This is a genomic window from Jeotgalibacillus sp. JSM ZJ347, assembly GCF_044383825.1.
Classification (GTDB): domain Bacteria; phylum Bacillota; class Bacilli; order Bacillales; family Jeotgalibacillaceae; genus Jeotgalibacillus.
The window spans coordinates 920,954-978,624 of record NZ_JBISEN010000002.1; the positions used below are offsets into that span (position 1 = coordinate 920,954).

The 57,671-nt window shown below is 44.8% G+C and carries 55 protein-coding genes, 1 tRNA gene, 1 other RNA gene and 1 pseudogene (2 of these 58 running past the window's edge); 49 read left to right on the plus strand and 9 right to left on the minus strand.

Going from position 1 to position 57,671, the window contains the following annotated elements; all coding sequences use genetic code 11:
- From uvrA to ACH6CZ_RS10095, 3 genes are all read left to right on the plus strand, one after another.
- Nucleotides 1-1,561, plus strand: partial view of an excinuclease ABC subunit UvrA gene (gene uvrA / locus ACH6CZ_RS10085; RefSeq protein WP_374097304.1) — the 3' portion only. The gene continues 1,322 nt to the left of window position 1, outside the view; only the last 1,561 of its 2,883 coding nucleotides appear in the window; its start codon lies beyond the left edge, outside the window; its stop codon occupies nucleotides 1,559-1,561.
- Between the two features lie 199 nt (nucleotides 1,562-1,760).
- Nucleotides 1,761-3,023, plus strand: coding sequence for a DUF4097 family beta strand repeat-containing protein (locus ACH6CZ_RS10090; RefSeq protein ID WP_374097305.1), 1,263 nt, complete (start codon nucleotides 1,761-1,763; stop codon nucleotides 3,021-3,023).
- Between the two features lie 442 nt (nucleotides 3,024-3,465).
- On the plus strand, nucleotides 3,466-3,729 hold the full coding sequence (locus ACH6CZ_RS10095) for a hypothetical protein (RefSeq protein WP_374097306.1): 264 nt from the start codon (nucleotides 3,466-3,468) through the stop codon (nucleotides 3,727-3,729).
- 39 nt (nucleotides 3,730-3,768) lie between these two features.
- Here the strand turns inward: ACH6CZ_RS10095 and ACH6CZ_RS10100 are convergent, their stop codons facing one another.
- Nucleotides 3,769-4,428, minus strand: coding sequence for an N-acetylmuramoyl-L-alanine amidase (locus ACH6CZ_RS10100; RefSeq protein WP_374097307.1), 660 nt, complete (start codon nucleotides 4,426-4,428; stop codon nucleotides 3,769-3,771).
- 176 nt (nucleotides 4,429-4,604) lie between these two features.
- Here ACH6CZ_RS10100 and hprK point away from each other — a divergent pair, with 176 nt between their 5' ends.
- Genes hprK through ACH6CZ_RS10125 form a run of 5 tightly spaced genes read left to right on the plus strand, consistent with a single transcriptional unit; the run spans nucleotide 4,605 to nucleotide 8,483 of the window.
- Nucleotides 4,605-5,540, plus strand: coding sequence for an HPr(Ser) kinase/phosphatase (hprK, locus tag ACH6CZ_RS10105; protein ID WP_374097308.1), 936 nt, complete (start codon nucleotides 4,605-4,607; stop codon nucleotides 5,538-5,540).
- Between the two features lie 18 nt (nucleotides 5,541-5,558).
- Nucleotides 5,559-6,389: a prolipoprotein diacylglyceryl transferase gene (lgt, locus tag ACH6CZ_RS10110; protein WP_374097457.1), complete on the plus strand. Its 831-nt coding sequence runs from the start codon at nucleotides 5,559-5,561 to the stop codon at nucleotides 6,387-6,389.
- A gap of 9 nt (nucleotides 6,390-6,398) precedes the next feature.
- Nucleotides 6,399-7,343 carry a nucleoside recognition domain-containing protein gene (locus ACH6CZ_RS10115; protein ID WP_374097309.1) on the plus strand — a complete coding sequence of 315 codons (945 nt, stop codon included), beginning with the start codon at nucleotides 6,399-6,401 and terminating at the stop codon, nucleotides 7,341-7,343.
- Nucleotides 7,327-7,980, plus strand: coding sequence for a pyrophosphatase PpaX (ppaX, locus tag ACH6CZ_RS10120; protein ID WP_374097310.1), 654 nt, complete (start codon nucleotides 7,327-7,329; stop codon nucleotides 7,978-7,980). Before ACH6CZ_RS10115 ends, ppaX begins: the two co-directional genes overlap by 17 nt.
- Nucleotides 7,977-8,483 carry an acyltransferase gene (locus tag ACH6CZ_RS10125; protein WP_374097311.1) on the plus strand — a complete coding sequence of 169 codons (507 nt, stop codon included), beginning with the start codon at nucleotides 7,977-7,979 and terminating at the stop codon, nucleotides 8,481-8,483. The genes ppaX and ACH6CZ_RS10125 overlap by 4 nt, the downstream gene beginning before the upstream one ends.
- A 21-nt stretch (nucleotides 8,484-8,504) precedes the next feature.
- Here ACH6CZ_RS10125 and ACH6CZ_RS10130 read toward each other — a convergent pair whose 3' ends face one another.
- Entirely contained in the window at nucleotides 8,505-9,095 is a 591-nt protein-coding gene (locus ACH6CZ_RS10130) for a biotin transporter BioY (protein WP_374097312.1), read from the minus strand.
- Nucleotides 9,096-9,687: 592 nt separating this feature from the next.
- Between ACH6CZ_RS10130 and ACH6CZ_RS10135 the strand changes: the two genes are divergently transcribed.
- The 16 genes from ACH6CZ_RS10135 to ACH6CZ_RS10210 all read left to right on the plus strand — a co-directional run bounded on the left by ACH6CZ_RS10135 (nucleotide 9,688) and on the right by ACH6CZ_RS10210 (nucleotide 25,122).
- A complete protein-coding gene (locus tag ACH6CZ_RS10135; protein WP_374097313.1) occupies nucleotides 9,688-10,464 on the plus strand; it encodes a SurA N-terminal domain-containing protein in 777 nt (258 codons plus the stop codon).
- A 591-nt stretch (nucleotides 10,465-11,055) separates the two neighbouring features.
- Nucleotides 11,056-12,234 (plus strand): ATP phosphoribosyltransferase regulatory subunit, encoded by a 1,179-nt coding sequence (locus ACH6CZ_RS10140; protein WP_374097314.1) that lies wholly within the window; start codon nucleotides 11,056-11,058, stop codon nucleotides 12,232-12,234.
- A complete protein-coding gene (gene hisG / locus ACH6CZ_RS10145) occupies nucleotides 12,231-12,857 on the plus strand; it encodes an ATP phosphoribosyltransferase (protein WP_039811006.1) in 627 nt (208 codons plus the stop codon). The genes ACH6CZ_RS10140 and hisG overlap by 4 nt, the downstream gene beginning before the upstream one ends.
- Nucleotides 12,858-13,060: 203 nt before the next feature.
- Nucleotides 13,061-14,329, plus strand: coding sequence for a histidinol dehydrogenase (hisD, locus tag ACH6CZ_RS10150; RefSeq protein WP_374097315.1), 1,269 nt, complete (start codon nucleotides 13,061-13,063; stop codon nucleotides 14,327-14,329).
- A gap of 210 nt (nucleotides 14,330-14,539) precedes the next feature.
- Entirely contained in the window at nucleotides 14,540-15,130 is a 591-nt protein-coding gene (hisB, locus tag ACH6CZ_RS10155) for an imidazoleglycerol-phosphate dehydratase HisB (protein ID WP_374097316.1), read from the plus strand.
- A complete protein-coding gene (gene hisH / locus ACH6CZ_RS10160) occupies nucleotides 15,131-15,766 on the plus strand; it encodes an imidazole glycerol phosphate synthase subunit HisH (RefSeq protein ID WP_374097317.1) in 636 nt (211 codons plus the stop codon).
- The gene (gene hisA / locus ACH6CZ_RS10165; RefSeq protein ID WP_374097318.1) at nucleotides 15,763-16,491 is read left to right on the plus strand and encodes a 1-(5-phosphoribosyl)-5-[(5-phosphoribosylamino)methylideneamino]imidazole-4-carboxamide isomerase; all 729 of its coding nucleotides are present in this window, start codon (nucleotides 15,763-15,765) and stop codon (nucleotides 16,489-16,491) included. The genes hisH and hisA overlap by 4 nt, the downstream gene beginning before the upstream one ends.
- Nucleotides 16,491-17,249 (plus strand): imidazole glycerol phosphate synthase subunit HisF, encoded by a 759-nt coding sequence (hisF, locus tag ACH6CZ_RS10170; RefSeq protein WP_374097319.1) that lies wholly within the window; start codon nucleotides 16,491-16,493, stop codon nucleotides 17,247-17,249. Before hisA ends, hisF begins: the two co-directional genes overlap by 1 nt.
- Before the next feature lie 2 nt (nucleotides 17,250-17,251).
- Nucleotides 17,252-17,878 (plus strand): bifunctional phosphoribosyl-AMP cyclohydrolase/phosphoribosyl-ATP diphosphatase HisIE, encoded by a 627-nt coding sequence (hisIE, locus tag ACH6CZ_RS10175; RefSeq protein WP_374097458.1) that lies wholly within the window; start codon nucleotides 17,252-17,254, stop codon nucleotides 17,876-17,878.
- 309 nt (nucleotides 17,879-18,187) lie between these two features.
- Nucleotides 18,188-19,636, plus strand: a complete 1,449-nt coding sequence (locus ACH6CZ_RS10180; protein WP_374097320.1) for a tetratricopeptide repeat protein — start codon at nucleotides 18,188-18,190, stop codon at nucleotides 19,634-19,636.
- Between the two features lie 62 nt (nucleotides 19,637-19,698).
- A complete protein-coding gene (trxB, locus tag ACH6CZ_RS10185; protein WP_374097459.1) occupies nucleotides 19,699-20,670 on the plus strand; it encodes a thioredoxin-disulfide reductase in 972 nt (323 codons plus the stop codon).
- A gap of 871 nt (nucleotides 20,671-21,541) precedes the next feature.
- The gene (locus ACH6CZ_RS10190; protein ID WP_322422489.1) at nucleotides 21,542-22,000 is read left to right on the plus strand and encodes an NUDIX hydrolase; all 459 of its coding nucleotides are present in this window, start codon (nucleotides 21,542-21,544) and stop codon (nucleotides 21,998-22,000) included.
- Nucleotides 22,001-22,014: 14 nt separating this feature from the next.
- Nucleotides 22,015-22,899, plus strand: a complete 885-nt coding sequence (rapZ, locus tag ACH6CZ_RS10195; RefSeq protein ID WP_374097321.1) for an RNase adapter RapZ — start codon at nucleotides 22,015-22,017, stop codon at nucleotides 22,897-22,899.
- On the plus strand, nucleotides 22,896-23,870 hold the full coding sequence (locus ACH6CZ_RS10200) for a gluconeogenesis factor YvcK family protein (RefSeq protein ID WP_374097322.1): 975 nt from the start codon (nucleotides 22,896-22,898) through the stop codon (nucleotides 23,868-23,870). The genes rapZ and ACH6CZ_RS10200 overlap by 4 nt, the downstream gene beginning before the upstream one ends.
- A gap of 29 nt (nucleotides 23,871-23,899) precedes the next feature.
- Entirely contained in the window at nucleotides 23,900-24,847 is a 948-nt protein-coding gene (whiA, locus tag ACH6CZ_RS10205) for a DNA-binding protein WhiA (protein WP_374097323.1), read from the plus strand.
- Nucleotides 24,848-24,864: 17 nt separating this feature from the next.
- Nucleotides 24,865-25,122, plus strand: a complete 258-nt coding sequence (locus tag ACH6CZ_RS10210) for an HPr family phosphocarrier protein (protein WP_374097324.1) — start codon at nucleotides 24,865-24,867, stop codon at nucleotides 25,120-25,122.
- Nucleotides 25,123-25,390: 268 nt separating this feature from the next.
- Here the strand turns inward: ACH6CZ_RS10210 and ACH6CZ_RS10215 are convergent.
- Nucleotides 25,391-25,462: transfer RNA gene (locus ACH6CZ_RS10215), tRNA-Arg, on the minus strand.
- 221 nt (nucleotides 25,463-25,683) lie between these two features.
- Here ACH6CZ_RS10215 and clpP point away from each other — a divergent pair.
- The 10 genes and pseudogenes from clpP to ACH6CZ_RS10265 all read left to right on the plus strand — a co-directional run.
- Nucleotides 25,684-26,289: pseudogene (gene clpP / locus ACH6CZ_RS10220) on the plus strand (ATP-dependent Clp endopeptidase proteolytic subunit ClpP); the annotation flags it as partial.
- 130 nt (nucleotides 26,290-26,419) lie between these two features.
- Complete coding sequence (locus ACH6CZ_RS10225; RefSeq protein ID WP_374097325.1) at nucleotides 26,420-26,659, plus strand: glutaredoxin family protein; 240 nt, start codon at nucleotides 26,420-26,422, stop codon at nucleotides 26,657-26,659.
- 178 nt (nucleotides 26,660-26,837) lie between these two features.
- Nucleotides 26,838-27,863, plus strand: a complete 1,026-nt coding sequence (locus ACH6CZ_RS10230; protein WP_374097326.1) for a sugar-binding transcriptional regulator — start codon at nucleotides 26,838-26,840, stop codon at nucleotides 27,861-27,863.
- 57 nt (nucleotides 27,864-27,920) lie between these two features.
- Nucleotides 27,921-28,931: a type I glyceraldehyde-3-phosphate dehydrogenase gene (gene gap / locus ACH6CZ_RS10235; protein ID WP_374097327.1), complete on the plus strand. Its 1,011-nt coding sequence runs from the start codon at nucleotides 27,921-27,923 to the stop codon at nucleotides 28,929-28,931.
- A gap of 136 nt (nucleotides 28,932-29,067) precedes the next feature.
- Nucleotides 29,068-30,252, plus strand: a complete 1,185-nt coding sequence (locus tag ACH6CZ_RS10240; protein WP_374097328.1) for a phosphoglycerate kinase — start codon at nucleotides 29,068-29,070, stop codon at nucleotides 30,250-30,252.
- A gap of 21 nt (nucleotides 30,253-30,273) precedes the next feature.
- Nucleotides 30,274-31,035 (plus strand): triose-phosphate isomerase, encoded by a 762-nt coding sequence (tpiA, locus tag ACH6CZ_RS10245; protein ID WP_374097330.1) that lies wholly within the window; start codon nucleotides 30,274-30,276, stop codon nucleotides 31,033-31,035.
- A complete protein-coding gene (gene gpmI / locus ACH6CZ_RS10250; RefSeq protein WP_374097331.1) occupies nucleotides 31,028-32,560 on the plus strand; it encodes a 2,3-bisphosphoglycerate-independent phosphoglycerate mutase in 1,533 nt (510 codons plus the stop codon). Before tpiA ends, gpmI begins: the two co-directional genes overlap by 8 nt.
- 418 nt (nucleotides 32,561-32,978) lie before the next feature.
- Entirely contained in the window at nucleotides 32,979-34,271 is a 1,293-nt protein-coding gene (gene eno, locus ACH6CZ_RS10255) for a phosphopyruvate hydratase (protein ID WP_374097332.1), read from the plus strand.
- 133 nt (nucleotides 34,272-34,404) lie between these two features.
- Entirely contained in the window at nucleotides 34,405-34,842 is a 438-nt protein-coding gene (locus tag ACH6CZ_RS10260; protein WP_374097333.1) for a cell wall hydrolase, read from the plus strand.
- Nucleotides 34,843-35,037: 195 nt separating this feature from the next.
- Nucleotides 35,038-35,187, plus strand: coding sequence for a DUF1540 domain-containing protein (locus tag ACH6CZ_RS10265; protein WP_374097334.1), 150 nt, complete (start codon nucleotides 35,038-35,040; stop codon nucleotides 35,185-35,187).
- Between the two features lie 38 nt (nucleotides 35,188-35,225).
- Here the strand turns inward: ACH6CZ_RS10265 and ACH6CZ_RS10270 are convergent, their stop codons facing one another.
- Entirely contained in the window at nucleotides 35,226-36,017 is a 792-nt protein-coding gene (locus ACH6CZ_RS10270) for an ABC transporter permease (protein WP_374097335.1), read from the minus strand.
- Nucleotides 36,010-36,963, minus strand: coding sequence for an ATP-binding cassette domain-containing protein (locus ACH6CZ_RS10275; protein WP_374097336.1), 954 nt, complete (start codon nucleotides 36,961-36,963; stop codon nucleotides 36,010-36,012). Before ACH6CZ_RS10275 ends, ACH6CZ_RS10270 begins: the two co-directional genes overlap by 8 nt.
- A gap of 166 nt (nucleotides 36,964-37,129) precedes the next feature.
- Here ACH6CZ_RS10275 and secG point away from each other — a divergent pair, with 166 nt between their 5' ends.
- The 13 genes from secG to ACH6CZ_RS10340 all read left to right on the plus strand — a co-directional run bounded on the left by secG (nucleotide 37,130) and on the right by ACH6CZ_RS10340 (nucleotide 51,743).
- Nucleotides 37,130-37,363 (plus strand): preprotein translocase subunit SecG, encoded by a 234-nt coding sequence (gene secG / locus ACH6CZ_RS10280; RefSeq protein WP_374097337.1) that lies wholly within the window; start codon nucleotides 37,130-37,132, stop codon nucleotides 37,361-37,363.
- Nucleotides 37,364-38,003: 640 nt separating this feature from the next.
- Entirely contained in the window at nucleotides 38,004-38,756 is a 753-nt protein-coding gene (locus tag ACH6CZ_RS10285) for an alpha/beta hydrolase (protein WP_374097338.1), read from the plus strand.
- A gap of 23 nt (nucleotides 38,757-38,779) precedes the next feature.
- Nucleotides 38,780-41,098: a ribonuclease R gene (gene rnr / locus ACH6CZ_RS10290; protein ID WP_374097339.1), complete on the plus strand. Its 2,319-nt coding sequence runs from the start codon at nucleotides 38,780-38,782 to the stop codon at nucleotides 41,096-41,098.
- Between the two features lie 153 nt (nucleotides 41,099-41,251).
- Entirely contained in the window at nucleotides 41,252-41,716 is a 465-nt protein-coding gene (smpB, locus tag ACH6CZ_RS10295) for an SsrA-binding protein SmpB (RefSeq protein ID WP_039810874.1), read from the plus strand.
- Between the two features lie 126 nt (nucleotides 41,717-41,842).
- Nucleotides 41,843-42,200: a transfer-messenger RNA gene (gene ssrA / locus ACH6CZ_RS10300) on the plus strand.
- A 516-nt stretch (nucleotides 42,201-42,716) separates the two neighbouring features.
- Nucleotides 42,717-43,046: an ArsR/SmtB family transcription factor gene (locus tag ACH6CZ_RS10305; protein WP_374097340.1), complete on the plus strand. Its 330-nt coding sequence runs from the start codon at nucleotides 42,717-42,719 to the stop codon at nucleotides 43,044-43,046.
- 82 nt (nucleotides 43,047-43,128) lie between these two features.
- Nucleotides 43,129-43,491, plus strand: coding sequence for an arsenite efflux transporter metallochaperone ArsD (arsD, locus tag ACH6CZ_RS10310; RefSeq protein WP_374097341.1), 363 nt, complete (start codon nucleotides 43,129-43,131; stop codon nucleotides 43,489-43,491).
- An 8-nt stretch (nucleotides 43,492-43,499) separates the two neighbouring features.
- Entirely contained in the window at nucleotides 43,500-45,257 is a 1,758-nt protein-coding gene (gene arsA / locus ACH6CZ_RS10315) for an arsenical pump-driving ATPase (protein WP_374097342.1), read from the plus strand.
- A gap of 5 nt (nucleotides 45,258-45,262) precedes the next feature.
- Nucleotides 45,263-45,541, plus strand: coding sequence for an adhesin (locus ACH6CZ_RS10320; protein ID WP_374097343.1), 279 nt, complete (start codon nucleotides 45,263-45,265; stop codon nucleotides 45,539-45,541).
- An 88-nt stretch (nucleotides 45,542-45,629) separates the two neighbouring features.
- Nucleotides 45,630-47,288 carry an FAD-dependent oxidoreductase gene (locus ACH6CZ_RS10325; RefSeq protein WP_374097344.1) on the plus strand — a complete coding sequence of 553 codons (1,659 nt, stop codon included), beginning with the start codon at nucleotides 45,630-45,632 and terminating at the stop codon, nucleotides 47,286-47,288.
- A 148-nt stretch (nucleotides 47,289-47,436) separates the two neighbouring features.
- Nucleotides 47,437-48,762: a diguanylate cyclase domain-containing protein gene (locus tag ACH6CZ_RS10330; protein WP_374097345.1), complete on the plus strand. Its 1,326-nt coding sequence runs from the start codon at nucleotides 47,437-47,439 to the stop codon at nucleotides 48,760-48,762.
- Nucleotides 48,763-48,817: 55 nt separating this feature from the next.
- The gene (locus ACH6CZ_RS10335; RefSeq protein WP_374097346.1) at nucleotides 48,818-51,235 is read left to right on the plus strand and encodes a sensor domain-containing protein; all 2,418 of its coding nucleotides are present in this window, start codon (nucleotides 48,818-48,820) and stop codon (nucleotides 51,233-51,235) included.
- Nucleotides 51,236-51,380: 145 nt separating this feature from the next.
- Nucleotides 51,381-51,743 (plus strand): PilZ domain-containing protein, encoded by a 363-nt coding sequence (locus ACH6CZ_RS10340; RefSeq protein ID WP_374097347.1) that lies wholly within the window; start codon nucleotides 51,381-51,383, stop codon nucleotides 51,741-51,743.
- A 36-nt stretch (nucleotides 51,744-51,779) separates the two neighbouring features.
- On the opposite strand, the gene ACH6CZ_RS10345 is transcribed toward ACH6CZ_RS10340, so the two are convergent.
- Entirely contained in the window at nucleotides 51,780-52,667 is an 888-nt protein-coding gene (locus tag ACH6CZ_RS10345) for a DMT family transporter (RefSeq protein WP_374097348.1), read from the minus strand.
- A 12-nt stretch (nucleotides 52,668-52,679) separates the two neighbouring features.
- Nucleotides 52,680-53,081 carry a secondary thiamine-phosphate synthase enzyme YjbQ gene (locus tag ACH6CZ_RS10350; protein ID WP_374097349.1) on the minus strand — a complete coding sequence of 134 codons (402 nt, stop codon included), beginning with the start codon at nucleotides 53,079-53,081 and terminating at the stop codon, nucleotides 52,680-52,682.
- Nucleotides 53,082-53,312: 231 nt separating this feature from the next.
- On the opposite strand from ACH6CZ_RS10350, the gene ilvD reads away from it, so the two are divergent.
- Both ilvD and ACH6CZ_RS10360 read left to right on the plus strand, forming a co-directional pair.
- Entirely contained in the window at nucleotides 53,313-55,010 is a 1,698-nt protein-coding gene (ilvD, locus tag ACH6CZ_RS10355) for a dihydroxy-acid dehydratase (RefSeq protein WP_374097350.1), read from the plus strand.
- A 196-nt stretch (nucleotides 55,011-55,206) separates the two neighbouring features.
- The gene (locus tag ACH6CZ_RS10360) at nucleotides 55,207-55,908 is read left to right on the plus strand and encodes a DsbA family oxidoreductase (RefSeq protein WP_374097351.1); all 702 of its coding nucleotides are present in this window, start codon (nucleotides 55,207-55,209) and stop codon (nucleotides 55,906-55,908) included.
- Nucleotides 55,909-55,934: 26 nt separating this feature from the next.
- On the opposite strand, the gene ACH6CZ_RS10365 is transcribed toward ACH6CZ_RS10360, so the two are convergent.
- Both ACH6CZ_RS10365 and ACH6CZ_RS10370 read right to left on the minus strand, forming a co-directional pair.
- Nucleotides 55,935-56,975 carry an SDR family oxidoreductase gene (locus ACH6CZ_RS10365; protein ID WP_374097352.1) on the minus strand — a complete coding sequence of 347 codons (1,041 nt, stop codon included), beginning with the start codon at nucleotides 56,973-56,975 and terminating at the stop codon, nucleotides 55,935-55,937.
- A 114-nt stretch (nucleotides 56,976-57,089) separates the two neighbouring features.
- Nucleotides 57,090-57,671 carry the end of an efflux RND transporter permease subunit gene (locus ACH6CZ_RS10370; RefSeq protein ID WP_374097353.1) on the minus strand. It continues 2,496 nt past the right edge of the window, so only the last 582 of its 3,078 coding nucleotides appear in the window; its start codon lies off the right edge, out of view — the gene reads right to left on this strand; it ends in the stop codon at nucleotides 57,090-57,092.

A 57,671-nucleotide genomic window follows, 5' to 3' on the forward strand; every position in this document is an offset into this window, starting at 1 on the left:
ATTTTTTAATCATGTGGAGCTAACTGAAAAAGAAATGCAGATTGCGCGTCTGATTTTAAGAGAAATCAATGAGCGGCTCTCATTCCTCGTCAATGTCGGACTTGATTATCTGACATTAAGCCGTGCTGCAGGTACGCTGTCAGGCGGTGAAGCGCAGCGGATCAGACTTGCAACACAGATCGGCTCTCAGCTGACAGGAGTTCTCTATATTCTGGATGAGCCATCAATCGGTTTGCACCAGCGTGACAATGACCGCTTAATTGAAACACTTAAAAACATGCGTGATATCGGAAATACGCTGATCGTCGTTGAGCATGATGAAGATACAATGCTTGCTGCTGATTACCTGATTGATGTGGGTCCTGGAGCGGGTGTTCACGGTGGCGAAATTGTAGCAGCCGGCACACCGAAGCAAGTGATGAAAAGCACCAAATCACTGACAGGGCAGTATTTATCAGGGAAAAAGTTTATTCCACTACCTGCCGAACGCAGAAAGCCTGATAAAAAGAGACAGCTTGAAATTAAAGGTGCAAAGGAAAACAACCTGAAGGAAGTAGATGTGAAAATTCCACTGGGTGTCTTCACTTCTGTCACAGGCGTATCAGGATCAGGGAAAAGTACGCTCATTAACAGTATCCTTCACAAATCTCTTGCTCAAAAGCTGCATCGCTCAAAGGTAAAGCCTGGTGAGCATAAAGAAATTAAAGGCATCGATCAGCTTGAAAAAGTCATTGATATTGACCAGTCACCTATCGGCAGAACGCCGAGATCAAACCCTGCGACTTATACAGGTGTATTTGATAATATACGCGACGTTTTTGCAACGACAAACGAAGCGAAAGTGCGCGGTTATAAGAAAGGCCGCTTCAGCTTTAACGTAAAAGGCGGACGCTGTGAAGCCTGCCGCGGTGATGGAATTATTAAAATTGAAATGCACTTCCTGCCTGATGTATATGTGCCTTGTGAAGTCTGCCACGGAAAACGTTATAACCGTGAAACGCTTGAAGTGAAATATAAAGGGAAGAATATTGCAGATGTACTTGAAATGACAGTAGAAGATGGACTTTCATTCTTTGAAAATATTCCGAAGATCAGTCGTAAGCTGCAGACCATTGTAGATGTTGGACTTGGCTATATTACACTTGGACAGCCTGCAACTACGCTTTCCGGGGGGGAAGCGCAGCGTGTGAAACTCGCTTCAGAATTGCACAGGCGTTCAAATGGAAAGTCTATGTATATTCTCGATGAGCCGACAACAGGTCTTCACGTTGATGATATTTCACGTCTGCTGAATGTATTGCAGCGCTTAGTGGATAATGGTGATACTGTGCTGATCATTGAGCATAATCTCGATATTATCAAAGCGTCTGATTATATTATCGACCTTGGCCCTGAAGGCGGAGACCGCGGCGGAACCATCCTTGCATGCGGCACGCCTGAAGATATTTCAGAAGTAAAAGAGTCGTACACCGGAAGCTACCTGAAGCCGGTTCTTGAACGTGACCGCAGCAGAATGGATGAGAAAATGGCTGAACGTACAGGCGAGAAGGTGAACGCTTAAAATCGTCCCCTGGCTTGAGTTAAATCTCAGTCCTGAGACGGGTGGTCCGTTCCTGTTTTTCTGTCATGCTTAAATCAAATGAAACTTTTATTTAATTGATCCGTACAATTAGTAAAGAATTTTTGGATGGAGCCCATGGTTACCCGTTCACGTTCAACACTGTAGAGGCAATTTCAAACCAGAGGAGAGTGTCAAATACATGGAAAACGAACGCAAGAGAATTTTAAGTATGGTAGAAAAGGGAACAATCACGGCCACTGAAGCACTCACATTATTGGAAGCACTTGAAAAAGACGGTTCCAAATCGACAGGAAGCTCAGCTTCTTCTCACACAGAAACGACGTATGAACAGCAAAGCAGCTCAACTCACAACAAAAGTGAAGGGCAAAGCACTTACAGTGAGTCGGGCAGTCAAGGAAGCTCTCAAAAAAAAGAATTTCCGTTTAATCTTGATGAAATGATCAATGATCTTTTCGGTACCATTGAGAAAAAAGCAACGGAATACAAGACTGACCAGACGAAAAAGAACACGCGCCAGCAGCAAAAAGATAAGCTGACTGACTTTGTTCAGACTGCTTTTGAAAAGGTGAAAGGACTGGACCTTGAATTTAACATGGGACCTTCACTAGAATTCAAGCACGTCTTTGAGTCTGAAAAAGCAGAACTGATGGATCTTGAAGCAAGCATTTCAAATGGTAAACTTGTCATTCGCCCATGGGATGAAGACTTTGTCAGAGCTGAATGTAATGTAAAAGTCTTCAGATCAGATGATGAATTCAAAGCAAAACAGCAGCTGAAGGATTCCGTGATTTTTAACACGAACTTCAAAAAACTGCGATTTGTTTCAGATCTGAAAATGATGAGTCTCGATACAGTATTATACGTGCCAAAAGCAAGCTACGAGAGATGGGATATCCGTCTATTCAATGGTAAGTTCCAGGCTGAAGGCGGAAACGTCAATAAGGTAAAAGTCCGGACAGCAAATGGAAAAATCGAACTGTCAAATATGCTTGTTGAAAAAGCTGAGCTAGAAACGGCGAATGGCGGTATCAACGTTGAAAACACCCGTGCTGATCTGATCGAAGCAGAATCAGTAAATGGAAAAGTAAACGTTGAAGGTGCTCTTGATGAGATTGACGCACAGTCAGTAAATGGAAAAATCATCTGCAGCACATCAAGCTCTTCTGCAAGACGAATTGAAGCGAAATCACTTGCGGGACCGATTGAAATCAACGTGCCGGACACCGTGTCACTCGATGGTACGCTCAGAACCAACTTCGGCAAGCTGAAAGTGAACTTCTATGATATGGACCATGTAGATGAGCGTGAAGAAATGATGCAGCGCAGACTGAATTTCAGAAAAGACCGCGAAGGTGCAACAAAGCTCTACATCACAGCAGATGCTAAAACAGGTTCAGTGACTGTGAAATCTAATTCCAAAAATAGTGAAACAAACGCATAAATCATTCGTCTAATTAAGTGACCAGGATTCACACAAATAAAAAGCAGCCCAATGCGCGTCCCCCCAGACAAGCGCATTGGGCTGCTTTGTTTATAGGTAGCAGGGGGCAAGGCGTCCGAGAAAAGTACTTGTACCAATACAGCTTTAACTTGTAGCAATTTTTGCCAAAGTTGTAGTGATACACCCGGGGGCTTGTAGCAATCTTCACCGAAGTCGTAGTGATACACCCGGGAACTTGTAGCATTCACCCAGGCATCCAGCAGCAATTCCCCCGCTCCCATGTCCTAATCAACTCCCATGTCGCTGCATCACATTTTCTTCATGCCCTAAAAAACCAAATGGCTGATTCTCAAGTGCATTCAGGGCAGCTGGCAACCACAAAATGTTTCCGCCCCCTTACTTCATGGTATAGTACAATAAATACATAAGGCGGGTGAAGCAGATGGAGACGTTTATTAACCGGATCATGTGGTTTAGTTTCAGTACGGTTGGCGCAGCTTTCCTGGGGACAGGCGTATTGTTTGTGGTGCTGGCATTGTTTACGCAGAGTACTGATATCATGGGTGTATTTAAGTGGATTCTGTTGATTTTCAATTGGGGGATTGGTGGCATCAGCCTGTTGATTTCCGTTGCAATTCTGGCAATTGGTCTGAAGTTACGCTTTTCTTCAGGGAAACAGAATCCGGAAGTATCGAATGCAAATTAAAAAGACGTCCTGGGTGCATAACAGCACCTGGACGTCTTTTTAATTTGATTTTATCATTGCTTCAAAGCCTGCTTTTTTCAGAGCAGCAACCTGTTGATCTGCGTTTTCTCTTTTAGAGAATGCTCCTGCCTGAACGACATACAAAGATTCAGATACCCCCAAAAAAGCTAACACTCCTCCAGCAATGGCTTCGCCGCAAACCTTTCGATAGTCCTCACTTGCAAGCAGCTGTTTTTCCTGGCGGTTGGTCATGAAGCCGCATTCCACGAGTACTGAGGGCATTTTCGTTTCCCGAAGCACGTGAAAGTCAGCTGTTTTGATCCCTCTGTCAGGTCTCTGCGTACTTTTTAATAGATGCTGATGGATGTTTTGTGCGAGTTTTTTCTCTTCAGTTGAATGAAGGGGGTGAATATACGTTTCGATTCCCTGGACACCGTTCCAGATGGATCCGCCAAATGCGTTTGCGTGAATGGAGACGTAGAGGTCAGCGCGTCCGTCGTTTGCGAGGTCTGTTCTCGCTGAAAGTGGTACATCAAAGTCGTCCCGGTGCGGTGTGAGCACTGTGACGCCTTTCTTAAGTAAGATTTTTTTAGCGGCAAGCGCTGCTGCTTTGTTAAATGCGTATTCGTTCATCCCGTCCGGACTTCTTTTACCAGGTGTTGAATAGCTGTGTCCTGCATCGATACATACAATTGGCATGATCATTCTCCTTTTGCTAAATGAAGTGTAAATACCATTTCCGGCATTCATCAAACAGATCGTCACTTCACAGCGAATCAGACACCTTTTCAAAAATGTTTCGGTTTTCTAATGTAGTGCTGGATTTTTCAAAGTGCTACAATAGACTGTATGTGAGAGAAGCAGGGAGGGTCATGATGGCTAAAGTAACGACGAATGAAATTATTGAGAAATTCAATATGGAGCTTGTAAGTGGCGAGGAAGGAATTCACCGTCCGATTACAACGAGTGATATTTCAAGACCGGGTCTTGAGATGGCTGGTTATTTCAGCTATTATCCAGCGGAGCGGATTCAGCTGCTCGGCAGGACGGAGATGTCTTTTTATGAGCTGCTGTCGACAGATGAAAAAAAGGACCGGATGAGGCAGCTGTGTACAGATAATACACCTGGTATTATTCTGTCGCGTGACATTGAAGTGCCGAAGGAATTAATTGAGGCATCAGAGCTGAGTCAGGTACCGGTCATGAAGACGCCTGTTAAAACAACGCGTTTTTCAAGCCGTCTGACGAACTTTTTAGAGAGTAAGCTTGCACCAACGACTGCGCTTCACGGCGTGCTTGTGGATATTTACGGTGTGGGTGTGTTAATTACGGGTAAAAGCGGCGTCGGTAAAAGTGAAACCGCACTTGAGCTTGTAAAGCGCGGACACCGTCTTGTGGCAGATGACAGCGTGGAGATCCGTCAGGAGGATACAGATACGTTAATCGGTTCTTCACCTGAGCTGATTGAGCACCTGCTTGAAATCCGCGGACTTGGCATTATTAACGTGATGACATTGTTCGGAGCAGGGGCAGTCCGCAGTCACAAACGCGTGACGCTTGTGATTGACCTGGAGATCTGGGATAAGACGAAGCAATATGACCGTCTCGGACTCGATGAAGAAACGATGAGAATTATTGATACTGATGTCACGAAGATTACGCTGCCGGTTCGACCGGGTCGAAATCTGGCTGTCATTATAGAAGTGGCTGCGATGAATTTCCGTCTGAAAAGAATGGGGATGAATGCAGCAGAGCAATTTTCAAGCCGTCTGAACGACATTATTGTAGACGGGGACCATGACGATATTTAATCAGGAGGAACCATTATGATGTTATTTACAGCCCAGCCGATTGATCCGGTGGCGTTCAGCTTCGGACCGCTTAGTGTGGCCTGGTATGGACTCATTATCGGAACAGGTATTGTGCTAGGTTATCTGCTTGCGAACCGTGAAGCAGACAGGCTTGGTATGCCAAAAGATATGTTCGCTGACCTGTTAATCTGGGCAGTGCCGATCGCGATTATCAGTGCGAGAATTTATTATGTGATTTTTCAGTGGGATTATTTCTCACAGAACCCCGGTGAAATCATTGCAATCTGGAATGGCGGAATTGCCATTCACGGAGCATTGATCGGATCTGTTGCAACCGGATTTATTTTTGCGAAAAGAAAAGGTCTTTCATTCTGGAAGATTGTTGATATTGCAGCACCAAGTATTATTTTAGGACAAATGCTTGGACGCTGGGGGAACTTCATTAACCAGGAAGCTCACGGTGGTGAAGTGTCACGCAGCTTTCTTGAAGGGCTGCTGATTCCTGACTGGATCATCAACCAGATGTATATTGAAGTAAACGGCAGCTTTGCCTACTATCATCCGACATTTTTATATGAGTCAGTCTGGAACTTTGCTGGACTGATTTTGTTACTTTTACTTAGAAAAGTGAATCCGCTCAGAGGTGAAATTTTCCTGAGCTATGTAATCTGGTATTCAGTTGGAAGGACATTTGTAGAAGGACTTCGCACGGATAGCCTGATGCTGACTGAAACAATCCGTGTGGCACAGGCGATCTCGATTCTGTTAGTCATTGTTGCAGTTGGACTGATTCTTTACCGCAGATTCGGTCAGGGGATCAAAACGCGTTACGCCGATAAACGAAATTAGGTGAATGAAATGAATCAACAGACGTTAAAAGACGGTTTGAAGGCAGGTCTGAATACAACGTGGACGCTCGGGAAAATTATCTTTCCGATTACATTTATCATCACGATTTTGCAATTCACACCTGTCCTGCTGTTTATTACGGATCTGATTGCACCGTTTATGGGGCTGTTCGGTCTCAGCGGTGAAGCAGCAGTCCCGCTCGTTTTAGGGAATCTGTTAAATTTATACGCCGGAATCGCGGGGATTTTATCGCTTGAAATGACGGTTAAAGAAGTTTTCATTATTGCAGTCATGCTTTCTTTTTCACATAACCTGTTAATTGAAACGGGTGTGGCGCTGAAAGTAGGTGTGAAACTGTGGGTGATCCTTATTGTGAGGCTGGGACTTGCATTTATCTCAGCAATCATCATTAACCTTGTCTGGAACGGTGGCGGAGAAATTGCGCAGTATGGCATGGTGCCGGTCAGTGAGGCTGATGTGAGCGGCTGGGGATCGATCATCTTGCTGGGACTTGAGAAAGCAGCATTTGGCGTCCTGCAGCTTGCGATGATTGTGATTCCGCTGATGATTGTCATTCAAATCATGCGTGACCTGAAGTGGCTGGACGTCTTTTCACGCTGGATGGCGCCTGTCACTAGAGGACTTGGCATGAAAGAAAACACATCGATGACGCTTGTTGCAGGTCTAACAATCGGACTTGCATACGGGGCTGGTGTCATGATTAAAGCGGTGCAGGAAGACGGCGTCAGCAAAAAGGATGCGACGCTTGCATTTATTTTTCTTGTGGCCTGTCACGCAGTGGTGGAAGATACGCTGATCTTTATACCGCTTGGAATCCCGATTCTGCCGCTGTTATTAATCCGCGTGATGACCGCAATCCTGCTGACCATCACCGTTGCGGCAATCTGGAATCGCGCTGAGAGGAGAGAACCAAGTTATGAACAAACGCATTGATACGGTGCTATTCGATCTTGATGGCACATTAATCAATACAAACGAATTAATTATTTCTTCATTTATGCATGTGATGGATCATTATTATCCGGGGGAATACAGCCGGGAAGATGTCCTGCAGTTCATGGGACCACCGCTTATTGAGTCTTTTCAGGCGTTAAATCCTGAAAAAACAGATGAAATGGTCAACTTTTACAGAGCCTATAACCAGAAAGTGCATGATGAACTTGTCACACCATTCGAAGGTGTGGATGAGACGGTAAAAGAATTGCACAAACGCGGCATCAAAATGGCGATCGTGTCCACAAAGCGTCATGAGATGGTGCTTCGGGGGCTAAAGCTGATGAAACTGGATCAGTACTTTGATGTCGTTATTGGTCTTGATGACGTTGAACATGCAAAGCCGCATCCTGAACCGCTTAATAAAGCACTGAAAGCACTCGGTTCAACGGCTGATCAGGCGATTATGATCGGTGATAACCATCATGATATTGAAGGTGGACACAATGCCGGCACCAGAACGGCCGGTGTTGCCTGGACGTCTAAAGGAAAAGAGCATCTGGCAGCATACAAACCGGATTTCATGCTCGAGGAAATGAGCGACCTGCTGAACATTATTGAGGAGAGCGGCTCATGAGAAGGACAAAGCGTTATCCTGTTGAGGGACCCAATTCGCTTTGGCAGCTTTACAAAACCGTTCCTTTTATAAAAGTAGCATGGAATTTTGCTGTGCTTCAGACAGCGCGTTATACACCTTTTATCGGTCTGAAAAACTGGATGTACCGCAAGCTGCTGAAAATGGAGGTCGGGGAAAAAACCGCATTTGCACTCATGGTCATGCCGGATACGCTTTATCCTGAAATGATCAAGGTGGGGCGCAATACGATTATTGGCTATAACTCAACGATTTTAGCGCATGAATATCTGGTGGAAGAATACCGGCTCGGGGAGGTCGTGATTGGTGACAATGTCATGATCGGTGCCAACTCGACTGTGTTACCGGGCGTGGTGATCGGTGATGGTGCAGTGATTTCAGCTGCTACACTCGTTCACCGCGACGTGCCTGCCGGAGCATTTGCCGGTGGGAACCCAATGCAGATTATTCGAATGCCTGAACAGAAAAAAGAGCAGAAGGATTAATTAAATCCTCTGCTCTTTTTATTATGCAGGAATGCGTGTTTTTGCCACCTGTGCCTGCGGGAAAACCTGAAGCATTTTAGCCCCGACAACAGCCGCTACAAATGAAAGAATGATATCTTTTGGAGCCGGTGGCAGCATCCAGACCCATGCCATTGTATAAGTAAAGCCTTCAGGTGCGTTAAACCACAGCTTATAAGCCATATACATCCAGTTTGTACCGAGGAAATAGTTAAGCGCTGTACCAAGCAGTGAGGCTGTAACGAGCATTGCGAATGATTTGTGCTTTTCAGTTAACAGCCCAACGAACCATGCAACAACGATATATGAAAGAATGAATCCGAATGTCGGGCTGATGAGTGTACCGAGGCCACCGCCCCAGCCGGCGAATACTGGCATACCTGCGAGACCGATCAGCATATAAACGGTCATTGCGATCGCTCCCCATTTCTTACCGAGCAGGAGACCTGCGATGACGCAGACGACGGTTTGGAGTGTGATAGGAACGTTGCCGACGACCAGGATTGGAACGATTGATGTGATATTTGCCCCGATTGCCATGAGTGCTGCGAATAGTGATGCGAGTACCATGCCGTGAACTTGTGATTTTACCATTTGAACTCCTCGTTTCTTTTTGCTCTGTTAAAGTGGGCTGATGATTGGAGCTCCAGGGGGACGCTTTCCGGACGGTGGTTGCTAAGCCTCCTCGGCAAGTCTGCGGGGTCTCAGCTTCCCACTTATCGTCCCAGAGTCGCCCCCTTCCGCTCCAATCATCAGCTGTGCAGAAAATAAGATGGACTTTAACAAAGTTTTTTAAAATGAATGTTAAAAAGTAAGAAAATAATGATGTACAAAAAGATTATAAGTAGAATATCTTTTTAAGTCAACTTAAAATTTATTGAGGTTAACATAAGTGGTGGTTGCAAAACTGAATGCAAAATTTGTAGCTGGCACTTGGAGTGGAGGGCGGAGACTCCCGCCCCGGAAAAGGGTAGGTGAGATCCCGCAAGGCGAAGCCTGAGAAAGCTCACCGCCCGAGGGCAGGAAAGCGTAGTCCTCCACGGAAAGTGCCAGCAGTTGTTGATTACACCCATGTTTCAATTTCGTGAAATTAAGTGTTATGGGTTTGATTTTTCCAGAATGTTCGTTACAATGCAGTCTAGGCTAAGAAAAAGAGTTTTTGGAAATTTGAAAGGGGTTTTACCTGATGAATTTTAAGAAAATCTTTCTACCATTCGCTGCAGGTGCACTAGCGCTTGGACTCGCAGCATGTAGTGATGAGGAATCAGCTAATACAGAAGCAGAAAATGAAGAACCAACTGCTGAAGAGCAACAGGCAGCAGAAGATCAGCAGGCGGCAGCTGAGGAAATGCAGGCTGCAATGGAAGAACAGCAGGTTGCTGAAGATGAAGTCGTTGCAACGATTAATGGTGAAGAAATTACTGGTGAAGCATATAATTCAGCTTTAGCTTCAACGCAAAGTAACCTTCAGCAAATGGGACAGGACCCAACGACTGAAGAAGGTGCAGAACAGGCTAAAACGCAAACACTGGATCTGTTAGTGAATCAGACACTGATCATCCAAAAAGCAAACGAAGCCGGACTTGAAGCATCTGAGGAAGAAATTGATGAAGAATATGCAGCATTCCAGGAGCGTTTCGGTGGAGAAGAAGCAATGACTGAGCTCATGGAAGCACAGGGGCTGGACGTGGAAACACTTCGCGGCCAGATGGCAGACTCAATCAAGTTTGATAAGTATATAAGTGAAGTGGCACCTGTTGAAGAACCAACGGATGAAGAAATTCAGACATTCTACGATGAAAACGTGGTTACACAAGCAGAAGCAGCTGGTCAGGAAGCACCTGCACTTGAAGACGTACGTGAAAACATCGTATCAAGTCTGACTCGTCCCGAACAGCAGGAAAAGCTGATGGCTCACCTTGAAGAGCTGAAAGCTGACGCAGAAATTGAAAGATTGATCTAAATTGATGAAAAGCATCTCCTTATGGGGATGTCTTTTTTTAGTTTGATGCATGAAAAATGTTTGATTGCTACAACCTGACGCGTGATTGCGACAACTATCCGGGTGTATCGCTACATGTTTGAGACAAATCACTACAACTCCGGCAAAAATAGCGACAACTTCAGCCGGTACACCACCTCCATCCCCTGAATGCACTTGGGAAAAAGGCTCTTAGTTTCTTAAAGACATCAAGAGAGTGTATGTAGTGCGACATCTTTTATGTGGATATGACAATAAAAATGTCCGATTGCTACAACCTGACGCGGGATTGCGACAACTATCCGGGTGTATCGCTACATGTTTGAGACAAACCACAACAACTTCAGCCAAAACAGCAACAACTTTCATCACAAACAACACCCTTGACTAACCACCACATCCCTAGTAAACTACACAATATCTTTATTTTGTTATCGTATTAGCGAACTAAAGGATTCAGTCAATTATTCGAGTTATCCTGACATTACAGGTATAATAAAAGTTATGATTTGTTTGGAGTAATATTTAATTTTTTTGCTTATCAGCGTGATCAAATGAAAGGTTGTGGAGACGGTGTCAAAACTGTTTATGTTTGAAAAACCAATCGGAATGAGAGATACGTTTCCTCATTTATATAGTCTGAAAAAAGAAATTCGCACAAACATTGAAAACGAAATGATGAACTGGGGCTACGAATTCATGGAAACACCAGCCCTTGAATACGACGAGACAGTCGGTGAAGCGTCAGCTATTTTAGATCAGCAGCTGTTCAAACTCCTTGATCAGCAGGGAAGAACGCTTGTGCTTCGTCCTGATATGACGGCACCAATTGCGCGTGTCGCAGCGTCAAAGCTGTTAAAAGACCGCAATCCGCTGCGACTTGCTTACGCGGCAAACTTGTTCCGCGCGCAGCAGCGTGAAGGCGGAAGACCGGCTGAATTTGAACAGATTGGTGTTGAGCTGATCGGCGATTCAACTGTGAGTGCGGATGCTGAAACGATTGCGCTTTTAGCTTCAGTACTGAAAGCATCAGGTCTTGAAGACTTTACGATTGCAGTTGGACATGTTGGCTTCCTGCAGGAGCTGTTCCTTCAAATTGTCGGGACAGAAGAGCGTGCTGAAAAGCTGAGAAAGCATTTATATGAAAAGAATTATGTCGGTTACCGGAAGCATGTGGATTCACTGCCGCTTTCTTCTATTGATAAGAAGAGGCTGATAGATGTACTTCACATTCAGGGTAACGGCGGTTCGATTGCGAAAGCTGAAGCTCTTTTAGAAGGAGAAGGTGGACGCGAGGCGTTGCGTGAACTTGAAGAATTACTTTCAGTGTTAAAAGATTACGGCGTAGAGGATTATGTGAAAATGGACGTGTCGCTAGTCAGCCACATGTCTTACTATACAGGTGTTCTGTTTGAGGTTTACGCAGATAATGTAGGATTCGCGCTTGGAAACGGCGGACGTTATGATAACCTGCTGAAAAAGTTCGGTGCTGAAGTAGGCGCGACCGGCTTTGGCATCCGGATGGATTATCTGATGGAAGCGTTGAATAAAGGTGTAAAACAGGTACAGCCGGCACTCATTTTATTCTCAGCTGAACGCAGAAAAGAAGCGGCTGAAAAAGCGGCTGAATACAGGGCGAAACAGCAGCCTGTCATTGTGCAGGATGTAAAAGGTGTATCTGACCTGGACAGCTTTACAGCAGAATTTAAAGATGTGCATACGTTTATTGGAAAGGCAGGGGATCAGGCATGAAGGAATTAACGATTGCCATGCCTAAAGGGCGTATATTTGAAGAAGCGGTTGTCATGCTGAAGGAAGCTGGCTATAATTTACCGCCTGAATTCGATGATTCAAGAAAGCTGATTATAGAAGTACCTGAAGAGAATCTCCGCTTTATTTTAGCGAAACCGATGGATGTGCCGACGTACGTTGAACACGGCGTTGCGGATATCGGGATTGCAGGGAAAGATGTGATGCTTGAAGAAGAGCGTCACGTGTATGAACTGCTGGATTTGAAAATCAGTCACTGTTATTTAGCGGTAGCAGGACTTCCTGATACAGAAATGAATGAAGTGGCACCAAGAATTGCGACGAAATATCCGAATGTTGCCTCCTCTTATTTTAGAGAGCAGGGTGAACAGGTGGAAATTATTAAGCTGAACGGTTCGATTGAAATCGCGCCGATTATCGGGCTGACGGACCGCATTGTGGATATTGTCTCAACTGGACGTACGTTGAAGGAAAATGGTTTAGTGGAGTATGAGCATATTGTGGATATTACGTCGCGTCTGATTGCGAACCCTGTTAGTTATCGTCTGATGCATGACCGGATCAGCGAGATGACGAACAGACTCGAAAAAGTGGTAAACGGCTAATATTGGATCTTTGGCAGTGGCACACGATCTGCGTTCCAGGCGGACGCTTTCCGCGGGGACGGCGCTGAGCCTCCTCGGCGCAAGCGCCTGCGGGATCTCAGCTATCCGTCACATCCCGCTGGAGTCGCCGCCTTACACCCCGATCAGCGCTGCGGATCAAAACACGCTTATCCCATCTTGATTTTAGAAAGGAATTATATAGAATGGACATTCGTTTTCTAAGTGAACGCAGCATTCCGCGTCAGTCGCTGGATCAGGGAACTGAGGCGCAGCGGAAGAGTGTGCAGGAGATTATTGCAGAAGTGAAAGATAAAGGTGACGAGGCAGTCCGCTTTTACACGGAGCAGTTTGACGGCGTAAAGCTTGAGTCGCTAAAAGTGAATGACGGTGAAGTAGACGAAGCACTTCAGGAACTTGATGAAGAACTGCTGTCGATTTTACAGGAGGCAGCTAATAATATCCGTGCGTTTCATGAAAAGCAGGTTCAACAGTCATGGATGACGACTGAAGAAAACGGTACGATGCTTGGACAAAAAGTGACGGCGCTTGATGCAGCGGGGATTTACGTGCCAGGGGGAACAGCTGCTTATCCTTCATCTGTTCTCATGAATGCAATTCCCGCACAGGTTGCAGGCGTAAAGCGGATTGTCATGGTGACACCGCCTGGTAAAGACGGTAAAGTGCCTGCGGGTGTGCTGGCTGCAGCTCGTCTTGCAGGGGTTCGTGACATTTATAAAATCGGCGGGGCCCAGGCTGTAGCGGCACTTGCGTACGGAACAGAATCAATTGAGCCGGTTGATAAAATCACAGGTCCCGGCAATATCTTCGTTGCTCTTGCCAAACGTGAAGTGTTTGGTGTTGTGGATATTGATATGATTGCAGGACCGAGTGATGTTACTGTTCTTGCAGATGATACGGCTTTTGCAAATGAAGTCGCTGCGGATCTGTTATCCCAGGCAGAACACGGCGAACTCTCACAGGCAAATCTCGTGACCACTTCAAAAGCACTTGCTGAAGCAGTTCAAAAAGAAGTTGAAATTCAACTGAATGAACTGCCTAGACATGAGATGGCGCGTGTTGCCATTGAAGAGCACAGTGCCATTTACGTGGCAGATTCATTTGAACAGGCAGTAGAAGCTGTAAACCAGATTGCTCCTGAGCACCTTGAAGTTCAAATGGAAAATGCAATGGAGCTCGTCGGAAAAATCCGCCACGCCGGCGCAATTTTCATCGGCAGATACAGCTCAGAACCAATCGGCGACTACTTTGCAGGACCCAACCATACACTGCCAACAAGCGGAACAGCCCGCTTCTCAAGTCCGCTGTCAGTAGATGACTTCGTGAAAAAATCGAGCATCATCTCCTACAGCAAAGCAGCCTTCGACGAGAACAGCAGCAAGGTTGCCAAATTCGCAAGGCTTGAAGGCTTAGAGGCGCATGCAAGAGCGATTGAAGCTAGGAATAGAAACTAGAGTTTATCTGGAAATCTCAGCTAGATTAGTAAGTAATAAACTAAACTATTTAGAGTTGATGGTATCGGAGGAGGGGCGACTCCAGCAGGAGAAGCCGGACAGGTGAGACCCCGCAGGGCGCAGCCCGAGGAGGCTCACCGCCGGCCCTGCGGAAAGCGTCCCCTCCGGAGATGCCATCAACTCCTATGTACATACAAAGGAGTGTCACAAATGACTGAACGTAAATCTTCATTAAAAAGAAAAACAAACGAAACCAATATCTCACTCGCGCTGAACATCGACGGCGAAGGCATCAGCGACATTCAGACAGACGTACCCTTCATGACCCACATGCTCGACCTCTTCACCAAGCATGGCCACTTCGACCTGACAGTTGAAGGCCGTGGAGATGTGGATATTGACGGACACCACACAACAGAAGATATCGGCATCGTACTCGGTCAGGCACTGCTTGAAGCACTTGGTGATAAAAAAGGAATCAAGCGTTACGGCAACGCGTTTGTCCCGATGGATGAAGCACTTGCGCAGGTCACAGTTGATTTAAGCAATCGCCCGCACCTGGTGATGAATGCTGATTTCCCGAAAGAAAAAGTAGGGGATTTTGATGTGGAGCTTGTACATGAATTCTTATGGAAGCTTGCAATTGAAGCACGGATGAACCTTCACGTGAATGTGCATTATGGCTTTAATACGCACCATATGATAGAGGCAGTATTCAAAGCACTTGGACGTGCACTGGATGAAGCGACGCAGATTGATCCGCGGGTTAAAGGTGTGCCATCAACGAAAGGGATGTTGTAAATGATCGGAATAGTTGATTACGGTATGGGGAATCTGTTCAGTGTAAGTAAAGCGCTTGAGCGGATCGGTGTTCCTTATATCATCAGTGATAAAAAAGAACAGCTTGAAAAAACAGACGGACTGATTTTACCGGGCGTTGGCGCATTTCGTGATGCGATGAAGCTGCTTGATGAAACAAAGCTGTCTGATTTTATCAAAGAGCAGGCGGATGCAGGAAAGCCGATCCTTGGTATTTGTCTCGGCATGCAGCTGTTATTTGATGAAAGTGAAGAGAATGGCGTTTTCAAAGGGCTTGGTCTTTTGAAAGGAAAAGCGGTTAAGTTTCTGGGAGAATCAAACGGTGAACGTTACAAGGTTCCGCATATGGGCTGGAATAAGCTGAAGTTCCACCAGGATTCACCGCTGACTGCAGATGTTGAAGCGGATCACGTGTATTTCGTGCACTCTTACTATATTGCAGGTGAAGAGCGTGACGCACTGATCGCTTCATCTGATTATTATGAAGAAGTACCGGCAGTTGTTGGCAAAGGAAATGTATTCGGCATGCAGTTTCACCCTGAAAAAAGCGGTGACTTAGGCATGGCACTGTTGAAGAATTATACGCAGTACGTACAAAATACGGAGGTGGAAGTATGAGTTTCACAGTTTATCCGGCAATTGATATGAGAGGCGGCAAATGTGTACGTCTCACACAGGGTGATTATGCTCAGGAGACGATCTACGGGGATTCTCCTTTTGATATGGCAAAGCAGTTTGTTGATGAAGGTGCCGAGTGGGTTCACATGGTTGATCTTGACGGCGCGAAAGACGGCAAGCGCGTGAATGATGTATTTGTTGAGCGTGTCGTAAAAGAATTGCCTGCGCGCGTTCAGGTTGGCGGCGGCATCCGCACAGAAGAAGACGTGGTACACTATTTAGATCAGGGCGTTGACCGTGTGATTATAGGAAGTCTTGCAGTAACAAATCCTGCTTTAGTGAAAGAATGGCTGAAGAAGTATGGCAGCCGCATTGCAATCGGCCTTGATGCGAAAAACGGTTACGTAGCAACACACGGCTGGATTGAAACGTCTGAGCTAAAAGCGGTTGATCTTGGTAAGGAGCTTGCTGAAGCAGGCGCTGAAACGTTTATTTTTACAGACATTGCAACAGACGGCATGCTGAGCGGTCCGAATGTGGACGCGGTTGTTGAACTTGCAGAATGCACTGGCGCTGAAGTGATTGCTTCAGGCGGCGTCAGTTCACTTGAGGATTTGCGCACATTGCAGGCTGTATCCGGTATCGGAGTAGCAGGCGCGATTGTCGGTAAAGCGATCTACACGAACAAATTTACCGTCAAACAGGCAATCGAGGAGACGTCGTAATGCTGACAAAACGAATTATTCCATGTCTTGATGTAAAAGAAGGGCGAGTGGTAAAAGGGATTCAGTTCGTTGAGCTCCGCGATGCAGGGGATCCGGTGGAACTTGCGCGTGCTTATGATCAGCAGGGGGCAGATGAACTCGTATTTCTCGATATTTCTGCGTCACATGAAGGCCGTAAAACAATGGTGGATGTCGTGCAGGGTGTTGCTGCTGAGCTTGCGATTCCATTTACAGTAGGCGGCGGCATTAACGCGCTTGAAGATATGAAACGGATTCTGCGTGCAGGTGCTGATAAAGTGTCGTTAAATACAGCGGCAGTCCTGCGTCCGGAGCTGATCCGTGAAGGCGCTGAATATTTCGGTACACAATGCATCGTTGTTGCAGTTGATGCGAAATGGGATGAGGAAGCCGGCACATGGCGCGTCTACACGCACGGTGGCCGCAAGCCGACTGATAGACTTGTGATCGACTGGGTCAAAGAAGCAGCGTCACTTGGTGCTGGAGAGATTCTTTTAACCTCAATGGACCGCGATGGTGAAAAGTCAGGTTTTAATGTTGAACTGACAAAAGCCGTAAGCGAAGCAGTCAATATTCCGGTGATCGCTTCAGGCGGCGCCGGCGGCAGTGAACACTTTACCGAGATATTTACAGATGGAAAAGCGGATGCAGCACTTGCAGCGTCTATTTTCCACTATGAAGAAACAAGTGTGAAGGAAGTTAAAGCACATTTAAGAAATAAAGGAGTGAATGTAAGATGACCATCAATACAGCGAACATTCGCTTCGATGAAAAAGGATTAATCCCGGCAGTGGTGCAGGATGCATCAACCGGGGAAGTCCTGACCGTTGCGTATATGAACGAAGAATCTTTTAAAAAATCAGCTGAAACCGGTGAAACATGGTTCTACAGCCGCTCACGCCAGGAACTCTGGCACAAAGGCGAAACAAGCGGCAACACGCAGAAAATTGTGGATATGACACTCGACTGCGACGGTGATTCACTTGTTGTGCGCGTGAAGCCTGCAGGTCCGGCGTGCCACACAGGTGCACGTTCATGTTTTAATGAAAAAGTGTACGAATCAGATGACAAGGCTGTTGGAACACAAATTCTGTCAGTGCTTGAGAGTCTAATTGCAGCACGCGATGAAGAACGTCCGGAAGGCGCTTATACAACGTATCTGTTTGAAGAAGGCGTTGATAAGATCCTGAAAAAAGTCGGCGAAGAATCAGCAGAAGTTATCATTGCAGCGAAAAACCGTGATAAAGAAGAACTAAAGTGGGAAACAGCGGATCTGCTGTATCACACACTTGTACTGCTTCGTGAGCAGAAGCTGCCGCTTGCAGATGTGATGGGTGTGCTTGAAGAACGACATAACAGACCGAAATAACCCGGATACCCGTTCCTTTATGGAGCGGGTGTTTTTTTGCAGGCGGTTTTGGTTGAGGATGTAGCAATTGTTGAGCGGAATGTAGCGATACGCCCGGAGAGTTGTCGTAATCCGTCCGCAAGTTGTAGCGATATACCCGGGAAGTTGTCGTAATGAAGCCACAGGTTGTAGCAATCGCCTATCAACTTTTGCTGAAGACCCGTCCGCTTCTACAAATCCCGGCCCGCCAGCCCCATGGCATTCATCCCTTTCCACACTTTCAATTACGTGCTAAAATTGATTAGTTAATACAATGTACGGAGGCTATACATGAAAAAAGGATCGGATCATCAAAAAGGAAAGCTTGTGCCATTTACCCAGACAGGTGAAAGTCTGTATAAGCGTGGGATGGCCATTTATCAAAAAGGTCAGCTTGAGAAGGCTGTGAAATATTTAGGGAAAGCAGCTGAGCTTGAGCCGGAAGAGCCGATGATTGCACTTCAGATTGCGATGATTGAAACGGAGCTTGGTCATTTCCAGGAGTCCAATGAACGCTTGAAACGTATAAGTGAGTCAACCGATCCGTCTATGACAGAAATTCATTATTTTATGGCAAATAATTATGCGCACCTTGGATTGTTCCAAGAGGCATACCGCCATGTAAATACGTATTTGCAGGATCAGCCTGATGGTGAATTTTCAGAGGATGCTGAGGATCTGCTTGAACTGCTGGAGTTTGAAGATGAAGATGGTTTTGATGAGGGATTTGAACAGGATGACCTGATTATTCATCAGGAGAAGGCGGGGAAACTGCTTGCTGATGGAAAGTTTGAAGAAGCGATTGAGGTACTTGAAGAAGTTATTGAGCGCTTTCCGGATTACTGGTCAGCCTATAATAACCTTGCGCTTGCCTACTTTTATCAGGGAGAAACTGAGCAGGCTTCTGCAATTTTGACTGAAGTGCTGAATAAAAACCCTGGTAATCTGCATGCGCTATGTAATTTAGCGGTATTTTATCATTATCAGGGACGTACGAAGGAATTGCAGTCACTTGTAAAAGCGCTTGAAACAGTGCATCCGTTTCTGATTGAACACCGCTTTAAGCTTGGCGCAACTTTCGCATTACTTGGAAAGCATGAACAGGCATATGGCTGGCTGAAGAGCCTAGCGAAAAAAGGGTTCGAGGGTGATGGCGGGTTTCACTACTGGCTCTCGCATTCTGCCTGGCATTCAGGTCATAAAAAAGCTGCTGAAGATGCATGGAAGCGTGTCATTGAAGAGCAGCCTGATAAAGCAGGGCAGGAGCCGTGGAACCGCGCAACTGTCCGTAATGATGATAAGTTAAAAACGTTTTATCCGGAAGAGCGGATGTTTATTTTATTTAAAGATATTCAGGAGTCAGACAGTCTTTTAGATGCTGCGCCGCCTGAATACTTTACCGAGATTGAAACAGCATACTACCGGATGCTGCAGTCTGATGAGCCGCAGGATACGCCGATCAGCAGAGCGCACAGTGTTGCATGTGAGCTGTTAAAACACTTTGATCTGCACGAAAAATCTCATCAGGGGTTATTTTATATGTGGTTCCATATTGTTTATCATGGGGCAGTTCACGGGTATTCATTTCAAAATGTAGAGGGCCTTGCTGCTGCTGTGGAGTATTTATGGCGAAAAGTCCGAGGTTCTAAACTGACGCAAAAAGAAATCGCAGCTAAATACGGAATTTCATCCGGAACGCTTGCGAGATATAAGCGCGAGCTTGAATTATACTTGCCATAAGCAGATGATTGGACGATTATTTCACCTTGGATTACGATAGATTGTAGATAAATTATGAACTCATCAAAAAGGAGTGTCATTTCATGACTGAAGAAAAAATTTATGATGTAATTATTATTGGTGCCGGTCCTGCAGGGATGACGGCTGCTGTATATACTTCAAGAGCAAACCTTTCAACATTGATGCTTGAGCGCGGTGTGCCGGGTGGACAGATGGCAAATACTGAGGACGTTGAGAACTACCCTGGATTTGACCATATTCTGGGACCTGACCTTTCAAATAAAATGTTTGAACACGCAAAGAAATTCGGTGCTGAATATGCATATGGTGATGTAAAGAGCATTGAAGACGGCAAGGATTATAAAACGATCAAAGCCGGATCGAAGGAATATAAAGCGCGTGCTGTACTAATCACAACAGGAGCAGAGTATAAGAAGCTTGGCGTACCGGGTGAAAAAGAACTTGGCGGACGCGGCGTATCTTACTGCGCGGTATGTGACGGTGCATTCTTTAAAGGCAAAGACCTTGTCGTAGTAGGCGGCGGAGACTCTGCTGTTGAAGAAGGTGTCTACCTGACACGCTTTGCGAACAAAGTGACAATCGTACACCGCAGAGACGAACTGCGCGCACAGAAGATCCTTCAGCAGCGTGCATTTGATAACGAAAAAATTGATTTCATCTGGAACACTACAGTGAAGGAAATCAATGAAAAAGACGGGAAAGTCGGATCAGTTACACTTGTATCAACTGAGGACGGTTCTGAATCAGACTTTGCTGCAGACGGCGCATTTATTTATATCGGTATGGTGCCGCTGACAAAGCCGTTTGAAGGACTTGGTATCCTGAATGACGAAGGATACATTGAAACAGACGAAAAAATGCAGACAAATGTACCAGGCATCTTCGCAGCTGGTGACGTCCGCGACAAAACACTTCGCCAGATCGTCACAGCAACAGGCGACGGCAGTGTCGCTTCACAGGCAATCCAGCACTATGTGGAAGAGCTTGCTGAGTCATTGAAGGTTCAATCTTAATTCAATAATGGTTTTTAATAACCGCTGATGATTTCCGCGGAGGACTGCGCTTTCCTGCCCCCGGGGGTGAGCCTCCGTCCTCGACTCCAATTATCAGCGGGATATATAACTGATCAAACTTAGAGCCTCTCCTTAGTTGGAGGGGTTTTGTTTTGTTTAAATGTGATGTGCGGGTTCAGGAGATTGGGTGTGATGTTCCGGAGATTATGTGGCGTGTTCATGAAATTACATGTACTGTTCAGAAGATTACAGCGGTGGTCCTAGAGATTTTATAAGTGGTCCCTGAGATTGTGTAATTAGACCCACCCTAATTCTGTTGGTTATTCAAAAATATACGATTAGTTTTGAAGTCTTTTAAGGCAGTAAACATTCATTCATCAACTGTTGGTTGGTCAGTTAGTAATGGCATTTAAAGAGCTTATGTGTTTATAAAGTCCATCAAACGTTCTGCACAGCAGGTGATTGGAGCGTAAGGGGGCGACTCCTGTGGCAGGAAGGGACAGGTGAGACAAAGCACGGCGAAGCCTGCTGGCTCACCGCCCGGCCACGGAAAGCGTCCCCCTGAAGCGGAAATCACCAGCCAAACTATAAAAAGCAAAACTTTATATCAATAACCAAATCTTTATCTAATCGTTACCAAACTGTAACCACTATGCAACAATTTATGGGTATAGTAAGACCATAAGTAATTGACCCCCTTTAAGTATATATTACCGGCACGGACACCAAACAGGTCCGTGCCCTTTTTTTGTTTACATATCAAAAAGGAAATTTGCATACAGATAAAGAAGGAGTCAGTACGGCTTCATTGTGAGAGCTTCTTAAACCATGTATAATAAAATGAATGAGCAAAAAATGAGCAGGTGATATTGTGCAGAGAATAACGAATTGTGTATATATAAAAGATAACCAGGCACTGCTTCTTCAAAAACCGAGAAGAGACTGGTGGGTTGCACCGGGCGGTAAAATGGAGCCGGGTGAATCTGTCAGGGATGCCTGCATTCGAGAGTACCGTGAAGAAACCGGTATTTATGTGAAGAATCCTGAAATTAAAGGGATTTTCACATTCATTATAAAAGAAGGAAATGAAGTCATTTCCGAGTGGATGATGTTTACGTTTCTGGCGACAGAAGGTGATGGTCTGATGCTGGATGAATCGCCTGAAGGCATTCTGCAGTGGCAGCCGGTTGAAGCGATTCAGTCGCTTGATATGGCTGAAGGTGACCGTCATATTCTTGAATATGTGGTCCATGGTCAGGGCGTTATCTATGGTACGTTCACTTATACAAAAGATTTTGAGCTATTATCTTATCGTCTGGATCCAAGCTGAGGGGGAGTGTCATCATGTCAACAGATATGGAATTAGTCATTATTACAGGAATGTCGGGGGCAGGAAAAACAGTTGCGATTCAAAGCTTTGAAGACCTGGGTTTTTTCTGTGTAGATAACCTGCCTCCGACACTGCTGCCGAAATTTCTGGAACTGATGAAAGAGTCAGGAGACAAGATGAACCGCGTGGCAGTCGTAATGGATTTAAGAGGGAGGGAGTTTTTCGACTCTCTTTTTCAGGCGCTGGATCAGTTTGATCATGAAGAAAGACTAAAGCCGCGCATTCTATTTTTAGAGGCTGATGATCAGGCGCTTGTAAGACGCTATAAAGAAACGAGACGTTCTCATCCGCTTGCACCTGCAGGTCTGCCGATGGAAGGGATCAAGCAGGAACGCCTGCTGTTAGCTGATCTCAAAGGACGCGCACAGACGATTTATAATACATCAAGCTTAAAACCGAGAGAGCTGCGCGAGAAAATTCTGCATGAGTTTTCAGTGAACAAGCAGTCTTTATTTACCGTCAATGTGATGTCTTTTGGCTTCAAGCACGGACTCCCGATTGATGCTGACCTTGTGTTTGATGTGAGATTCCTGCCGAATCCACACTATATTGATCATATGAGACCCCAGACAGGCCTGGATGAAGAAGTATCTGAGTATGTAATGAAGTGGAACGAGACGAAGAAGTTTCTTGAGAAGACAATCGATCTGCTGCAGTTCATGTTGCCGCATTATAAACGTGAAGGTAAAAGCCAGCTTGTGATTGCGATTGGTTGTACAGGCGGTCAGCACCGTTCTGTTGCACTCACTGAAGAGATTGCACGGGCATTTGCGAAAGACTACCACACTCAGATTACACACCGTGATATTCACAAAAAGCAGGGTGCACCGAAAAAATGACCCAGCAAAAAGGTAAGGTTGTCGTGATCGGAGGCGGGACAGGCCTGTCTGTTCTGCTCCGCGGGCTGAAGCAGCACCCGCTTGATCTGACAGCGATTGTGACAGTGGCTGACGACGGGGGCAGTTCGGGCAGAATCAGGGATGACCTGAAAATTCCGCCACCCGGGGATATTAGAAATGTGATTGCTGCATTATCTGATGTTGAGCCGCTGGTCGAAGAGATGTTCCAATACAGATTTGCGAGTAAAAACGAATTAAGCGGTCATTCGCTGGGGAACTTAATTATAGCAGCAATGACTTCAATCACTGGTGACTTCGCACACGGTGTTGAGGAAATGAGTAAAGTGCTCAATGTCAGAGGCCGCGTGCTTCCTTCTGCCAACCAGAGCATCGTGTTGTCTGCAGAAATGGAAGACGGCACGATTATTAAAGGTGAATCTAAAATTCCATTCAGCGGTAAGAAAATTAACCGTGTATTTTTATCACCTAAAAATGTGAAAGCACTGCCTCAGGCTGTAGAAGCGATTGAGGAAGCTGATATGATTATTATCGGGCCGGGCTCACTTTATACAAGTATCCTGCCTAATCTGCTTGTAAAAGAAATCGGACAGGCAGTTTTAAAGAGTTCTGCGCCAAAGGTATACATTTGTAACCTGATGACGCAGGCTGGGGAGACGATGAATTATACAGCTTCTCAGCATGTAGAAGCGATCTATCAGCATATGGGAACTAAATTTATGGACTACGTACTGGTCAATAATGAGGATGTCCCTGCAGAGATCCGCTCACTTTATGATAAAGAAATGGCGGAACCTGTAAAATTTGATGTCGATCGGTTAAAAGCCCTCGGACTTCAGGTGGTTTATGATAAAATAATTATTAATCGCGAAGGACTTATCCGTCATGATACTGATCGTGTCGCAGAAATTGTTGTCCGCTTAATGGCTGAAACGAAAGATCAGCTAGCGTAGTTAGTGAAAGAGGGAGGCGGAAAAGACACATGTCGTTTGCGTCAGAAACGAAGAAAGAACTCACCCAGATAGAAGCAAATGATTGCTGCTCAAAAGCAGAATTGTCTGCACTGATCCGGATGAACGGATCACTGTCTTTTTCAAACAGAGTTCTGATTGTGAATATCCAGACAGAAAATGCGGCAATTGCCCGCAGAATTTATACACTGATCAAAAAGAATTACACGGTACAGGTTGAACTCCTGGTCCGTAAAAAAATGAGACTGAAGAAAAACAACGTATATATCGTCAGAATTGCTGAGCAGGCAAAAGATATCCTTGAAGATCTGAATATCCTGGGTGAAGGTTTCCGTCTGAACCATGATATCAGTCCCGCAATGATCGGCAAAAAGTGCTGTCAGCGTGCATATTTAAGAGGTGCATTTTTAGCTGGCGGTTCAGTTAATAATCCTGAAACTTCATCTTATCACCTCGAAATTTTCACACTGTATGAAGAGCATAACGATTCACTTGCAAAGCTGATGAATCAGTTTGATCTGAACGGTAAGACAATTGAGCGTAAAAAGGGCTTTGTTACTTACCTGAAAGAAGCTGAAAAAATCACTGAATTTTTCAGTCTGATCGGTGCTCACCAGGCATTGCTCCGCTTTGAAGATGTGAGAATTGTAAGAGATATGAGAAACTCGGTGAACCGTCTTGTTAACTGCGAGACCGCAAACCTCAATAAAACGATCGGAGCGGCACTCAGACAAGTTGAGAATATCCGCTTTATCGAAAGAACAGCAGGTCTCGGTATTTTACCAGACAAGCTGAGAGAAATTGCTGAACTCCGAGTTGCTTATCAGGATGTCACGCTGAAGGAACTGGGAGAAATGGTCTCCGGCGGCGCTGTCAGCAAGTCCGGGATCAATCACCGCTTAAGAAAAATCGATCAGATCGCTGAAAAATTACGCAAAGGTGAAATGGTAGGAAACTAAATACAGGAGGAGATCAGATGCAGCAAAAGGAAGTAACAGTCAGGTTAAAAAGTGGATTGCAGGCGCGACCTGCATCCATGTTTGTTCAGGAAGCTACAAAGTTTTCTTCAGACGTTTACATTGAAAAAGAAAACAAAAAGGTGAACGCAAAAAGCATTATGGGCCTAATGAGCCTTGCACTCAGCTCAGGTGAAAGCTTTACTTTAATCACAGATGGTGCTGATGAAGAAGCTGCAATGCAAACGCTTGCGGCATATGTGGAAGAAGAAAATTGATCAGGTCCCTTTTCGGTTTTGCCGGGGAGGGATTTTTTTGTTTGGAGGGTATTTTGCTGGAAGATCCGGGAGGGGACTGGTACAAGTTTTGATGGGATTGCTACAACCTGGCCGGTGATTGCAACAACTTCCCGGGTGTATCGCTACAAGCTAAACGCGGATTGCTACAACCTGGACAGAAAATGCTTCAACCTAACCGTATTTCAGCATAAAAAAACCACGCCGTTAAAAAACAGCGTGGTTACGAAATGTTAAACCTTTAATTAAACGCCCTCGAAGGGAATCGAACCCCTATCTCAAGAACCGGAATCTTGCGTCATATCCATTAAACTACGAGGGCACGTTTTAACAATGCTTTTCTATTATAATAAAGGAGTTTTCGGAATGCAAGCCGAATATTAATATAAAGAAGATGGTTCAGACTTGTTAATCAGGTGCTCAGATGGGTATGATGAAAGGAAGAAAGATCAAGTCATTTTGTTTGACCTTGTTTGACCTTCATTGTAAGATAACAGTACATATTGTTGCAACACCACCACTAGATCGCTAAAGGAGGATTTTTCAATGAATTTAATTCCAACAGTTATTGAACAGACTAACCGCGGTGAGCGTGCATATGACATTTATTCACGTTTACTGAAAGACCGCATTGTTATGCTGGGAAGCGCAATTGACGATAACGTTGCGAACTCAATCGTATCTCAGCTGCTATTTTTAGAAGCTGATAATCCGGATAAAGATATTTACCTATACATCAACAGCCCGGGCGGAAGCATCACAGCGGGTATGGCAATCTATGATACGATGCAGTTCATTAAGCCGAAAGTGCACACGATCTGTATCGGTATGGCAGCATCAATGGGTGCATTCCTTCTTGCTGCAGGTGAAAAAGGTCACCGCTATGCTTTACCTAACGCTGAAGTAATGATTCACCAGCCACTTGGCGGTGCCCAAGGTCAGGCAACTGAAATCGATATCGCTGCAAAGCGCATCCTGTTCCTACGCGAAAAGCTGAACAAAATTCTTGCTGAGCGTACTGGTCAGGATTTCGAAACAATCGCAAAAGATACTGACCGCGATAACTTCATGACAGCTGAACGCGCGAAAGAATATGGTCTTGTTGACCAGATTATGGATCGTAATAAGCTTGCTGAAGAAGGAAAATAATTTTAAGATCAGCCGGTCTCTCTTTTAGAGGGATCGGTTTTTTACGCTGTCATATCGGCTGGGATAAAAATTGATGATTATAATCTTCAATTTTATTTCTCGCATTGAAATTGATGAGGAGGTAATTTTATTGATCGTACACTACTACACCCGCAAAAACTGCTCTCTCTGTGAAGAAGGCAAACTAATGCTCGAACTCGCACAGGAGGATCACGGCTTTGAAATTGAAGAACGTGATATTGATACGTCTGATGAATGGACGGAGAAGTATGGTTTGATGATCCCTGTAGTGGAAGTGGACGGAGAGATCATTCAGGCTGGCACTATTGACTTTGTGACAATAAGTAAACGTTTTCAAAAAAAGTCTTGACTTTATTTCTTGAAACGTTCTAAGAACCTTGCTATGATTAGAGGCGTAGCAGGGATCTTTTTTTTGCGCCTGATGGGACATAATATGTCTATGTGGGACAAAAAATGACCAGGAACACTTCGATGTCAGGATAATTGCCGGGCCTTGAAGTGATGTTTCACTGAAAAGGAGCTTTGATATGGCAAACATAATTGACATCCAAAAGCGTCTGGTGCCTGACCTGCTTGATGAGATTCAACTGAAGTACCAGGTTTTGAGGTCAGTCAGGTTTTTGCAGCCTGTTGGCAGAAGAAGTCTTGCACAGTCTCTCGGTATGACAGAGCGGGTATTAAGGAAAGAGGTTGAGCAGTTAAAAGCTCAGGATCTTCTCCACATTCATTCTTCAGGTATGAGCCTGACGAGAGATGGAATGGAAATCCTTATCCCACTTGAACGCATGATCAATGAGATATCGGGTATAACTTTAATGGAGCATTCGATAAAAGAGATGCTGAAAGTCAAAGAGGTTATAATTGTACCTGGTGACAGTGACGATTCGCCATGGGTGAAAGAAGAACTTGGACGGGCAGCGATTCAGAGTATGAAGCCTTATGTCGGCACTGACACAGTGATTGCAGTGACCGGTGGTACAACGATGTCTGCTGTAGCGGGCATGCTGACGCCTGACTTTGCCACACCTGAAACATTGTTTGTTCCGGCGCGTGGCGGTATTGGTGAGGATGTTCAGAACCAGGCGAATACAATCTGCTCGACAATGGCACAAAAATCCGGTGCGAGGCACAGAGTATTATATGTGCCGGACCAGGTCAGCCGTGAAGTGTATGAATCGATTATGAAAGAACCTGCGATCAAAGAAGTGATGTCTCTTATTACTTCAGCAGATCTTGTTCTTCATGGGATCGGTGATGCATTTACAATGGCAAAACGCCGCAGCACAACTGAGGAACATTTTCAGACGATTTCTACAGGACAGGCTGTCGGTGAAGCGTTTGGTTATTACTTTGATGTGGAGGGCAATATAGTCCATAAAGTAAAAACCGTTGGGCTTCAGCTCAAAGACCTGAGCAATGTACCTAATGTATTTGCCGTAGCCGGAGGTCACTCCAAGGCACAGGCAATCCGCGCTTATTTTAAAGGCGCACCAGAGACTTCTTCGACGCTGATTACAGACGAAGGAGCAGCGAGAGAGCTTTTGAAAGGTTAAGTCCTTTTGAAATATAAAAAAAGCACCATCCCCAAACATTCTAAGGAGGAATTATTCATGACAGTGAAAATTGGAATTAACGGATTTGGACGTATCGGACGTAACGTATACCGTGCAGCACTTAACAACCCGGAAGTAGAGGTTGTAGCAGTAAACGACCTTACTGATGCAAACATGCTTGCACATCTTCTACAGTATGACTCAGTTCACGGCAAGCTAGATCAGAAAGTAGAAGTAGATGGCGACGACAACCTTCTTGTTGACGGACACAAAGTAAAGGTTCTTGCTGAGCGCGATCCAGCTAACCTTCCATGGGGCGACCTCGGCGTTGAGATCGTAATCGAATCAACTGGTATTTTCACTAAAGGTGAAGCTGCTGCTAAGCACCTTGAAGGCGGAGCGAAGAAAGTTATTATCTCTGCACCAGCTAACGGTGAAGACCTTACAGTGGTTATGGGTGTTAACGAAGACAAGTATGACCCAGCTAGCCACAACGTAATCTCTAACGCTTCTTGTACAACGAACTGCCTTGCACCATATGCAAAAGTTCTTAACGACAAGTTCGGAATCAAGCGTGGTATGATGACAACAGTTCACTCATACACAAATGACCAGCAGATCCTTGACCTGCCACACAAAGACTACCGTCGTGCGCGTGCAGCTGCTGAAAACATTATCCCAACTTCAACTGGAGCTGCAAAAGCAGTATCTCTTGTACTTCCAGAACTTGAAGGCAAGCTGAACGGTATGGCAATGCGTGTACCAACGCCAAACGTATCACTTGTTGACCTTGTAGCTGAACTTGATCAGAACGTAACTGCTGACGAAATCAATGCTGCGCTTAAAGAAGCTGCTGAAGGCGACCTTAAAGGAATCCTTGAGTACAGCGATGAGCCACTTGTATCAACTGACTACAATGGCAACACGCACTCTTCAATCGTAGATGGTCTTTCTACAATGGTTCTTGAAGATAACATGGTAAAAGTACTTTCTTGGTACGATAACGAAACTGGTTACTCAAACCGTTGTGTAGACCTAGCTGCTTACATGGCTGCAAAAGGACTGTAAAAAGTCAGATTGTAAATAGAGTATGATTGGTCTTTCGGCCGGTCATCCCTTATAATAAGAGGGTGAAACGGGGAGCGGGGAATGATCCCCACTCCCTTTTTTCATCCGCTAATCAATTGAAGGAGGCCTGTATTCAATGAACAAGAAAAGCATGAAGGATGTTGATCTTAAAGGGAAACGGGTATTTTGCCGCGTAGACTTTAACGTGCCGATGAAGGACGGGGAAGTCACAGATGATACACGCGTGCGTGCTGCTCTTCCTACGATCAAGTATTTAACAGAAGCTGGAGCAAAGGTGATTTTAGCGAGCCACCTTGGACGTCCAAAGGGTGAAGTTGTTGAGGAACTTCGTCTGGCACCTGTAGCTGCACACCTGTCTTCACTGATTGGAAAAGACGTGAAAACAGTAGAAGAAGCATATGGTGCGAAAGCTGAAGAAGCTGTTTCTTCTCTTGAAGAAGGAGACATTCTCGTTCTTGAAAATGTGCGCTTCTATCCTGGTGAGGAAAAGAACGATGCTGAACTTGCGAAGCAGTTTGCAAGCCTTGCTGATGTCTATGTAAATGATGCATTCGGAGCAGCACACCGTGCACATGCTTCAACTGCAGGCATTGCAGAGCACATCCCGGCTGTATCAGGTCTGCTGATGGAAAAAGAGCTTGACGTATTAGGTAAAGCTTTATCGAATCCGGAGCGTCCGTTCACAGCAATTATTGGCGGAGCAAAAGTAAAAGACAAGATCGGTGTCATCGATCATCTGCTTGATAAAGTGGATAACCTGATTATTGGCGGCGGACTGGCTTATACATTTGTAAAAGCACAGGGGCATGAAATCGGGAAATCTCTTTTAGAAGAAGATAAAATCGATCTTGCAAAAGAATTTATGAAAAAAGCAGAAGACAAAGGCGTGAAGTTCTATATGCCGGTCGATATCGTCGTAGCGGATGATTTCTCAAACGATGCGAATATCAAAGAAGTACCTGTCGATGAAATTCCATCTGATTGGGAAGGTCTTGATATCGGACCGAAAACACGCGAATTGTATCGTGACGTGATCCTTCAGTCCAAGCTTGTGATCTGGAATGGACCAATGGGTGTATTTGAACTTGATTCATTTGCGAATGGTACAAAAGCGGTAGGACAAGCCCTTGCTGATGCACAGGATACATATTCTGTCATCGGTGGAGGAGACTCAGCTGCAGCAGTCGAGAAGTTCGGCATAGCAGATCAAATGAGTCATATCTCAACAGGTGGCGGTGCCTCTCTTGAGTTTATGGAAGGTAAAGATCTTCCAGGCGTTGTCGCACTAAACGATAAGTAAACCGGGAAAGGATGATCATCAATGCGTAAACCAATTATTGCAGGAAACTGGAAAATGAATAAAACAGCATCTGAGGCGAAAGCTTTTACTGAAGAAGTTGCTTCAAAAGTACCTTCAAATGAGAAGGTGGATGCTGTAATCTGTTCACCGGCACTATTTTTAGCAAATCTTGTGGATTTAACTAAAAACTCAGATGCCGCTGTAGGTGCACAGAACATGCATTTTGAGGAAAATGGAGCGTTCACAGGTGAAACTAGCCCTGTTGCACTTCAGGACCTTGGCGTGCAATACGTGATTCTTGGACACTCTGAACGCCGTGACATGTTCAATGAAACGGATGAGTCAGTAAACAAGAAGACACATGCTGCATTCAAGTACAGCCTTACACCAATCGTGTGTGTAGGTGAATCACTTGAACAGCGTGAAAACAATGAAACAAAAGACTTTGTCGGTGGTCAGGTAAAGGCTGCACTTGAAGGATTATCTGAAGAGCAGGTAAAACAGACAGTGATTGCATACGAGCCAATCTGGGCAATCGGCACTGGTAAATCTTCAACTGCACAAGATGCAAATGAAGTATGTGCACACATCCGTTCAGTTGTTGCTTCAACTATGTCAGAAGCTGCTGCAGAAGCAGTACGTATTCAGTATGGCGGCAGCGTAAAGCCTGCTAACATTGAAGAGTATATGGCACAAAGCGATATCGACGGAGCACTTGTCGGCGGTGCAAGTCTTGAAGCAGATTCATTCCTTGCACTTGTGGAGGCTGGCGCAAATGCGTAAAGCCCCTGTAGCTTTAATTATTCTCGACGGTTTTGCACTGCGTGACGAAACAAAAGGCAATGCAGTCGCTAAGGCAAACAAGCCGAACTTTGACCGCTACTGGGAAACCTTTCCTCATAATCAACTGACAGCATGCGGTGAAGCAGTTGGACTTCCGGATGGGCAGATGGGTAACTCAGAGGTAGGTCACCTGAATATCGGTGCAGGACGCACGGTATATCAGAACCTGACGCGTATTAACATTTCAATCCGTGATAAAGAGTTTTATTCTATCCCAGAATTTCTCCGTGCGGTTGATAATGCAAAGCGTCATAACAAAGCACTTCATATTATGGGGCTGCTTTCTGACGGCGGCGTACACAGTCATTATGAGCATCTTTTTGCACTGCTTGAGCTTGCAAAAGAGAATGGTCTGACAAAAGTGTACGTGCACGGATTCTTAGATGGACGCGACGTTGCTCCTTCATCAGGTCTTCGGTATGTTGCGGATGCTGAAGAAAGAATGAAAGAGATCGGCGTTGGTGAATTCGCAAGTATTTCCGGCCGTTATTATGCAATGGACCGTGACAATCGCTGGGAGCGCGTTGAAAAAGCGTACCGTGTAATGGTTGACGGCACTGGCCCAACATTTGGCTCAGCTGCTGAAGGTGTCCAGGCTTCTTATGATGAAGAAGTATACGATGAGTTTGTTATTCCTTTCGTAGTTGAAAAGAATGGCGCGCCTGTTGGCAGAATTGAAAGTCAGGATTCAGTGATCTTCTTCAACTTCCGTCCTGACCGCGCAATTCAAATGTCAACGGCACTCACAAACCCTGACTTCCAGGGCTTTGACCTCGGTCAGAACAAACCTGAGAATCTGCAGTTCGTCAGCTTTACACACTATAGCGATAAAGTGCGCGCTGACGTAGCATTTAAAGCAGAGGATCTGAAAAACACAATCGGAGAAGTGCTTTCTGCTAAAGGCCTTACGCAGCTGCGTATTGCTGAAACGGAGAAATATCCTCACGTTACGTTCTTTATGAGCGGCGGACGTGAAAAGGAATTCCCGGGCGAAGAGCGGATCCTGATTGATTCACCTAAAGTGGCAACGTATGATCTGAAGCCTGAAATGAGTGCATACGAAGTGACGGACGCGTTACTTGATGCAATCAATGAAGACCGATTTGATGCGATCCTGCTGAACTTTGCGAACCCGGACATGGTTGGCCACAGCGGTATGCTTGAGCCGACTGTAAAAGCGATTGAAGCCGTAGACGAATGTCTTGGTAAAATTGTTGATCTGATTCACGAAAAAGGTGGACATGCCATTATTACTGCAGACCACGGTAACTCTGATGAAGTGATTACTTCTGAAGATAAGCCGATGACTGCGCACACAACCAATCCGGTACCGGTGATTGTCACAAAAGAAGGCGTAGAGCTCCGCGATGGCGGAATCCTCGGCGACCTTGCACCGACTATGCTTGATTTGCTGAAGGTTGAAAAGCCTGAAGAAATGACTGGTGAGTCGTTAATTAAGAAGTAAGGTTTCCTGTAAACGCAGACCTGCGCTTCAGGCGGAGGCTTTCCGGACGGCGGTCGCTGCTCGTCACGGAGTCCCCGCCTTACGCTCCGGTCAGTTGAGTGACACTTTAATAAAAGATACAGAGACTCTTCCGGACTTTGTATCAAGAATGAAACTATGTAAGTAAATAAGTTAATAATGCAGTGTAACTTCCGGCCTGTAAATTAGCTTTTTACCAACAAACTATTTGCACCTAGTTGGTTGAAGTGGAAGGGGGGACGACTCCAGCAGGAGAAGCGTGACAGGTGAGACCCCGCAGACGCGCAGCGTCGAGGAGGCTCACCGCACGCCCTGCGGAAAGCGTTCCCCCCTGAAGCGGAAACCAACGGACTTAGTTTCAATTATCCCGAAAATCATTTAAAAGAGGAGAGATTTTAACATGCCATTTATCGTAGATGTATACGCACGTGAAGTAATCGATTCACGCGGTAACCCAACAGTAGAAGTTGAAGTTTACACTGAAAGCGGCGCATTCGGCCGTGCACTAGTACCATCAGGTGCTTCAACAGGTGAATATGAAGCAGTAGAACTTCGTGACGCTGACAAAGACCGTTATGTAGGTAAAGGTGTTCTTAAGGCAGTAGAAAACGTAAATAACATCATCGCACCTGAACTAATTGACAGCTATTCAGTACTTGACCAGGTATCAATCGACCATGCAATGATCGAGCTTGATGGTACTGAAAATAAAGGTAAGCTAGGTGCTAACGCAATCCTTGGTGTATCTATGGCAGTTGCACACGCAGCAGCAGATTACCTTGATGTACCACTTTATCAGTATCTTGGCGGATTCAACGCGAAGCAGCTTCCAGTTCCAATGATGAACATCCTTAACGGTGGAGAGCATGCTGATAACAACGTAGACATTCAGGAATTCATGGTAATGCCTGTTGGCGCTGAAACATTCCGTGAAGGTCTTCGCATGGGCGCTGAAATCTTCCATTCACTGAAAGCAGTTCTTAAAGACAAAGGTCTTAACACTGCAGTTGGTGATGAAGGTGGATTTGCTCCAAACCTTGGTTCAAATGAAGAAGCACTTTCAACAATCATTGAAGCAATCGAAAAAGCTGGTTACAAGCCAGGAGAACAGGTTCTTCTTGCAATGGATGTAGCAGCTTCTGAAATCTTCAATAAAGAAGACGGCAAGTACCACCTTTCTGGAGAAGGCGTTGTGAAGTCTTCTGAAGAGATGGTTAACTGGTACGCTGAAATGGCTGACAAGTATCCAATCGTATCAATCGAGGATGGCCTTGATGAAAACGACTGGGACGGCTTCAAGCTGTTAACTGAAAAAATCGGTGACAGAGTTCAGCTTGTAGGTGACGATCTGTTCGTTACAAACACTGAAAAGCTTTCTCGCGGAATCGAACAGGGTATCGGTAACTCGATCCTGATCAAAGTGAACCAGATCGGTACACTGACTGAAACATTTGATGCAATCGAAATGGCTAAGCGCGCTGGTTACACTGCAGTTATCTCTCACCGTTCTGGTGAAACTGAAGATGCAACAATCGCTGACATCGCAGTTGCAACAAATGCTGGTCAGATCAAGACTGGTGCACCATCACGTACTGACCGTGTTGCGAAGTACAACCAGCTTCTTCGTATTGAAGATCAGCTTGGGGCAACAGCTCAGTACCTTGGCGCTAACACATTCTATAACTTACGCTAATAACAAGAATCCTCTCTGCTGTGATGGCAGGGGGGATTTTTTTGTGGCGGCTCACTGGGGTCGGTGGATAACCACACCTCATCAAGTACATTTTTCATAGACTTCTTCATACAATGATGGAGAGGTGAAGAACGTGACGAGAGTGAAGCATACGAGTAAGGATGTTGATTTGATCGCAAGGATGATCAGAGCGGAAGCTGAGGGTGAAGGGAAGCTTGGGATGCTGATGGTTGGGAATGTGATTGTGAACCGGGCAGCGGCTGATTGTCTGGATTTCAGAGATGTCAGAACGATTAATGATGTGATTTTTCAAATTCAGGGTGGAAATTATTCTTTTGAAGCGGTGCAAAAAGGTAATTTATTTTACAGCCCGGCAAGAGATCTGGAGAGGGATTTAGCAAGACAGGTGCTGAAATCCTGGAGGCAGCATCCTTCTAAATATGCGCTTTGGTACTTCAATCCATATGCACCGTGTCCGCCAACATGGTACGATCAGCCGTTTTCGGGACAATACAAGCAGCATTGTTACTATGAGCCAATCGCTAATACTTGTGAAAGCGTGTATAGATAGCAAGTCATGTGTAACCTTTTCTGATGGAATAGCAGGAAAGGTTTTTGTATGTTTAGAAAAGCTGGTATCGGATATAATAAATATAATGAAAAATAAACTGAATATTAAGTTTATTTTTCGTTTTTCTCCCGGCTATACTAAAAGCATAAAGTGTCACGTCAGTGTTTGATTCTACAAAAGAAGGAGGGGCTTTTGATGGAACAAATCATTATGTGCGAAGTGAACAGCTGTAAATTTAACAAAGATGGTACCCGGTGTGGTGCGGAGAAAATTCATGTAGCGCCACATAAAGGACGGGCTGAAACAAGTGAGGAGACAGACTGCAAGACATATGAGCATATATAAGAAAAAGCGGCTGCCAGTGCGAAGGCAGCCGCTTTTTTTCAGTCTGTACTGACAGCTTTTTTAGCTGAAACAGCAGAGAATGTAATGGTAATGGCACACAGTCCGGCGATCACTAAAAATCCTAAGACAATCGGCCATGTATCTGTAAAGCCATCGATCAGTACCGTTCTCATTGCTTCAAACAGATACGTAACCGGGTTGATAGAAGCTGCAACCTTTAACCAGGCAGCGTCAATCAGTTCATATGGAACAAATGTTGTGCTGAGAAAGATCAGCGGGAAAAAGATAAACGTACCAGCCTGAGCGGACTGTGCGTTTTTCGCACGCAGCGCAACGCCAACTGAATACCCGGCAAATGCAAGCCCCCAGCCGAGCGTGAGTAATAATACAATGACTACACCAAGTGCTCCGCCTGCCACTTCAAGACCAAGGAAAAACCCTACACAAATAATCAGTCCTGCCTGAATCACAAGCTGAAGCATGCCGGCGATAATCGGGCCAAGTACGATTGCGAGCCGTGAACTCGGTGTTAACAGCAGTCTTGAGAAAAATCCGTTATCCAGATCCTTCACAAGCGCCTGGCCGGCACCACCAGCACCACCGATTGCTGCAGAGACGATTGATACTGGAAGAATAAACGCCAGGTAGTTTGCCCCTTCAAATGCAGGCAGGTTTGCAATACCGCTCAGTCCCGCTTCATATACAAATAGAAAAAACATACTGATTGCAAGGTTCGGGATAAAAATCAGCGGGTTTCTAAGGATCGTCACAATGCTACGTTTCGTCATCACAAGAGTGTCAGAAAAAAAGTTCCCCTGCTGCTTATTCATTTAGCCCACTCTCCTTCTGATCATTCGTTACCTGGATAAATACATCATCAAGAGACGGCGGCTTTACATTCAGCTGGGCAGGATGCAGATTCCGTTCATCAAGTTTTCTGATGACATCAGCTAAAATAGATGTACCATTTTCAGCAAGAATCGTTACATCATTTTTAACGCGCTCAGTCTGATAGTCAGAGGATGACACAGCTTCATGTGCGCTAATCGCTTCCTCTTCTTCGTCAAATTGAAGCACAATCGCATCAAGTCCAAGTGTCCGCTTTAATTCAGCAGGTGTACCGGTTGCGACGATTTGCCCTTTATTAATGATTGAAATGCGGTCAGCCAGCTGATCTGCTTCCTCTAAATATTGTGTTGTGAGGAAGATGGTTGTGCCTTCCTCTTTATTCAGACGTTTAATCTCCCGCCAGATTGCTTTCCGATTCGCAGGATCAAGGCCGGTTGTCGGCTCATCCAGAAACAATATTTTGGGCTGATGCACAAGCGTCATCGCAAGGTCCAGTCTTCTTCTCATACCGCCTGAATACTTTCCGCTCAAACGGTCAGCATCATCAGTCAGCCCGACAAGTTCAAGCAGTTCTTCAGCGCGTTTCTTTGCTTCTTTTTTAGAAAAGCCGAACAGTCTTGCCTGAAATTCAAGCAGCTCTCTTCCTTTTAAGTCAGGATCAATTCCTGTTTCCTGAAGGGCAACGCCAATTGAAAGTCTGACCTTTTCAGGATCCTTACTGACATCATATCCCGCAACTTCAAGCTTACCGGCAGTTGGTTTTAAAAGTGTTGTCAGCAGCTGTACTGTTGTGGATTTTCCCGCACCGTTTGGCCCTAAAAACGCAAAAAATTCCCCTTCAGCTACATCAAAGGATACGCCTCTTACTGCCTTTACATCACCTTTAAATGTCTTTTCAATATTCTCCACACGAATTGTACCGTTCATCTTCAAACCTCCCGACATTTGTGTCAGTTTTGTTTTTATTCTATGCCTATTTTAGTTTTCTGACAAATTTGAGTGTTTTTAAACATTGTCAAAAACAAAGATTGTATGCCATATGGGCGTATGATAAAATGGAACGAGTGTAAGGTCGGTTCAGGAGGTGGAACACATGGAAACATTATTAACTGTCCTATTAGTCATTGTATGTATCTCGTTGATCGTCGTGGTTCTTCTGCAGTCAGGTAAAAGTTCTGGTCTTTCAGGCGCCATATCAGGTGGTGCGGAGCAGCTTTTCGGCAAGCAGAAAGCACGTGGGATTGACCTTGTTTTAAATCGTATTACAATCGTTCTCTCGGTACTGTTTTTCGTTTTAACGATTTCAGTTGCCTTTGTGCTTCAATAAATGCTCAAAACCCGATCGGATGGTCGGGTTTTTATTATTTCTTTTTAAAGGGTGAGGTAACGATTCTCTATTAAAAATGAGCGGTAAAATCAAACGTCTCACTGTGCTTCAGGCGGACGCTTTCCGCAGGGCCGGCGGTGAGCCTCCTCAGGCTGGGGGTCTCACCTGTCCGACTTCTCCTGCTGGAGTCGCCGCCTTCCGCTCCGCTCGACTGAGATTACTTTTTGTAATTAGAGAGCATATTAAAATGACCATTTAACCGGTCAAGAATTTATGTAGGGATGTCAAAGTGAGGTGTTACTGCAATCAGAGGGAGCTATGGTGCATTCAATATGTTAAATAGAGCGTTTAGTGATTAAATTTTGTGATTTGAAAATTGTCCATTTGCATATTGGAGGACTTTCATAGTTGCGCGGAGCGGAAGGGGGCGACTCCGGGACGATTAGTGGGACAGCTGAGACCCCGCAACCGAGGGTGAGGGATAAAGATAGGACCACAGAACGGTCCTCCGTCCGGAAAGCGTCCCCTTGCAGCGCAGCGAAACGGTTCCTGAAAGCAATCCACAATGCGCACAAATAGCTTTCCACCGCGTTTTCTACTAAAATAGAACAAGACGAAATTGCAATTGGAGTGACGATAGATGAAACTGAATTTACCAAAACCATTTACATTTGAAGGCGGGAAGCGTGCAGTATTATTACTCCACGGTTTCACAGGTAATTCTTCTGACGTAAGAATGCTTGGCCGCTTTTTAGAAAAGAACGGATATACATCACACGCGCCTCATTATAAAGGGCATGGTGTGCCGCCTGAAGAGCTTGTAGAAACGGGGCCTGAAGACTGGTGGAAGGATGTTGAAGCAGGCTATGAGCATTTGAAGAGCCAGGGTTATGAGGAGATTGCAGTTGCCGGGCTGTCGCTGGGTGGTGTATTTTCACTGAAGTTAGGTTACACTGCTCCTGTAAAGGGTATCGTGACAATGTGTGCGCCGATGTACATTAAGAGTGAAGACGTGATGTACAAAGGAGTTTTAGAGTACGCCCGCGAATTTAAGAAGTATGAGAAAAAAGATGAAGATCAGATTGAAGCTGAAATGAAGGAATTTGAAAAAACGCCGATGCAGACGTTGAAGGCGCTTCAGGACCTGATTGGTGATGTGAGAAATTCTGTTGATATGATCTATACGCCAACTTTTGTTGTGCAGGGTAGACATGATCACATGATTAATACGGATTCAGCAAATATTATCTTTGAAGGCATCGAAACTGATCAGAAGAAGCTGAAATGGTATGAGGAGTCAGGTCACGTGATTACGCTTGATAAAGAGAAGGAACAGCTGCATGAGGATGTGCTGGAGTTTCTTGATTCCCTTGACTGGTCAGTTGAAAAATAACTGCTGAAAATGGAGGGACCGGTATGGAAGAATCGGTAATGAAAATGAAAGAAAGACTGCTCACATATATGCGGGAAGAGGCCTATAAACCGCTTACTGTGCAGGAGCTTGAGGAATCGTTCGGGATTCGCGATTCTGCAGATTTCAAAGATCTTGTAAAATCGCTTGTGGTTTTAGAGGAAAAAGGTGAAATCGTCAGAACGAGAAGTAACCGCTACGGACTTCCTGAAAAAATGAACCTGGTACGCGGCACGCTGTCAGGTCATGCAAAAGGATTTGCGTTTCTGATTCCGGATGAGGCTGGCAGAAATGATATCTTTATTCCGCCAAACGAATCTGCGCACGCGATGCACGGTGACAAGGTGATGGTCCGTGTATCTCGTGAATCAAGAGGAGACCGTGAAGAAGGTACGGTTGTCCGTATTCTTGAGCGCGGCACGAAGCAGGTTGTTGGAACGTATACAGAAAGTAAAAACTTCGGATTTGTGATGCCGGATGATAAAAAAATGACGAGTGATATTTTTGTTCCAAAAAATGCGAGCAAGGGTGCTGTTGAAGGGCATAAGGTCATCGTTGAAATTACCGCTTATCCGGATGGCCGCAACAGCGCTGAGGGTGAAGTGATCCAGATCCTTGGTCATAAAAATGATCCGGGTGTGGATATCTTATCAATCATTCATAAGCACGGAATTACGATTGAGTTCCCGGATGAAGTGATCCAGCAGGCGAATGACGTGCCTGATGAGATTGATCCGGCAGACCTGAAAGACCGCCGCGACCTGCGAGACGTGACGACCGTTACAATTGACGGGGCAGATGCGAAGGACCTGGATGATGCGATTTCACTCAGCAAGCTGGATAATGGGAACTATAAGCTGGGCGTTCATATTGCGGATGTCAGCCATTATGTAACAGAACATTCCCCGATTGACGAGGAAGCATATGAGCGTGGAACGAGTGTCTACCTTGTGGACCGTGTGATTCCGATGATTCCGCACCGTCTGTCAAATGGAATCTGTTCACTGAATCCGAAAGTAGACCGTCTGACGCTATCCTGTGAAATGGAGATTGATCAGAACGGCGGCGTCATTAAGCACGATATTTTCCAGAGTGTGATCCGTACAAATGAGCGGATGACGTATTCAGATGTGAATAAGATTCTTGTTGATGAAGACGAAGCATTAATTGAAAAGTATGAGCCGCTTGTACCGATGTTCCGTGAGATGGAAAAGCTTGCAGCGATTCTCCGCGGTAAACGTTTTGGCCGTGGTGCGATTGACTTTGATTTTAAAGAAGCAAAGGTACTTGTAGACGAGGAAGGTAATCCTACTGAGATCGGTATCCGTGAGCGCTCTGTCGGTGAAAAGCTGATTGAAGAGTTCATGCTTGCAGCAAACGAAACGGTTGCTGAGCACTTCCACTGGATGAACCTGCCGTTTATTTACCGGATTCACGAAGATCCAAAGGCTGAGAAGCTGGAGCGGTTCTTCGAGTTTATTACGAACTTCGGGATTACGGTAAAAGGGTCAGGGAATGAAGTCCATCCGAGAGCGCTTCAGGAAATTATTGATGACATTCAGGGAACACCTGAGGAAATGGTTATTTCAACAATGATGCTGCGTTCAATGCAGCAGGCGAAATACGATGAAAACAGCCTGGGTCACTTTGGTCTGGCGACTGATTTTTATACGCATTTCACTTCACCAATCAGACGTTATCCTGACTTAATCGTTCATCGTTTAATCAGAACGTATCTGATTAATAAAAAGGTGGATGAAAAAACGCAGAAGCGCTGGTCTGAACAGCTGCCTGAAATTGCAGCTCACACGTCAGGACGTGAGAGACGAGCAGTAGATGCAGAGCGTGAAACAGACGAGCTGAAAAAAGCTGAGTATATGATGGACAAGATCGGTGAAGAATTTGACGGCGTCATTTCTTCCGTAACGAACTTCGGTATATTTGTAGAGCTTTCCAATACAATTGAAGGTCTTGTGCACGTCAGCTATATGACAGACGATTATTATCGCTTTGATGAGCGTCACATGGCGATGATCGGGGAGCGGACCGGCAATGTATTCAGAATCGGTGATGAAATTTCAATCCGCGTTGTTAACGTCAATAAAGACGAACGCGCGATTGACTTTGAAATTGTCGGGATGAAAGGTACGCCGAGAGTCCGTCGGGAAACTGCACGCGTTGTAGATAGCCGCGGACGTGGCAGAGACAGTAACCGAGACAGAAAGAAAAAGCGTAAACGTGATGACGGCGGCAAGGGAGACAAGAAGAAGTTTTATAAAGGTGCTCCTAAGAATAAGAAGAATAAAAAGAAGAAGAGAAAGTAAGGATGCGGGGAAACTGACAAATAGCGGGCAACCCCCGAGTCATGAGATATGCTGAGAAAAAGGGGAGACCACCCATTTCTTTCAGCGTGTCTTGTGCTTATCGGGTTATATTGCCCGCTTCCGCATTTCGAGTGAAAGGGGAGTTCATTTGACATGCCAAAAGGAGAAGGTAAACTAGTCGCGCAGAATAAAAAAGCGCGTCATGACTATTTTATTGAAGAAACGTTTGAAGCAGGAATCGTGCTTCAGGGAACTGAGATTAAGTCAATCCGCAGAGGACGTGTAAATCTGAAGGATTCATTTGCTCGAATCAGTAACGGCGAAGTGTTTTTAAATAATGCGCACATCAGTCCTTATGAGGAAGGCAACCGCTATAATCATGATCCATTACGCGAAAGAAAGCTGCTTTTGCACAAACAGCAGATTAATAAGTTAATAGGGTTAACGAAACAGCAGGGTTATTCAATCGTTCCGCTGAAGTTATATATCAAAGACGGCTATGCAAAGGTTTTGATTGGTCTTGGTAAAGGGAAGAAGAAATATGATAAGCGTGAGACGCTGAAGAAGAAGGATGCAAAGCGTGAAGTGGCACGTGCACTGAAAGAACGCCAGCGGTAAGGCTTTCCAGTTGAAAAAAGACGGTACTGTGTTATAATAGATTATGCTGCTAACAGCGGCAGGACAACCGGATTGATTTCCGGATCCCGTACTGAACCAGGCAAACGCCTGATTCATCTCTATCATGGGGACGTTACGGATTCGACAGGAATGGTTCGAGCTTGAGTTGCGAGTCGGAGGGATCGTCTCCGTCATCAACGTCAACACAAATAGTTAACAACAAACAAGATTACGCTCTAGCTGCCTAATAAGCACTTGAGGCCTCACTTGTCTATCGCCCATGTAGACCTGCCTGAGGTTCACTTATAGTGGGATACGCAGTCTGCTGCCACCTGAAGCAGCCTGAAGAGACTAATCAGGATAGCCGTTCGGACGCCTGTCAGTTGGCATAAGTTACGGTGAAATGCGAATAGGCTGACTACGCTCGTAGAAGCTTAAGTATTGAAGTTTCTGGACGTGGGTTCGACTCCCACCGTCTCCACCAAATGTTTATTTGGTGGTTTTTTATTTGTCTGAAATCAACAGTTAAATATATAATTCTGAAAAAAATGAAAAAGAAACCAGCCAAGGTTTCTTTTTAAGTGACCTATAGATTAATCTTTTTTACGCGCCACTGTTTTTCCTTCTGTATATACCGGTTTAGTTTCCTCGAAAGCTGACTGGCCTCATGCTGGTTTACAAAAAACTTAAATGCTGTGTTAAGTGAATTCTTCAAAACTTCATGAGTACCATTATTTCTTCTGTGTAAAATATACATGTTGTCTGACAGCTCCTTCATAAGCAATTAATTGTATTTTGCCTGAAATAACGTGCGAAAGTTGACGAAATCTGATTTGAAAGCCAAATTTTATTCGACATATTATACATTTTAGTTTCGTATTAAAATGGTGAGATGCTAGATCTCAGAATCATACACGAATAAATAATAATCAGGTAGCGAATATAACCATTTTGTTATATAGTGTACATAGAAACTTTTTTTAAGAGGGTGGGTGAGGTAATGATTTCAACTGCTCCGAGAGTGGAGAAGATGAGTGGGTTTTTCAAAGTGCTTGGGGATCCGACAAGGCTTGAGATGTTGCGGAGAATGTATACGAGTGAGCATTGTGTTTGTGAGTTTGTTGAGATGTTCCAGATTTCGCAGCCAGCGATCAGCCGTCATCTTCGTGTGATGAAGCAGGCGGGAATTATTCTTGAACGGAAAGATCGACAGTGGAACTATTTCCGGCTGAATGAACAGGATCCGTTTTACCCGCTTCTAGTACAGGCAATTAAAGAACTGGGTGAGCTTCCGGTTCAGGAGCATAACCTGTTAAAAATAAAGTGCTGAATGACATGAAGGAGGAATCCTTCTGCACTTCGTATATAACAGTATTGTTATATACCTATATCTTACCGAAAGGGTGTTTTAAATGAAAAAGATTCAGATTTTTGACCCTGCAATGTGCTGCTCAACAGGTGTGTGTGGAACGAGCTTTGATCCTGAGTTGCCGAGAGTCGCTTCTGTTGTCAGTTTTCTTAAACAGAAGAATTATCCGATTGAACGTTTTAACCTGACAAGTGAACCTCAGCGTTTTGTGGAACATAAAGTTGTTCAGACAGCTTTAATGAAAAATCCTGAGGGACTTCCTTTTACACTTGTAGATGGTGTCATTATGCAGGAGGGCACTTATTTATCAAACCAGGCATTTTCTGAAGTGACAGGGATTGCGGAGGATCAATTTCCTAAAGCGGGGGAACCAGAAAAGCCAAAAATCCGGTTAACAATCCAGTGAGGAGTGAGATGATGCACGATTTTCTGATCGATGACCTTCCTTTAACCCCTTATGTGTTTTTGACTGGTAAAGGGGGAGTTGGAAAAACATCAACCGCTTCTTTACTGGCTATTACGCTTGCTGATGAGGGGAAAAAGGTTTTGCTTGTATCTACAGACCCTGCCAGTAACCTCCAGGATGTATTCAAAACCGAACTGTCGGAAAGTCCAAAGGAAATACCAGATGTACCGAACTTGCATGTAGCGAATTTTGATCCTGAACTGGCAGCAGATGAATATAAGGAGAAGGTGGTTGGACCTTATCGTGGTGTACTGCCTGATCCGGTTGTCGAGTCAATGGAGGAGCAACTTTCAGGGGCATGTACGGTTGAAATCGCCGCTTTTGATCAATTTACAGGGTTACTTTCCTCAAGAGAAGTGAGAGGGGAGTATGATCATATTTTATTTGATACCGCACCAACAGGACATACGCTCAGGCTATTAAGTCTGCCGAATGCATGGAATGTGTATCTGGATGAAAATACGAGCGGGACCTCCTGTATTGGGCCGTTGGCTGGTCTTTCAGAAAAGAAAAAACAATATGAATACGCGACTGAGATGCTTCGTGACGAAACAGTAACAACACTAATGCTGGTTGCACGTCCAGAGGAATCAACATTGAACGAAGCTGTACGGGCATATAAAGAACTGCAGGGGACCGGTATGAATCACACATTGTTTGTGGTTAACGGTTTACTACATTCAGATGATCAGGGAGATTCGTACCGGCAGGCATTTGTCAAAAGGCAGCAGCTTGCACTCGATCATATGCCTGAAGCTTTGAAGGCGCTTCAGCATTATTATCTGCCATATGTGTCTTCGAGTCTGGCAAGTGTTAATGACATCAGAAATTGGTTATCCGCAGAGGAAAGTCATGATCCGGTTCAGCGTAAGGCTTTTCAGGGAGAAAAACTTGAGAAGCTGGTAAAGAATCTTGAAGAAGCAGACCCTGGTATTGTGATGACGATGGGAAAAGGCGGAGTTGGAAAGACGACCATCGCTTCTATGATCGCAACGGGTCTTGCGGATCGGGGGCACCGTGTTATCTTAACGACAACCGATCCGGCAGCCCATGTTGAGCAGGTAGTTGGCAAATCAAATCAGTCTTTACTATCAGTCGAACGCATCGATCCAAAAAAAGAAACGGAGCGATACAGAGAGACTGTGATTAATAGAGCCGGTGAGGTTTCACCTGAAGAAAGAGCGCTGCTGGATGAGGATCTCAATTCGCCATGCACTGAGGAGATTGCTGTTTTCAGAGCATTTGCAGATACGGTCGCAAAAGCGGGTGAGGCGTATGTCGTGATTGATACTGCACCAACAGGCCACACGCTGCTGCTACTAGATGCAACAGAAGCCTATCACCGTGAAATGGAGCGCTCAACGGGTGAAGTTCCGGAGGCAGTACGTTTGCTGTTACCGAAACTGCGTGACCCATCATTTACACATGTATTTATTACTACACTCGCGGAAGCAACACCGGTCTTTGAAGCGTCTCGTCTTCAAGATGATTTAAAACGTGCAGGGATTGTTCCAAAGGGCTGGGTAGTGAATCAATCTCTTGCGATCACCGGTACACAAGATGCACTCCTTGGTAGAAAAGCAGAGAACGAGTTGAAGTGGATTCATGAAGTACAGAGGCTGAGTGACGATCAGACTGTATATATTCCGTGGATAGAAAAACAATTATCAGGTTATCAAATATTACTGGAAGCAGTGAAAGGATGAGAAGAATGAATGTGACACCAAGTGCTGTAGCATTTTTAAAAAGTGTTGTAGAGGACAAAGGAGCAGAGGGAATCCGTTTCTTTAAAGCGGGAGAGGGCTGCTGCGGACCGAGCTTTGGTCTTGGGTTGGATTCATCACAGGAAAGCGATCAGATTCATCAGTTAGATGGGTTACAGCTTGCTGTTGACGCTGAGCTTAAAGGTTCCGTGGATGCGATCACGCTTGATGTAGAGGAAACACCGGAAGGGCCTCAGATCGTGATGCTTGGAGGAAATGCCTGCTGAGGATAAGGACCGCTGTGCAGGAAGATCAATATACATTGACTTCCTGCACTTTTTCTATAGATGAAATAAGATTGTGGAGGTACTGAATATGACAAAGTTATTGATTATTGGGTCTGTTGCGGCCGGCACATCTGTGGGTGCAAAAGCCAGAAGAAACAGTGAGGATCTTCAAATTACGATTTACGATAAAGACACGGATATCTCTTATTCAGGCTGTGGTATACCTTATTATGTAGGAGGAGAAGTAGCTGAACTTGATGATCTGACACCAAGAAATGCAGCGTGGTTTAAAAAGCGGTATAACATAGATATCCACACGGCGCATGAAGTAGAAAGTATTAATCATCAGGAAAAAACAGCTGTTATACGGAATCTGATGACAAATGAAACGTTTACGGATACTTACGATACGCTTGTTCTGGCAACAGGTGCAACGAGTTTTGTTCCACCGATTCCTGGTGTAGAAGCAGATAATGTGTTCAGCGTCCGCAATATCCGAAATGCGGGTGAGATCAGAAATTATGTAGATACACACCAGCCGAAAAAAGCGACAATTGTCGGTGGTGGATTTATTGGACTTGAAATGGCTGAACAGCTCACACTAAGAGGAATTGAAGTCACACTTGTTGAACGTCTTCCGCAGGTTATGCCACCGCTTGATCAGGATATGGCTGCACGCGTAGCGGATCATTTAAAAGAAAAGAATGTAAAGCTGATGACTGGCGAAACGGTTCACTCTCTGGAGGGCGGACAGCGTATTACTTCTGTTCAGCTCGAAAGTGGACAAACTGTTGAGACTGACCTTGTCATCCTCTCTGTCGGCATACGTCCAAATACTGATCTTGCAAGGGAAATTGGTGTGGAAATCGGTGAAACGGGTGCCATTAAGGTTAACAGAAAAATGCAGACGAATGTACCGGATATCTTTGCCGTGGGAGATGTAGCTGAGAGTTTTTCACTGATTACCGGAAAACCGATATACAGACCGCTTGGCTCAACAGCCAACAAAACAGGAAGAATTGCCGGACAGGTAATCACTGGAGAAAACGCAGAGCACCGTGGTATTCTGGGAACCGGAATCTTTAAAGTATTTGACCTGGCAGTGGCTCAGACGGGTCTGACAGAAAAAGAAGCGGTTGAGGAAGGTTATTCAATTGAAGTGCTTCATAATATAAAACCTGACCGTCCGGAATATCTGGGTGGTAAGGAAATGGTCATTAAAGCAGTCGCTGATCGCAAAACCGGAAAGCTGCTTGGTGCCCAGATTATAGGGCCTCAGGGCGTTGACAAACGAATTGACGTGTTTGTCACAGCAATCTCATTTGGTGCAAAGGCTGAGGACCTGTTCCATCTTGACCTGGCCTATGCACCGCCGTTTGCGACAACGAAAGATCCTGTTATGTATACAGGCATGGCGCTGCACAATTCTATTAGTAAAAAGGCTCCGCTGATCACGCCTCAGCAGCTGATCAATGAAACGGAAAGTGGTGAAACGTTCCAGATTATTGATACCAGATCCAAAGCTCAGTATGAAAAAGCGCATGTTAAAGGGGCGATTCATATTCCGCTTGGCGATTTAAGAGCCAGAGCTTCAGAACTGAACCCTGATCTAAAAACCGTTGTATACTGCAATAAAGGTGTGACAGGGAATGCTGCACAGAATATCCTGATCAATCACGGATTTGAAGTCGTTTATAATCTGTCAGGTGGAAATAAAAACTATCAGCATGTAATAAACAGTCAATAAAATGTGAGAAAACCGTCATTTATGACGGTTTTTTTTGTACTCATCTTAAAAACTATTACTGTTTCACCAACCATCAGTTATAATACTTTATAACTAGTATTCGAATAGTATTTTGTGGTACGAAAGAACTTTTAAGGGAGAGATATAAATGTTTGAATATTCTCACCGTAATACAGATAACTTATTAGATTTTGTGCGATTATTTGATATTGTCGAGGACCTGGTATTTTTAATGGGTGTTCAGGGAGATCAGATTTTTTATGAGTATATTAATCAGGCAGCCAAAAATTTGACAGCGCTTTCTGAAGAAGTGATAGGCAAAAGTATCGGGGAAGTTGTACGGAATAAAGCAGAGGCTGCTGCCCTGAATGGACAGTATCTGGATGTGGCTTACACGAAGAAAAGTATTAATTTCACCCATACAATCAGTAACGGTACAAAATTTTACACAGGTGATACCACGTTATATCCACTTTTGGACACGGACGGTGAATGCCGCTTCATACTTGGTATTGTCAAGGATGTAACTGAAAAACACGCACTGGAACAAAAGCTGAAGGAAACTGAAGAACTTTTCCGGATTATCACCGAAAATACGACGGATGTGATCCGCATCATTGACCCAAATGGCGTGATCCGATACTCTTCGCCTTCATGTGAAATCACGGATGGATTCAGTGCTGAATACTACGTAGGAAAACACTTTTCTGAAGTAATAGATGAACGCGACAGGCTTCATATTAAACAACAGTTTGAGACATTAATCAATAAAAAGAAGTCTATGACTGTGGAATTGAGACATGTAAATAGAGATGGACATTATACATGGAAAGAGGTCGTGGCTACACCAATTTTTCAGGGTGATCAGGTGATGAATGTTGTCACTTCATCCAGGGATATCACTGAAAGAGTGGAATATCGAGAGAAGCTGTCCCAAATGGCATTTTATGACCATCTATCTGGACTTCCTAACAGAAGGCTGCTTGAAGACAGGCTGGAAATGGCGATCAGCCAGTCGGAAAGAACAAATAAAAAAATCGGTTTACTCTTTCTTGATGGCCGGGATTTCAAGTCGATTAATGATCGGTTTGGGCATGAAATGGGTGATGAAGTGATTGTCGCTACTGCCAGGATATTAGAGCGCTGCCTGCGGAAAGTTGATACGGTCGGAAGGTTGGGTGGAGACGAATTTGTTGTTGTACTGCCGGACATCACCGAAGATGAAGATATCTTTATCGTTGTAAACCGGATTGCGAACGCTTTTTCAGATCCGCTGAATATGAATGGAACTCATATTGACTTTAAATTTGATATAGGTGTCGCCATTTATCCAACTCATGCGACAGAAAAAAAAGCATTTTTAAAGTGCGCTGATCAGGCTTTATACAAGGCGAAAATTAATCAGGATACTGTGTTTCAACTCTTTGACGGCGATTGTCGGATCGACATGCAGCAAGATGATCCAGTGTGCTAAATATGATTTGAATGAGATGTATCAGCAATAAAGAAATTTTCAGGCGGTGAATTGATTGAACCATTTTTCCAAATTTGAATTAGAAGATTTCCGTACACTCATCATTCAACTGCCAGAGCCGGTATGTATATTTTCGAGCTTCAACGACCGGCCTGACCTGCTGATTTACGCAAATGAGAAATGCAGGGAACTATTACAATCTAGCACCAAAGAAATCATTGGGACTTCATGGGAGAACCTGTGTGAAGCAGCAGTAGATGCAGAGACTGATGTAACCAGTTTGACTGAACCGGACCGGCTATACAAAACAACCTTTAAAAAACGACTGAATGGACGTGTATGCCTGCTGAAGATGAAAGAGTTCACATCTGCTTCAGGAGCACGTTACTTTATGATGACAATCAGTGATGAAACAGAGCATGACCGCACTAAAGAGGATCTGAGAGTATCGATGTCTGAGTTTGAATCGCTTTTTAAATACAACCCTCACATTGTCTATATGATTGATGAAAATGGTTACTTTAAAAACTTCAATCCGGCAGGGCTTGAACGGTTAAAATATGCGTATTCAGAACTTGAAGGTAAGTTCTTTCTTGATGTTGTTACAGTTCATGACCGGGAACGGACAAAAGATCATTTTTTTGAAGTATTAAAAGGCAGGGTCCAGCATTTTCAGATTCAGATCCAGGATAAATACAATACGCTTTTAACAGTAGAGGTGACCGCTGTACCAATTTTTGTAGACGGAAAAGTACAGGGGGTTATTGGGACGGCGCAGGATATTACATTGCGTCTGGAAACTGAATTAAAGTTAACAGAGAGCGAGGAGAGCCATCGCGCAATCTTTGATCACAATGTAGACCCGGTTATTACATTTGACCTTGAAGGGAACTTTATTACATTTAATGAAGCAACGAAGATGATACTTGGTATGTCACCGGAAGAGTTGAAAGGTGAATCCTTTTTAGGCTTTATTAATGAAGAAGTGAGGGAAGAAACAAAGCACAATTTTCAGCAGGTGTTAAAAGGAAAACCTTATCAGTATGAAACTTCCACCCGCAATAAAGAAGGTGAAATGGTCTGGCTGCACATTACACTGATACCAGCTTTTCTTAATGATGAATTAAGCCATATTCATTGTATAGGTAAGGATATCACGCTAAATAAAAAACACCAGGCAATGATGCACCAGATGGCTTATCATGACAGCTTGACAGGACTTGGGAATCAGCAGCTTTTCAGCAGGGACTTATACAGAATGTTAAATGAAACGACAGACGGTGAATTTTCTCTGTGTATTATCGGACTCGACAGATTTAAATTCATCAATGACTATTTTGGAAGGGAAGCAGGAGATCATATTCTTTCAATTATTGCAGAGCGGCTGAAAAAGTCAGCAGGTGACAGAGGGGCTGTCTACCGGTATGGAGGAGATGAGTTTGCGATTCTCACTGCCAATACTACAGTTCAGGAAACGAGGCGACTGGCGGAAGAAGCGATTGCTAATGTAAGAGAGTCTTTTGATGATGAAGGGTATGAAACAGTGTTGACAGCGAGTGTCGGCGTCAGCTTTTACCCCCGTCACGGAGTGAATAAAAAAGAGATTGTTCGAGCAGCTGACCGTGCGATGTACTTTGCTAAAAAGCACGGTCGTAATATCGTTCAACTTTATTCTTCCAATATTGAAGGGCTGACTGAATCCAATGTGAAAATGGAAACGCTTATGCGAAGAGCGCTGAAGAACAAGGAATTTATAGTGTACTATCAGCCGCAGTTTAAAGCAGACACAGAGGAAATATGCGGCATTGAAGCACTGCTTCGCTGGCATAACGATGAACTGGGATGGGTGTCACCGGCCACATTTATCCCTCTTGCTGAAGAAACCGGATTGATTGTGCCAATTGGAAATTGGATACTTGAAGAAGCCTGCAGACAAAATGTCAGCTGGCAGAAAAACGGGTTTCCAACTGTTCCGATTTCTGTAAACCTTTCCTTAAGGCAATTCTATCAATCCGACTTATGTGAAATGGTTGAAAGTGTCATTCTAATGACAGGCATTCAGCCTGAGCTGCTGACGCTTGAAATCACTGAGACGATTGCGATGCAGGAAGGAATCGCGAGCGGAATTTTAAATACCCTGAAGCAGCTTGGTGTCAAAATTGCGATGGATGACTTCGGTACCGGATATAGTTCGTTACAATACTTACAGAGCTTCTCGATCGACCACGTAAAAATTGATAAAGCATTTACGGATAAACTGGACACGAAAGAAGGACGGGCGATTATCTCAACGATCATTGCACTTGGTCATAACCTGGGAATGAAGGTAGTGGCTGAAGGCGTGGAAACCGCTGAACAGGTTCAATCACTCAGGCAGCTCGGATGTGATATTTTTCAGGGATATTACTTCAGCCGCCCGCTGCCGCCAATGGATTTAGCGGATATCAGCTTTCAACACCAAAGCAGTAAATGATTCACACAACCGCTTTTGACGTGCAAATTAATTCAGATCAGTTATTCTGAAATTGTCACCTGTTATTCATAAATAATCCTTTGAAAGTACCGATAAACACAGTATAAAAGATTTAATATTGAACTCTCTATGTGAGGTGAGGACTTTGAGGTATAACCGAAAAGAAGGCTTCAGATTTGCATTTAAAGATCCGCTCGAGGCAAGTTTTAAGATCTATGAGCTGAATGGGAAAAAGGTAGAAACACAGCCTGGTAAAGCGCTTATGCATGATATCAGTCCTAGCGGGACTAAAATCAGCTCCAAGCTCAATCTGCCAGTCAGTGAGACTGACCCTGTAAAAATACACCTGCAATTTATGCTGAATGAAGCAGTGTATGAGATGAAGGCAGAGCTGGTATGGAAAAGCGTGAGCGGTGAAAATTATCATTACGGTGTCAATTTTTACAGTGACGAACATGTTAAAGAAGAAATTGTAGCTCAGTTAAAAAAATACGTAAAAAAAGAGTAAAGAGCGGGTATGATACCGCTCTTTTTTTAAAATGAATTAAGCTGAAGCACGCTGTACATTTAATTTTGGCTTGCGATTCGCGTAATAGATGCCTGCTAAAATAATGACCATGCCGCCAACCAGAGATGGTGTAACAGGCTCGTCTAAAAGCACGCTGCCCCAAATCATCGCAGATACCGGTGCAAGATAGGTAACGGTTGTCGCAAACTCGGGGGATTTCTGCCTGATCATATAATAAAACAGCAGATAGGCAATCCCGGAGCCGAAGCAGCCGAGCCCAATTGCTGAGAGCCAGAAAGACGTATCGTATGTAAAACTCGTCACATTGTACCCGTTTACTGTCATCATGATCAATCCGACAGCAGCACCTGTCATCAGCGAGGTAGCAGACAGAAGGACAACGCCTGTAGCCGGAGTAAAGCGTCTGACATAATGTGAGCCAAACCCATAACACATAGCCCCAAGCATCATTGTTCCAACCCCGATAAATTCCGAGCCGAATATCCCGCCGATTTTAAAATTAATCAGCACAAGCACACCCATAAAGCCAATCAGAATACCGATCCACTGCTGAAGTTTCAGTCGCTGTTTAAATAGAAAAAAGCCGATTAACCCTGCAAAAACTGGTGTCGTTGCATTTAATACAGATGCGGTGTTAGACGCAATTCTTGTTTCACTGAGCGCGATCAGTGCCCAGGGAAGTGCTGCATTCATGAAACCGATGACAACCAGGTGCTTCCAAGGAATTGGACGCTCAATCTTTCGCCACTGCGCAATCAGAATCGGCAGCAGAATCAGCGCGCCGGCAGCACACCTGATAAATACGGTTCCCCAGACACCTGCAGATTCTGCAAGAATTTTAATAAATACAAACGAAAGGCCCCAGATCAGGCTGAGACCTCCGAGTGCTGCATATGCTCTCATAATATTCTCCTTTTAGCTTGAAATCAGCGTGACGGTATACTGGCGTGAGCGTGGACCGTCAAATTCACAAAAATAGATGCCCTGCCACGTGCCAAGCACCAGTTCACCATGCTGAACCGGAATCATCTGTGCATGACCAACTGTACTGACTTTCATATGTGATGCAGTATTGCCTTCCATATGTCTGTCCTTCGGGTGATCCCATGGAAACACCTCATCCAGACGTCTTAAAAAGTCCGTTTTCACATCAGGATCTGCATTTTCATTCACGGTAATGCCTGCAGTCGTATGCTTTGATGATACAACAGCAATCCCGTTTTTAAATGACTGGCTGCTGATCCACTGCTGTACTTCACGAGTAATCTCAATCATTTCGTCACGGCTGTGCGTTTTTACTGTAAATGTATGAAACATCCGATCATCTCCTTCTTTGATAGTGTAACGCAGGGAGGGTGAGTTTTCTATCAACAGACACATATTCTGACAAAGAGACACTACTGATAAAATGAAAGCGTTTTAATATATAGAAATATTAATAAATTCAGAATTCTTATTGCGGAACCTCACATCTCTATGTATGATGGTCTTTATATAAAGGTTTCGCTGCAGTGATGTAAAGCGGAAAATCATCAGGAGGGTTACGCGATGGATAAGACAAAAAAGGATTTAAGAATCAGAAGTAAAGTGATCAGTGAAGGAGTTAACAGAGTTCCGAATCGCTCCATGCTCCGTGCTGTCGGTTTTACAGATGAGGATTTTAAAAAACCGATGATTGGTGTAGCAAGTACCTGGAGTGAAGTGACACCTTGTAATGTACATATTGATAAATTGGCGCAGCGTGCGAAAAGCGGTGCGAAATCCGGTGGCGGCGCACCAATGATTTTTAACACGATCACGGTTTCCGACGGAATTGCAATGGGACATGAAGGCATGTTCTATTCATTGCCAAGCCGTGAAGTCATTGCGGATTCAATCGAAACGGTAACGAATGCTGAGCGCCTTGACGGCGTTGTGGCAATTGGTGGCTGTGATAAAACGACGCCAGCCTGCGTGATGGCGATTGCGCGCATGAACATTCCATCTGTTTATATTTACGGTGGTACAATCCAGCCGGGTAAACTCGACGGCAAAGATATCGACATCGTATCTTCATTTGAAGCAGTTGGTCAGTATCAGGAAGGGCTGATTGATGACGAGCAGCTGTATAAAGTGGAATGCAGTGCCTGTCCTGGCGCTGGTGCATGCGGTGGTATGTACACGGCAAACACAATGGCATCAGCAGTTGAAGCACTTGGAATGAGTATTCCCGGATCATCTTCAACACCTGCGATCAACGACTATAAAGAGCAGGAATGTGAACAGGCCGGTGAGCTTGTTGTGAAGCTGCTTGAACAGGATATCTATCCGCGTGACATCATGACGAAAGAAGCGTTCGAAAATGCGATTACAGTTGTGATGGCACTTGGCGGATCTACAAATGCATTCCTTCACCTGCTTGCAATGGCGCATGCAGCTGAAGTAGATCTGACAATGGATGACTTTGAACGTGTACGCCAAAACGTTCCACACATCGCAGACCTTAAGCCGAGCGGTAAATACGTTATGCAGGATCTGTATGAAGCAGGCGGTGTACCGGCTGTGATGAAGCTTCTTTTAGAAGAAGGACTGCTTCACGGCGATTGCATCACTGTAACTGGTAAAACGGTCGCAGAAAACCTTGCAGAAGTGTCATCACTTAAAGAAGGTCAAAAGGTGATTACACCAATCAGCGAGCCGCTTAAAAAGACAGGACCGCTTGTTGTTCTAAAAGGGAACCTAGCTCCTGAAGGCGCGGTTGCAAAAATGAGCGGACAGAAAATCAGCCGCTTTGAAGGACCGGCAAAAGTCTATGACAGTGAAGCTGAATGTACAAAAGCAATCGAAGATAACCAGATTAAAGAAGGCGATGTTGTTGTGATCCGTAACGTTGGACCAAAAGGCGGACCGGGTATGCCTGAGATGCTTTCGATCACCGCTATGATCGTCGGGCGCGGATTGAACGGGAAAGTAGCCCTCTTAACTGACGGTCGCTTTTCAGGAGGCTCACACGGCTTCGTGATTGGTCACATCGCACCGGAAGCAGCAGTCGGCGGACCAATCGGCCTCCTGCAAAACGGAGACATCGTCGCAATTGACAGCGACACGCAGGAGATCAACCTGCAGATCTCAGAAGAAGAATTCGAAAAGCGCGCACGCGAGTGGAAGAAGCCTGAACCAAAATTCAAGCGCGGCATTCTTGCGAAGTACGCAAACGCAGTATCTTCTTCATCTAAAGGTGCTGTAACAGATTTGTTTGAAGAATAATGTTTTTCCGTCCGGACACAGTTCGGGCGGTTTTTTTGAGAAGAAGCGTGGGAGTGGGAGGGGGTCTTTTGGCACTATTTTAAGAACGAGGGGGATTTTTCTCCGAACCAGCCATCCCACCCACAGGCAGATTTTTCGATAAACGAAAATAAACATTGTAAAATGTCACTATGAACACTCAGGAGGGATTCACTTTATGAAAATCGAAGTATGGTCAGATTACGTATGCCCATTTTGCTATATCGGCAAAAGAAAGCTTGAAAACGCACTGAATAAATTTGAACACAAAGACCAAGTAGAAGTCGTCTACCGCAGCTTCCAGCTTGATCCGGATGCACCGGAAAACGCATCTGAAGACACAGTCTCAGCGCTGGCGAAAAAATACGGTATGTCTTACGATCAGGCAGTGGAAATGACAAATAACGTTGTCGCGCAGGCAAAAGAAGTTGGACTTGATTATGATTTTTCAAAAATGAAGCGCACGAATACACAGGATGCGCACAGACTGACTCACTTTGCTGCTGAACACGGCAAAGATCAGCAGATCACTGAAAAGTTGTTAAGTGCCTATTTCCTTGAATCAAAGCATATCGGGGATCACGATCAGCTTGTTGCGATCGCTGAGGAAGTTGGACTTGATGCTGAAAAAGCGCGTGACGTTCTCACATCTGATCAGTATATGGAAGCAATGACCGCAGATATAAAGAAAGCTGCACAAATCGGCGTGTCAGGCGTACCGTTTTTCGTACTCGAAAATAAATATGCGATTTCCGGTGCGCAGCCTGATGAAGTCTTTACACAGGCGCTTGAAAAAGTATGGGAAGAAACAAATCAGTCACCGCTTGTGAACGTTGGCGGGCAGGGGAATGCCTGCACAGATGATTCATGTGACGTATAAAAAAAGCACGCCGCGGCGTGCTTTTTTTATGCTTGTGCAAAATACGTTTTAATTAAAAACTGATATTGTTCAGCTGTCAGTTGGAAGACTGGATAGCAGGCTTCTTGTAATAGTGTATTCGTGTTTCCATCCTTAAAAACCACTGTACGCGAAAGGTAAGAGTGAAACACGCTCATTGGCGCATTGATCACAGCATCTTCGTCTGACAGATCCATTGCATCAGCAGTTACTGCCAGGTTCTTAACGCCGCTGTATTGTTTAATCCATTCCATCACAGAGGCGTTATTCGGTGAATAGTTATTTGAAATGTGGTAGATGTGGTCAGGTTTTGCATGCGTTGCAGCAGCTGTCAGTACATCTACAACATAATTAACCGGGACAACATTATTTGACGCTTCAGGGTCGCACAGCAGCTTAATCATTCTATCCTGATCAACACGGCCGCGTCTAATCAGTTTTTTCAATAACGACACTGCCTTCAGCAGACCATACAGAGCAAAAGTTGTGTCAGCCTCCCCGGTCTGAGTGTCTCCAATAATAATTGCAGGTCTGAAAATGCTGACCTTCAAATCATGCCGCTTGTTCCACACGAGGTGTTCAGCGTGATTTTTACTTTCCTCATAATCATTTACAAAAGCCCGATCCTTAGAATGAATTTCTTCATTAACAATATCCTGTAAGCCAGCAGTATAGGCAGTGCTTACATGGTAAAAAGACGGAATCGCAAGCTTCTCAGCGAGCTCCAGCGCATGGGTTGTCCCATCCACATTTGCGAGAAACGTCTTCTCGCGATCAGCAGGATCAAACGATAGAAATGCCGCTGTATGATAGAGGATATCAATGTGACCAGTGAGCGAATCTGTTTCACTGATCCCAAAATCAGTCTTTGTAATATCCCCGGTCACAGGGTGAATTCTGTTTGCCTGCTCTGAAGAAAGCTCTGCAGTGAACCGTTTGATTTTCTGCTCACTGCGTACAACAGGGTAGAGTGTGTGGCCTTTATCTAAAAGTGAGTGCATCAGCTTTGAGCCTACAAAGCCGGTTGCGCCGGTTATCATAATATTCATGGTGATCTCCTTTAAAAAAGCATTCGATTTTTATTATATCAAAAGAAGGGGGTGGTTTTGAAATTTCCGCAAATCTAAAAAAGAGCCGCCCTTTAAGGACGACTCCTTTCCAACTTAGTACTGACCACTCTTCTTAAGCTCTTTACCTTTACGTCTGAAACGCAGGAATACAAGATAAAGCATCGGTACAATAATCAGTGTCAGTAATGTAGAGAATGCAATTCCGGCAATAATCGTGACTGCCAGTGGTGTAAATAATGCATCACCACTCACGGCAACAGGAACCAGTGCCACAATTGACGTAATGGCTGTCAGTGTGATCGGACGGATTCTCACGCGTCCCGCTTCGATCACGGCATCATACACTTTCATGCCATTTGCAACACCTTGCTCGATAAAGTCAATTAAAACAACAGAGTTTCGAACGACAATACCTGTCAGTGATACCATACCCATCACAGCAAGGAAACTGATCGGTGTTTGAGTAACAAACAGTCCAAGGATCGCCCCTGCAATTGCCAGATACACAGCTGTCAGTACAAGGAAAGGCAGTGACAGTGAGTTGAACTGGAATGCAATCAACAAATACACAAGGAAAATAACGATTGTAAACAATAGGATGATCTCTGAGAAGAAATCATTCTGTGCTTCATTTTCTCCACCGATTGTCAGCGAATACTCTTCACCGATTGAAGA

Coding starts and splice junctions, on each gene's coding strand:
- ACH6CZ_RS10090 (WP_374097305.1), top strand. CDS start 1,761: ATGGAAAACGAACGCAAGAGAATTTTAAGTATGGTAGAAAAGGGAACA.
- ACH6CZ_RS10095 (WP_374097306.1), top strand. CDS start 3,466: ATGGAGACGTTTATTAACCGGATCATGTGGTTTAGTTTCAGTACGGTT.
- ACH6CZ_RS10100 (WP_374097307.1), bottom strand. CDS start 4,428: ATGCCAATTGTATGTATCGATGCAGGACACAGCTATTCAACACCTGGT.
- hprK (WP_374097308.1), top strand. CDS start 4,605: ATGGCTAAAGTAACGACGAATGAAATTATTGAGAAATTCAATATGGAG.
- lgt (WP_374097457.1), top strand. CDS start 5,559: ATGTTATTTACAGCCCAGCCGATTGATCCGGTGGCGTTCAGCTTCGGA.
- ACH6CZ_RS10115 (WP_374097309.1), top strand. CDS start 6,399: ATGAATCAACAGACGTTAAAAGACGGTTTGAAGGCAGGTCTGAATACA.
- ppaX (WP_374097310.1), top strand. CDS start 7,327: ATGAACAAACGCATTGATACGGTGCTATTCGATCTTGATGGCACATTA.
- ACH6CZ_RS10125 (WP_374097311.1), top strand. CDS start 7,977: ATGAGAAGGACAAAGCGTTATCCTGTTGAGGGACCCAATTCGCTTTGG.
- ACH6CZ_RS10130 (WP_374097312.1), bottom strand. CDS start 9,095: ATGGTAAAATCACAAGTTCACGGCATGGTACTCGCATCACTATTCGCA.
- ACH6CZ_RS10135 (WP_374097313.1), top strand. CDS start 9,688: ATGAATTTTAAGAAAATCTTTCTACCATTCGCTGCAGGTGCACTAGCG.
- hisG (WP_039811006.1), top strand. CDS start 12,231: ATGAAGGAATTAACGATTGCCATGCCTAAAGGGCGTATATTTGAAGAA.
- hisD (WP_374097315.1), top strand. CDS start 13,061: ATGGACATTCGTTTTCTAAGTGAACGCAGCATTCCGCGTCAGTCGCTG.
- hisB (WP_374097316.1), top strand. CDS start 14,540: ATGACTGAACGTAAATCTTCATTAAAAAGAAAAACAAACGAAACCAAT.
- hisH (WP_374097317.1), top strand. CDS start 15,131: ATGATCGGAATAGTTGATTACGGTATGGGGAATCTGTTCAGTGTAAGT.
- hisA (WP_374097318.1), top strand. CDS start 15,763: ATGAGTTTCACAGTTTATCCGGCAATTGATATGAGAGGCGGCAAATGT.
- hisF (WP_374097319.1), top strand. CDS start 16,491: ATGCTGACAAAACGAATTATTCCATGTCTTGATGTAAAAGAAGGGCGA.
- ACH6CZ_RS10180 (WP_374097320.1), top strand. CDS start 18,188: ATGAAAAAAGGATCGGATCATCAAAAAGGAAAGCTTGTGCCATTTACC.
- rapZ (WP_374097321.1), top strand. CDS start 22,015: ATGTCAACAGATATGGAATTAGTCATTATTACAGGAATGTCGGGGGCA.
- ACH6CZ_RS10200 (WP_374097322.1), top strand. CDS start 22,896: ATGACCCAGCAAAAAGGTAAGGTTGTCGTGATCGGAGGCGGGACAGGC.
- whiA (WP_374097323.1), top strand. CDS start 23,900: ATGTCGTTTGCGTCAGAAACGAAGAAAGAACTCACCCAGATAGAAGCA.
- ACH6CZ_RS10210 (WP_374097324.1), top strand. CDS start 24,865: ATGCAGCAAAAGGAAGTAACAGTCAGGTTAAAAAGTGGATTGCAGGCG.
- ACH6CZ_RS10230 (WP_374097326.1), top strand. CDS start 26,838: ATGGCAAACATAATTGACATCCAAAAGCGTCTGGTGCCTGACCTGCTT.
- gap (WP_374097327.1), top strand. CDS start 27,921: ATGACAGTGAAAATTGGAATTAACGGATTTGGACGTATCGGACGTAAC.
- ACH6CZ_RS10240 (WP_374097328.1), top strand. CDS start 29,068: ATGAACAAGAAAAGCATGAAGGATGTTGATCTTAAAGGGAAACGGGTA.
- tpiA (WP_374097330.1), top strand. CDS start 30,274: ATGCGTAAACCAATTATTGCAGGAAACTGGAAAATGAATAAAACAGCA.
- gpmI (WP_374097331.1), top strand. CDS start 31,028: ATGCGTAAAGCCCCTGTAGCTTTAATTATTCTCGACGGTTTTGCACTG.
- eno (WP_374097332.1), top strand. CDS start 32,979: ATGCCATTTATCGTAGATGTATACGCACGTGAAGTAATCGATTCACGC.
- ACH6CZ_RS10265 (WP_374097334.1), top strand. CDS start 35,038: ATGGAACAAATCATTATGTGCGAAGTGAACAGCTGTAAATTTAACAAA.
- ACH6CZ_RS10270 (WP_374097335.1), bottom strand. CDS start 36,017: ATGAATAAGCAGCAGGGGAACTTTTTTTCTGACACTCTTGTGATGACG.
- ACH6CZ_RS10275 (WP_374097336.1), bottom strand. CDS start 36,963: ATGAACGGTACAATTCGTGTGGAGAATATTGAAAAGACATTTAAAGGT.
- secG (WP_374097337.1), top strand. CDS start 37,130: ATGGAAACATTATTAACTGTCCTATTAGTCATTGTATGTATCTCGTTG.
- ACH6CZ_RS10285 (WP_374097338.1), top strand. CDS start 38,004: ATGAAACTGAATTTACCAAAACCATTTACATTTGAAGGCGGGAAGCGT.
- rnr (WP_374097339.1), top strand. CDS start 38,780: ATGGAAGAATCGGTAATGAAAATGAAAGAAAGACTGCTCACATATATG.
- smpB (WP_039810874.1), top strand. CDS start 41,252: ATGCCAAAAGGAGAAGGTAAACTAGTCGCGCAGAATAAAAAAGCGCGT.
- ACH6CZ_RS10305 (WP_374097340.1), top strand. CDS start 42,717: ATGATTTCAACTGCTCCGAGAGTGGAGAAGATGAGTGGGTTTTTCAAA.
- arsD (WP_374097341.1), top strand. CDS start 43,129: ATGAAAAAGATTCAGATTTTTGACCCTGCAATGTGCTGCTCAACAGGT.
- arsA (WP_374097342.1), top strand. CDS start 43,500: ATGATGCACGATTTTCTGATCGATGACCTTCCTTTAACCCCTTATGTG.
- ACH6CZ_RS10320 (WP_374097343.1), top strand. CDS start 45,263: ATGAATGTGACACCAAGTGCTGTAGCATTTTTAAAAAGTGTTGTAGAG.
- ACH6CZ_RS10325 (WP_374097344.1), top strand. CDS start 45,630: ATGACAAAGTTATTGATTATTGGGTCTGTTGCGGCCGGCACATCTGTG.
- ACH6CZ_RS10330 (WP_374097345.1), top strand. CDS start 47,437: ATGTTTGAATATTCTCACCGTAATACAGATAACTTATTAGATTTTGTG.
- ACH6CZ_RS10345 (WP_374097348.1), bottom strand. CDS start 52,667: ATGAGAGCATATGCAGCACTCGGAGGTCTCAGCCTGATCTGGGGCCTT.
- ACH6CZ_RS10350 (WP_374097349.1), bottom strand. CDS start 53,081: ATGTTTCATACATTTACAGTAAAAACGCACAGCCGTGACGAAATGATT.
- ilvD (WP_374097350.1), top strand. CDS start 53,313: ATGGATAAGACAAAAAAGGATTTAAGAATCAGAAGTAAAGTGATCAGT.
- ACH6CZ_RS10360 (WP_374097351.1), top strand. CDS start 55,207: ATGAAAATCGAAGTATGGTCAGATTACGTATGCCCATTTTGCTATATC.
- ACH6CZ_RS10365 (WP_374097352.1), bottom strand. CDS start 56,975: ATGAATATTATGATAACCGGCGCAACCGGCTTTGTAGGCTCAAAGCTG.